The organism is Micromonospora sp. NPDC049275, from assembly GCF_043197115.1.
GTDB lineage: Bacteria > Actinomycetota > Actinomycetes > Mycobacteriales > Micromonosporaceae > Micromonospora.
On sequence record NZ_JBICSN010000016.1, the window covers coordinates 55697 to 113230 of the forward strand.

General features: G+C 72.9%; 54 protein-coding genes (2 of these 54 only partly in view). 6 read left to right on the forward strand and 48 right to left on the reverse strand.

The window, feature by feature from the left end; all coding sequences use genetic code 11:
• The 14 genes from ACGFIE_RS30005 to pyrR form a co-directional block, all read right to left on the reverse strand.
• A protein-coding gene (locus ACGFIE_RS30005) for a primosomal protein N' (RefSeq protein WP_393300903.1) crosses the window boundary here: on the reverse strand, window positions 1–623 show its 5' portion. It extends 1327 nt beyond the left edge of the window; 623 of the gene's 1950 nt are visible here — the first part of the coding sequence; its start codon is at window positions 621–623; its stop codon lies off the left edge, out of view.
• A gap of 59 nt (window positions 624–682) precedes the next feature.
• Window positions 683–1876: a methionine adenosyltransferase gene (gene metK, locus ACGFIE_RS30010; RefSeq protein ID WP_393300906.1), complete on the reverse strand. Its 1194-nt coding sequence runs from the start codon at window positions 1874–1876 to the stop codon at window positions 683–685.
• An 87-nt stretch (window positions 1877–1963) separates the two neighbouring features.
• Window positions 1964–3172, reverse strand: coding sequence for a bifunctional phosphopantothenoylcysteine decarboxylase/phosphopantothenate--cysteine ligase CoaBC (coaBC, locus tag ACGFIE_RS30015; RefSeq protein ID WP_393300909.1), 1209 nt, complete (start codon window positions 3170–3172; stop codon window positions 1964–1966).
• Between the two features lie 14 nt (window positions 3173–3186).
• Window positions 3187–3450: a DNA-directed RNA polymerase subunit omega gene (rpoZ, locus tag ACGFIE_RS30020; protein WP_007075826.1), complete on the reverse strand. Its 264-nt coding sequence runs from the start codon at window positions 3448–3450 to the stop codon at window positions 3187–3189.
• Between the two features lie 64 nt (window positions 3451–3514).
• A complete protein-coding gene (locus ACGFIE_RS30025) occupies window positions 3515–4048 on the reverse strand; it encodes a guanylate kinase (RefSeq protein ID WP_393300913.1) in 534 nt (177 codons plus the stop codon).
• Between the two features lie 25 nt (window positions 4049–4073).
• A complete protein-coding gene (gene mihF / locus ACGFIE_RS30030; RefSeq protein ID WP_007458370.1) occupies window positions 4074–4391 on the reverse strand; it encodes an integration host factor, actinobacterial type in 318 nt (105 codons plus the stop codon).
• A gap of 178 nt (window positions 4392–4569) precedes the next feature.
• Entirely contained in the window at window positions 4570–5406 is an 837-nt protein-coding gene (gene pyrF / locus ACGFIE_RS30035; RefSeq protein ID WP_363686897.1) for an orotidine-5'-phosphate decarboxylase, read from the reverse strand.
• A gap of 66 nt (window positions 5407–5472) precedes the next feature.
• On the reverse strand, window positions 5473–6747 hold the full coding sequence (locus ACGFIE_RS30040; RefSeq protein ID WP_393300916.1) for an adenosylmethionine--8-amino-7-oxononanoate transaminase: 1275 nt from the start codon (window positions 6745–6747) through the stop codon (window positions 5473–5475).
• Window positions 6748–6929: 182 nt separating this feature from the next.
• Window positions 6930–7988 (reverse strand): quinone-dependent dihydroorotate dehydrogenase, encoded by a 1059-nt coding sequence (locus ACGFIE_RS30045; RefSeq protein WP_393300919.1) that lies wholly within the window; start codon window positions 7986–7988, stop codon window positions 6930–6932.
• A complete protein-coding gene (gene carB / locus ACGFIE_RS30050) occupies window positions 7985–11332 on the reverse strand; it encodes a carbamoyl-phosphate synthase large subunit (protein ID WP_393300922.1) in 3348 nt (1115 codons plus the stop codon). Before carB ends, ACGFIE_RS30045 begins: the two co-directional genes overlap by 4 nt.
• Window positions 11325–12488: a glutamine-hydrolyzing carbamoyl-phosphate synthase small subunit gene (gene carA, locus ACGFIE_RS30055; protein WP_393300925.1), complete on the reverse strand. Its 1164-nt coding sequence runs from the start codon at window positions 12486–12488 to the stop codon at window positions 11325–11327. The genes carB and carA overlap by 8 nt, the downstream gene beginning before the upstream one ends.
• A gap of 55 nt (window positions 12489–12543) precedes the next feature.
• Window positions 12544–13821 carry a dihydroorotase gene (locus tag ACGFIE_RS30060; RefSeq protein ID WP_393300928.1) on the reverse strand — a complete coding sequence of 426 codons (1278 nt, stop codon included), beginning with the start codon at window positions 13819–13821 and terminating at the stop codon, window positions 12544–12546.
• Entirely contained in the window at window positions 13818–14744 is a 927-nt protein-coding gene (locus tag ACGFIE_RS30065) for an aspartate carbamoyltransferase catalytic subunit (RefSeq protein WP_007458351.1), read from the reverse strand. The genes ACGFIE_RS30060 and ACGFIE_RS30065 overlap by 4 nt, the downstream gene beginning before the upstream one ends.
• The gene (pyrR, locus tag ACGFIE_RS30070; protein ID WP_363686909.1) at window positions 14741–15325 is read right to left on the reverse strand and encodes a bifunctional pyr operon transcriptional regulator/uracil phosphoribosyltransferase PyrR; all 585 of its coding nucleotides are present in this window, start codon (window positions 15323–15325) and stop codon (window positions 14741–14743) included. Before pyrR ends, ACGFIE_RS30065 begins: the two co-directional genes overlap by 4 nt.
• Window positions 15326–15614: 289 nt before the next feature.
• Between pyrR and ACGFIE_RS30075 the strand changes: the two genes are divergently transcribed.
• Window positions 15615–16103: a transcriptional regulator gene (locus tag ACGFIE_RS30075; protein WP_007458348.1), complete on the forward strand. Its 489-nt coding sequence runs from the start codon at window positions 15615–15617 to the stop codon at window positions 16101–16103.
• Window positions 16104–16177: 74 nt separating this feature from the next.
• Here the strand turns inward: ACGFIE_RS30075 and nusB are convergent, their stop codons facing one another.
• The 5 genes from nusB to ACGFIE_RS30100 are packed head-to-tail and all read right to left on the reverse strand — an operon-like array spanning window position 16178 to window position 19766.
• Window positions 16178–16588: a transcription antitermination factor NusB gene (gene nusB, locus ACGFIE_RS30080; RefSeq protein WP_193376622.1), complete on the reverse strand. Its 411-nt coding sequence runs from the start codon at window positions 16586–16588 to the stop codon at window positions 16178–16180.
• Window positions 16589–16611: 23 nt separating this feature from the next.
• Window positions 16612–17169, reverse strand: coding sequence for an elongation factor P (gene efp / locus ACGFIE_RS30085; protein ID WP_007458344.1), 558 nt, complete (start codon window positions 17167–17169; stop codon window positions 16612–16614).
• Window positions 17170–17213: 44 nt separating this feature from the next.
• Window positions 17214–17681 carry a type II 3-dehydroquinate dehydratase gene (gene aroQ, locus ACGFIE_RS30090; RefSeq protein WP_393300932.1) on the reverse strand — a complete coding sequence of 156 codons (468 nt, stop codon included), beginning with the start codon at window positions 17679–17681 and terminating at the stop codon, window positions 17214–17216.
• The gene (gene aroB / locus ACGFIE_RS30095) at window positions 17678–18757 is read right to left on the reverse strand and encodes a 3-dehydroquinate synthase (RefSeq protein WP_363686913.1); all 1080 of its coding nucleotides are present in this window, start codon (window positions 18755–18757) and stop codon (window positions 17678–17680) included. Before aroB ends, aroQ begins: the two co-directional genes overlap by 4 nt.
• Before the next feature lie 10 nt (window positions 18758–18767).
• Entirely contained in the window at window positions 18768–19766 is a 999-nt protein-coding gene (locus tag ACGFIE_RS30100) for a helix-turn-helix transcriptional regulator (RefSeq protein ID WP_393300935.1), read from the reverse strand.
• Between the two features lie 79 nt (window positions 19767–19845).
• On the opposite strand from ACGFIE_RS30100, the gene ACGFIE_RS30105 reads away from it, so the two are divergent.
• The gene (locus ACGFIE_RS30105) at window positions 19846–20574 is read left to right on the forward strand and encodes an alpha/beta fold hydrolase (RefSeq protein ID WP_393300938.1); all 729 of its coding nucleotides are present in this window, start codon (window positions 19846–19848) and stop codon (window positions 20572–20574) included.
• A 28-nt stretch (window positions 20575–20602) separates the two neighbouring features.
• On the opposite strand, the gene ACGFIE_RS30110 is transcribed toward ACGFIE_RS30105, so the two are convergent.
• The 15 genes from ACGFIE_RS30110 to ACGFIE_RS30180 form a co-directional block, all read right to left on the reverse strand.
• Window positions 20603–21106: a shikimate kinase gene (locus ACGFIE_RS30110; protein ID WP_393300941.1), complete on the reverse strand. Its 504-nt coding sequence runs from the start codon at window positions 21104–21106 to the stop codon at window positions 20603–20605.
• Window positions 21106–22284, reverse strand: a complete 1179-nt coding sequence (gene aroC / locus ACGFIE_RS30115; RefSeq protein WP_393300944.1) for a chorismate synthase — start codon at window positions 22282–22284, stop codon at window positions 21106–21108. The genes ACGFIE_RS30110 and aroC overlap by 1 nt, the downstream gene beginning before the upstream one ends.
• A gap of 103 nt (window positions 22285–22387) precedes the next feature.
• Window positions 22388–23308: a glycosyltransferase family 2 protein gene (locus tag ACGFIE_RS30120; RefSeq protein WP_393300947.1), complete on the reverse strand. Its 921-nt coding sequence runs from the start codon at window positions 23306–23308 to the stop codon at window positions 22388–22390.
• Window positions 23305–23967, reverse strand: coding sequence for a glycosyltransferase (locus tag ACGFIE_RS30125; protein WP_393300950.1), 663 nt, complete (start codon window positions 23965–23967; stop codon window positions 23305–23307). The genes ACGFIE_RS30120 and ACGFIE_RS30125 overlap by 4 nt, the downstream gene beginning before the upstream one ends.
• Window positions 23964–24440, reverse strand: a complete 477-nt coding sequence (locus ACGFIE_RS30130; protein WP_363686922.1) for a UDP-N-acetylglucosamine--LPS N-acetylglucosamine transferase — start codon at window positions 24438–24440, stop codon at window positions 23964–23966. The genes ACGFIE_RS30125 and ACGFIE_RS30130 overlap by 4 nt, the downstream gene beginning before the upstream one ends.
• Before the next feature lie 215 nt (window positions 24441–24655).
• Complete coding sequence (locus ACGFIE_RS30135; protein WP_363686924.1) at window positions 24656–25918, reverse strand: hypothetical protein; 1263 nt, start codon at window positions 25916–25918, stop codon at window positions 24656–24658.
• Window positions 25915–26817, reverse strand: coding sequence for a sulfotransferase domain-containing protein (locus ACGFIE_RS30140; protein ID WP_393301041.1), 903 nt, complete (start codon window positions 26815–26817; stop codon window positions 25915–25917). The genes ACGFIE_RS30135 and ACGFIE_RS30140 overlap by 4 nt, the downstream gene beginning before the upstream one ends.
• Window positions 26818–26825: 8 nt before the next feature.
• On the reverse strand, window positions 26826–28436 hold the full coding sequence (locus ACGFIE_RS30145) for a lipopolysaccharide biosynthesis protein (protein ID WP_393300952.1): 1611 nt from the start codon (window positions 28434–28436) through the stop codon (window positions 26826–26828).
• On the reverse strand, window positions 28433–29770 hold the full coding sequence (locus tag ACGFIE_RS30150; RefSeq protein WP_393301044.1) for an O-antigen ligase family protein: 1338 nt from the start codon (window positions 29768–29770) through the stop codon (window positions 28433–28435). Before ACGFIE_RS30150 ends, ACGFIE_RS30145 begins: the two co-directional genes overlap by 4 nt.
• Window positions 29771–29797: 27 nt before the next feature.
• Entirely contained in the window at window positions 29798–31393 is a 1596-nt protein-coding gene (locus ACGFIE_RS30155; protein WP_393300955.1) for a lipopolysaccharide biosynthesis protein, read from the reverse strand.
• Window positions 31386–31937: an acyltransferase gene (locus tag ACGFIE_RS30160; protein ID WP_393300958.1), complete on the reverse strand. Its 552-nt coding sequence runs from the start codon at window positions 31935–31937 to the stop codon at window positions 31386–31388. The genes ACGFIE_RS30155 and ACGFIE_RS30160 overlap by 8 nt, the downstream gene beginning before the upstream one ends.
• A 94-nt stretch (window positions 31938–32031) precedes the next feature.
• The gene (locus tag ACGFIE_RS30165) at window positions 32032–33969 is read right to left on the reverse strand and encodes a hypothetical protein (RefSeq protein ID WP_393300961.1); all 1938 of its coding nucleotides are present in this window, start codon (window positions 33967–33969) and stop codon (window positions 32032–32034) included.
• A 226-nt stretch (window positions 33970–34195) separates the two neighbouring features.
• A complete protein-coding gene (locus ACGFIE_RS30170; protein ID WP_393300964.1) occupies window positions 34196–36079 on the reverse strand; it encodes a glycosyl hydrolase in 1884 nt (627 codons plus the stop codon).
• Between the two features lie 143 nt (window positions 36080–36222).
• The gene (locus tag ACGFIE_RS30175; protein WP_393300967.1) at window positions 36223–36564 is read right to left on the reverse strand and encodes a hypothetical protein; all 342 of its coding nucleotides are present in this window, start codon (window positions 36562–36564) and stop codon (window positions 36223–36225) included.
• A 46-nt stretch (window positions 36565–36610) separates the two neighbouring features.
• Window positions 36611–37444 carry a shikimate dehydrogenase gene (locus tag ACGFIE_RS30180; protein ID WP_393300970.1) on the reverse strand — a complete coding sequence of 278 codons (834 nt, stop codon included), beginning with the start codon at window positions 37442–37444 and terminating at the stop codon, window positions 36611–36613.
• Between the two features lie 155 nt (window positions 37445–37599).
• Here ACGFIE_RS30180 and ACGFIE_RS30185 point away from each other — a divergent pair, with 155 nt between their 5' ends.
• Window positions 37600–38091, forward strand: a complete 492-nt coding sequence (locus ACGFIE_RS30185) for a peptidoglycan-binding domain-containing protein (RefSeq protein WP_363686938.1) — start codon at window positions 37600–37602, stop codon at window positions 38089–38091.
• 90 nt (window positions 38092–38181) lie between these two features.
• On the opposite strand, the gene mltG is transcribed toward ACGFIE_RS30185, so the two are convergent.
• The 8 genes from mltG to ACGFIE_RS30225 form a co-directional block, all read right to left on the reverse strand.
• Complete coding sequence (gene mltG, locus ACGFIE_RS30190) at window positions 38182–39381, reverse strand: endolytic transglycosylase MltG (protein WP_393300973.1); 1200 nt, start codon at window positions 39379–39381, stop codon at window positions 38182–38184.
• A complete protein-coding gene (gene ruvX, locus ACGFIE_RS30195) occupies window positions 39381–39839 on the reverse strand; it encodes a Holliday junction resolvase RuvX (RefSeq protein WP_363686942.1) in 459 nt (152 codons plus the stop codon). The genes mltG and ruvX overlap by 1 nt, the downstream gene beginning before the upstream one ends.
• A gap of 73 nt (window positions 39840–39912) precedes the next feature.
• Window positions 39913–42591: an alanine--tRNA ligase gene (gene alaS / locus ACGFIE_RS30200; protein WP_393300976.1), complete on the reverse strand. Its 2679-nt coding sequence runs from the start codon at window positions 42589–42591 to the stop codon at window positions 39913–39915.
• Entirely contained in the window at window positions 42588–42893 is a 306-nt protein-coding gene (locus ACGFIE_RS30205; protein ID WP_363686946.1) for a hypothetical protein, read from the reverse strand. The genes alaS and ACGFIE_RS30205 overlap by 4 nt, the downstream gene beginning before the upstream one ends.
• A 30-nt stretch (window positions 42894–42923) precedes the next feature.
• The gene (locus ACGFIE_RS30210; protein WP_007458303.1) at window positions 42924–43388 is read right to left on the reverse strand and encodes a DUF948 domain-containing protein; all 465 of its coding nucleotides are present in this window, start codon (window positions 43386–43388) and stop codon (window positions 42924–42926) included.
• 149 nt (window positions 43389–43537) lie between these two features.
• A complete protein-coding gene (locus tag ACGFIE_RS30215) occupies window positions 43538–44230 on the reverse strand; it encodes a hypothetical protein (RefSeq protein ID WP_393301047.1) in 693 nt (230 codons plus the stop codon).
• Between the two features lie 2444 nt (window positions 44231–46674).
• Window positions 46675–48279 carry a replication-associated recombination protein A gene (locus tag ACGFIE_RS30220; RefSeq protein ID WP_393300979.1) on the reverse strand — a complete coding sequence of 535 codons (1605 nt, stop codon included), beginning with the start codon at window positions 48277–48279 and terminating at the stop codon, window positions 46675–46677.
• Window positions 48280–48354: 75 nt separating this feature from the next.
• Complete coding sequence (locus ACGFIE_RS30225; protein ID WP_007458297.1) at window positions 48355–48567, reverse strand: hypothetical protein; 213 nt, start codon at window positions 48565–48567, stop codon at window positions 48355–48357.
• Between the two features lie 141 nt (window positions 48568–48708).
• On the opposite strand from ACGFIE_RS30225, the gene ACGFIE_RS30230 reads away from it, so the two are divergent.
• On the forward strand, window positions 48709–49449 hold the full coding sequence (locus tag ACGFIE_RS30230; RefSeq protein ID WP_393300982.1) for a GNAT family N-acetyltransferase: 741 nt from the start codon (window positions 48709–48711) through the stop codon (window positions 49447–49449).
• A gap of 4 nt (window positions 49450–49453) precedes the next feature.
• On the opposite strand, the gene ACGFIE_RS30235 is transcribed toward ACGFIE_RS30230, so the two are convergent.
• The 4 genes from ACGFIE_RS30235 to aspS form a co-directional block, all read right to left on the reverse strand.
• A complete protein-coding gene (locus ACGFIE_RS30235; protein WP_393300985.1) occupies window positions 49454–50788 on the reverse strand; it encodes an MFS transporter in 1335 nt (444 codons plus the stop codon).
• A gap of 173 nt (window positions 50789–50961) precedes the next feature.
• The gene (locus ACGFIE_RS30240) at window positions 50962–51579 is read right to left on the reverse strand and encodes an ArsR/SmtB family transcription factor (RefSeq protein WP_393300988.1); all 618 of its coding nucleotides are present in this window, start codon (window positions 51577–51579) and stop codon (window positions 50962–50964) included.
• Between the two features lie 65 nt (window positions 51580–51644).
• Window positions 51645–52454 carry an SDR family oxidoreductase gene (locus ACGFIE_RS30245; protein WP_393300990.1) on the reverse strand — a complete coding sequence of 270 codons (810 nt, stop codon included), beginning with the start codon at window positions 52452–52454 and terminating at the stop codon, window positions 51645–51647.
• A 114-nt stretch (window positions 52455–52568) separates the two neighbouring features.
• A complete protein-coding gene (aspS, locus tag ACGFIE_RS30250; protein WP_393300992.1) occupies window positions 52569–54374 on the reverse strand; it encodes an aspartate--tRNA ligase in 1806 nt (601 codons plus the stop codon).
• Between the two features lie 185 nt (window positions 54375–54559).
• On the opposite strand from aspS, the gene ACGFIE_RS30255 reads away from it, so the two are divergent.
• On the forward strand, window positions 54560–55270 hold the full coding sequence (locus tag ACGFIE_RS30255) for a DUF998 domain-containing protein (protein WP_393300995.1): 711 nt from the start codon (window positions 54560–54562) through the stop codon (window positions 55268–55270).
• Window positions 55271–55395: 125 nt separating this feature from the next.
• Here ACGFIE_RS30255 and ACGFIE_RS30260 read toward each other — a convergent pair whose 3' ends face one another.
• Window positions 55396–56439: a S1 family peptidase gene (locus ACGFIE_RS30260; RefSeq protein WP_393300998.1), complete on the reverse strand. Its 1044-nt coding sequence runs from the start codon at window positions 56437–56439 to the stop codon at window positions 55396–55398.
• 432 nt (window positions 56440–56871) lie between these two features.
• Entirely contained in the window at window positions 56872–57348 is a 477-nt protein-coding gene (locus ACGFIE_RS30265) for a helix-turn-helix domain-containing protein (RefSeq protein ID WP_363686964.1), read from the reverse strand.
• Between the two features lie 55 nt (window positions 57349–57403).
• On the opposite strand from ACGFIE_RS30265, the gene ACGFIE_RS30270 reads away from it, so the two are divergent.
• Window positions 57404–57534 carry the start of a PaaI family thioesterase gene (locus tag ACGFIE_RS30270; RefSeq protein ID WP_393301001.1) on the forward strand. The gene runs 382 nt beyond the window's last position, so the window shows 131 of its 513 coding nt (coding positions 1–131); it begins with the start codon at window positions 57404–57406; the stop codon falls past the right edge of the window.

The following is a 57534-nucleotide window of genomic DNA, read 5'->3' on the forward strand; positions in this document are numbered from 1 at the left end:
ACGCCGGTCAGCGCGGCGTCGAGACGGTCGAGGTCGCGGGCGTCGGCCACCACGACCACGGCGCCCCGCCCACCGGCGACGGTGGCGGCCACCGCGTCGGCGTAGCGGGCGGCCCAGTCCTCGCCCGGCAGGGCGGACCACACCGCGCGGGGTGCCCGACCGTCGGTGAGCGCCCGCAGCAGCGCCGGCCCGGTCGGGTAGTCCCGCCAGCCGCGCGGGTCGACCGCCTCGCCGGCCGACGGGTCGGCGGTGGACCCGTCGAGGTCGGCGGCGTCCGGTGGGACGGACTCACCGGTGGCGTGGGGTTCCTTCTCGACCCGGGCGTGCCGGGGTGGCACGGCGAGCCGGAGCACGTCGGCGAGGCTGCCCGCGTACCGGTCCGCGACCGCCCGGGCCAGCCGGGCGATCTCGGGCGCCAGCACCGGCTCGGGCGAGACGACCTTCTCCAGGTAGGCGAGCCGGCCGGTGTGCCCGGAGTCGTCGGCCCGCGACAGCAACCACCCGTCGACGAGCTGCCCCGCGAAGCGCACCTTCACCCGGGTGCCGGGCACCGCCACGTCGTCCAGCTCGGCCGGCACCAGGTAGTCGAACGGGCGGTCCAGGTGCGCCAGTCCGACATCCACGCAGACGCGCGCGACCGGCGACCCGTCCGCGGGTCGCCGGTCGCTACGCCTGGTGGCGGTCAGGCTCCCGCGGCCGACTTGAGGTCGGCGGCCCGGTCGGTGCTCTCCCAGGTCAGGTCCGGCAGCTCCCGGCCGAAGTGGCCGTACGCGGCTGTCTGCTGGTAGATCGGTCGGAGCAGGTTGAGGTCCCGGATGATCGCGGCCGGGCGCAGGTCGAACACCTCGCCGACGGCCTTCTCGATCGAGGCCACCGGCACGGTCTCGGTGCCGAACGTCTCGATGAACAGGCTCACCGGGTGCGCCTTGCCGATGGCGTAGGCGACCTGCGCCTCGCACCGCTCGGCCAGGCCGGCGGCGACCACGTTCTTGGCCACCCAGCGCATCGCGTACGCGGCCGAGCGGTCCACCTTGGACGGATCCTTGCCGGAGAACGCGCCGCCGCCGTGGCGGGCGTACCCGCCGTAGGTGTCGACGATGATCTTGCGACCGGTCAGGCCGGCGTCACCCATCGGACCGCCGATCTCGAACCGGCCGGTCGGGTTGACCAGCAGCCGGTAGCCGTCGGTGTCCAGACCGAGGCTCTCCAGCTCGGGGGCGATGACGGAGTCACGCACGTCCGGGGTGAGCAGCGACTCCAGCGAGATGTCCGCGGCGTGCTGGCTGGACACCACCACCGTGTTCAGGCGGACCGGGCGCAGCCCCTCGTACTCGATGGTGACCTGGGTCTTGCCGTCCGGACGCAGGTACGGGATGGTCCCGTCCTTGCGCACCGCGGCGAGGCGGCGGGCCAGCCGGTGGGCGAGCGCGATCGGCAGCGGCATCAGCTCCGGAGTCTCCGAGCAGGCGAAGCCGAACATCATGCCCTGGTCACCGGCGCCCTGCGCGTCCAGCGCGCTCTCCGACGCGCCGGTGCGCAGCTCGAAGGCGTTGTCCACGCCCTGCGCGATGTCCTCGGACTGCGCACCGATCGAGACGCTGACCCCGCAGGACGCGCCGTCGAAGCCCTTCTTCGACGAGTCGTAGCCGATGTCGAGGATGGTGCGCCGGACGATGGTCGGGATGTCGGCGTACGCCTTCGTGGTGACCTCACCGGCGATGTGTACCTGGCCGGTGGTGATCATGGTCTCGACCGCGACCCGGCTGTGCGGGTCCTCGGTGAGCAGGGCGTCGAGGATGCCGTCGCTGATCTGGTCGGCGATCTTGTCCGGGTGGCCTTCCGTGACCGATTCGGACGTGAAGAGGCGGCGTGTCACGGCACTCCTAAGCGTGTGAGGTCGTTCCGCGGCAGTCTAGTCACCGCTGCGGCCGGTGTCGGGGTCGGTCGCGTGCTGTTCCACCCGTCAGGAGCGGTTGGCCAGCCGCGCCACGACGAGATCCCACACGGTGTCGGCCACGGCCTCCTTGGACTGCTCCGGCAGGCGGCTCACCGAGCCGTCCGCGCCGATGACCGTCACCGTGTTGGTGTCGGCGCCGAAGACCAGGTCCGCACCGACCTCGTTGACCACGATCAGGTCGGCCCGCTTCCGGGCGAGTTTCGCCCGGCCGTTGGCCTCCGCGTCGCCGGTCTCGGCGGCGAACACCACGAGCACCTGCTCCGGTCGCTTGCGCTGGCCGAGCTCCGCCGCGATGTCCGGGTTGGTGACGAGCTCGATGGTGGGCGCCACACCGTCGTCCGACTTCTTGATTTTGCCAGGCGCGTACGTCGCCGGTCGGAAATCGGCCGGAGCCGCCGCCATCACGACCGCGTCGGCCTCGACGGCGGCCTTGACTGTCGCCTCACGCAGCTCGGCGGTCGTGCCGACGCGGACCAGGTCGACCCCGGCGGGGTCGGCGAGGGCCACGTTGGCCGAGATCAGCGTGACCCGCGCTCCCCGGGCGACAGCCGACCGGGCGAAGGCGTAGCCCTGCTTGCCGGAGGAGCGGTTGCCGAGGAAGCGGACCGGGTCCAGCGGCTCGCGGGTGCCGCCGGCGGTGACCACCAGCCGGCGGCCGGTCAGGTCGGCCGGTGCGGACACGCCCCGAGCGAGGACCTGGCGGGCGACCGCGAAGATCTCCGCCGGGTCGGGCAGTCGACCCTTGCCGGTGTCGGCGCCGGTGAGCCGCCCGACGGCCGGCTCGATGACCCGGACGCCCCGGGCCCGCAGCGTGGCGACGTTGGCGACGGTGGCCGGGTGCTCCCACATCTCGGTGTGCATGGCCGGAGCCAGCACCACCGGGCAGCGGGCGGTCAGCAGCGTGTTGGTCAGCAGGTCGTCGGCGAGCCCGTGGGCGGCCTTGGCGAGCAGGTCGGTGGTGGTCGGCGCGACCACCACGAGGTCGGCCTGCTTGCCGAGGCGGACGTGCGGCACCTCGTGCACGTCGGACCACACGTCGTCGGCGACCGGCTGACCGGAGAGCGCCGCCCAGGTCGGCGCCCCGACGAACCGCAGCGCCGACGCGGTCGGCACGACACGGACCCGGTGACCCGACTCGGTGAAGAGTCGCAGCAGCTCACACGCCTTGTAGGCGGCGATGCCGCCGCCGACCCCGAGGACGATCGAGGCGGACATCGACGGGTGCGGGCTTACGGCTGGTCGGTCGGCTCGGCGGTGAGCAGGCCCGCGTTGATCTCGCGCATGGCGATGGAGAGGGGCTTCTCCTGGGGGGTGGTCTCGACGAGCGGGCCGACGTACTCCAGGAGGCCCTCACCGAGCTGGCTGTAATAGGCGTTGACCTGGCGCGCGCGCTTGGCGGCGAAGATGACCAGCGCGTACTTCGACGTCGTCTTCTCGAGGAGCTCGTCGATCGGCGGGTTGGTGATGCCTTCGGGGTTGGCGATGGATCCCACGAATTAACCTCTGCGTCTTTCGAACCGCGCGCACGCGGTGCTGAGTCTCAACGGCGGCCGGCCGTCAGCCACGCACGCGTGACCAGGCCGGATCCGGATAAGAAGAACCGAGTAAGCCTACCAGCTCGTCGGCGACCCGATCGGTGTGGTCGTGGGTCAGCGTGTGCGTGAAGGCCGCCGCCACGGCGGCGTCGGGCCGGCGCCCGGGCGGGATCAGCAGCACCAGCCGCGTGTCGGGCAGTCGCGCCCGCACCAGCCGGGCCCCGGCCACGTCGAGCGGCAGCAGGACCGGCTGCCCGGCGTCGAGCCGGACGCGCAGCGGCGGGTAGAGGGTGCCCCGGTAGTACGCGCCGATCCGCGACCACTCCACCAGGTCGCCGGTGGCCACCCGGCGCTCGAACTCGGCCGGGGCGAGAAAGACCCGCTGCTCTCCGTCGGCCTCCGGCTCCCGGCGCGGCCTTGTCGTTGCCGGCACCGGGATCCACACGGACGGGAAACGCGCCCGAACGAGCTCGACGACACTCTCCCTGCCGGAACCCGAAGGTCCAGCCAGGACAGTGAGCCGAGCCGCCGGGCGCGCCTCGTCATCCGTGCTCACTGCTTGTTTCTACACGCTGCCAGGTTCAGTTGGCGGCGAACTCTCCAAGCAGTGCCTTGCGCTGCTGCTCGCCGAGGCCACGCAGGCGACGGCTGTCCGCGATCTTGAGCTTCTCCATGATCTGGGTGGCCCGGATCTTGCCGATGCCCGGCATCGCCTGCAGGACGGCCGAAACCTTGAGCTTGCCGACGACGTCGTCGCTCTCGGCCCGCTCGAGGACGGCACCGAGAGTGGTCTTGCCCTGCTTGAGCTGCTCCTTCAGCTCGGCACGGGCCTTGCGGATCTCCGCGGCCTTCTCGAGCGCGGCAGCGCGCTGTTCGGGGGTCAGTGACGGGAGCGGCACCAGTTCTCCTCAGGTCCCTATCGCGGCGGGCGGGGCGCACCGCCGCATCTGTGAAACGTGGTGTCGCTGTGAACCAAGGGGTCCGTGGTTCCCAGCGCGGGGAAAACTAGCGGTCAACGGAGCTTTCGGCAACGTGGGCGCGCGATGATCACCGCAAAGTGACCGAGCCGTCAGTCAGTCAACGGGCAGCCAGGACGGCCCGACAGTCGGCCAGAACACGGTCCGCGGCGGCCCGCAGAGCGTCGGCGTCCGGTCCCGCCGACAGGACCTCCCGGGAGTACGACGGGAGCACGGCGGCGAGGCTGGAACCGAAGACGGTACGCAGATCGGCGGCACCCGCACCCTGCGCGCCGAGCCCCGGAGCGAGCAGCGGACCCCCCACGCCGGAGAGGTCATGACCGGTGTCACCGATGGTCGCGCCGACCACCAGACCGAAGCTGCCGAGGGGGTCCGCACCCCGGTTGAGCTGGGAAATCTCGTCGATCACGGTCTGCGCGACGGTGCGCCCGTCGGCCGTGCGGGCCCGCTGCACGGCCGCCCCCTCGGGGTTCGAGGTGAGGGCCAGCACGAAGACTCCGCCGCCGTGCTCGGCGGCCAACTCGAACATCGGGGCCAGCGAACCTACTCCCAGGTAGGGACTGGCCGTAACCGCGTCGACATACAGCGGGCTGGATGGATCGAGGTACGCGGAGGCGTACGCGCTGACCGTTGAGCCGATGTCGCCACGCTTGACGTCGAGAAGAACGAGCGAACCGGCTTCTCGTAACTGTCGGATAGTTGACTCAAGGATCGCCACACCGCGGGATCCGAACCGCTCGAAAAAGGCCGACTGAGGCTTGACCACCGCAACCCGGTCACCGAGGGCGTCCACCACGGTCCCCGCGAACCGTTCCAGTCCGTCGACGTCGTCCGTGAGACCCCAGCGGGCCAGCAGACCGGGATGCGGGTCGATGCCCACACAGAGCGGCCCACGCTCGGCGATGGCCCGGTGCAGTCGGTTGCCGAAGCTCTCCATCGGCGTACTTCCCCTCTTCTCGTCCGGGCGGCGAACCGCCTCGGCGTACTCCTTGACCGGAACCGTTCAGCCGGCCGCCACCGCCGCCGCCACCCCGGCCGTGATGCGGGCCAGGTCGGCGTCGTCGGTGACGTACGGCGGCATCGTGTAGATCAGATCGCGGAACGGCCGCAGCCAGACGCCGCTCTCGACGGCCGCCGCGGTGGCCGCGCCGAGGTCGACCTCGTGGTCGAGCTGGACCACCCCGATCGCACCGAGCACCCGCACGTCGACCACGCCCGGGGCGGCGCGCAACGGCTCCAGGCCGGTGCGCAGGCCGGCGCCGACCCTGGACACCTGCGTCGCCCAGTCCCCGGCCCGCAGCAGCCCGATGGAGGCGTTGGCGACCGCGCAGGCCAGCGGGTTGCCCATGAACGTGGGCCCGTGCGCCAGCACGCCGTCGGCGGAGATGCCCCGGGCGATCTCCGCCGTGCACAACGTCGCGGCCAGGGTCAGGTAGCCACCGGTGAGGGCCTTGCCCACGCACAGCACGTCCGGGGCCACCCCGGCGTGCTCGGCGGCGAACATCGCGCCGGTACGGCCGAACCCGGTCGCGATCTCGTCGAAGATCAGCAGCACCCCGTGCGCGCGGGTCACCTCGCGCAGCACCCGCAGGTAACCCGGATGGTGGAACCGCATCCCACCGGCACCCTGGACGACGGGCTCGACGATCACGGCGGCCAGCTCGTCCGCGTGCCGCTCCACCGTCTCCGCCAGCGCCGCCACGTACGCCTCGTCGGGCGGGTCGCCGAAGCCCCCGGGCGGCACCGGGGCGAAGACCTGCCGGGGCAGCACGTCACCCCAGAGGTGATGCATCCCGCCCTCCGGGTCGCAGACGCTCATCGGGTGGAACGTGTCGCCGTGGTAGCCGCCCCGCCACGTCGCCAACCGGCGTCGCTGGGGTCGGCCGACGGCCCGCTGGTACTGCAGGCACATCTTCACCGCCACCTCGACACCGACCGAGCCGGAGTCGGCCAGGAACACGTGCTCCAGACCCTCCGGGGCCAGCTCCACAAGGGTTTGGGCGAGCTGTACGGCCGGCTCGTGGGTGAGGCCGCCGAACATCACGTGGCTCATCCGGCCGAGCTGGTCGGTCACGGCCGCGTCCAGCACCGGGTGCCGGTAGCCGTGGATCGCCGCCCACCAGGACGACATCCCGTCCACAAGCTCCCTCCCGTCGGCAAGGGTCAGCCGCACGCCCTGGGCGCTCTGCACCACGTACGGCGGGTTCGCCGGTGGCAGCGCGGCGTACGGATGCCAGACGTGCGCCCGGTCGGCGGCCAGGATCTCCTCGGGTGTCACACGTACTCCTCTTTCCGGCACGGACGTACCGGGCCGTGGTGGTCGTCAGGGGGCCGGGCACGGGGCCGGCCCGGTCCAGCCCAGAGCCAGCCCGGCGCGGAGCCGGCCCGGTCCAGCCCAGAGCCAGCCCAGCGCGGAGCCGGCCCGGTGTTGGGGGCGGGCCAGCACCGGACCGGGGTGGGTCACCGTCCGGCGACCGGGTCCGGCGCCACCGCTGTGGCCGCCGCTCGGGCGGCAGCCCGGGCAGAGGCGCGGACCAGGGCCGGGCCCCGGTAGATGAAGCCGGTGTAGAGCTGCACCAGGGCCGCCCCGGCGTCGACCATCCGCGCCGCGTCGTCCGGGTCCAACACCCCGCCGACGCCGATGATCGGCAGGCGGCCACCGGTCTCGGAGTGCACGAAGGCGACCACGTCCCGGGCACGGCCGGTCAGGGGCCGGCCGGACAGGCCACCGGCCTCGGCGCCACGTGCGGAATCGGCCGAGGCCAGCCCGTCCCGGGAGAGCGTGGTGTTGGTGGCGATCACGCCGGCGGCGCCCCGGGCCAGGCACACCTCCAGCAGCTCGGCGATCGCCGCCTCGGTGAGATCCGGTGCGATCTTGACCAGGACCGGCTTCTCCCCCACCAGCGCGGCCAACAGGGCGTCCAGGTGTGCCCGATCCTGCAACGACCGCAGGCCAGGCGTGTTCGGCGAGGACACGTTGACCGCGAAGTAGTCGCCGTGCCCCCGCAGCGCGCGATACGAGGCGAGATAGTCCTCGACCGCCTCGTCGAGCGGGGTCACCTTGGACTTGCCAAGCGAGATGCCCAGCGGCACCCCGATCGGGCGCGGCAGCGCGTCCAGCCGGGCGGCGAGCGCGGCGGCCCCGGCGTTGTTGAAGCCCATCCGGTTGATCACCGCCTCGCTGCCCGGCAGCCGGAACAGCCGAGGCCGGGGATTGCCCGGCTGGGCGTGCGCGGTGACAGTGCCGACCTCGACGAAGCCGAAGCCGAGCGCCGGCCAGGCAGCCAGCGCGGCGCCGTCCTTGTCCATGCCGGCGGCCAGCCCGACCGGGTTCGGGAACCGCACGCCGAACACCGTGCGCGGCGCGTCGACCGCGTACCGGGCCCGCAGGGCGGCGAGGGCCACCGGACGCCGGGACAGCGCGGCCAACCGTCGCAGTGTCCATTCGTGCGCCGCCTCGGCGTCCCCGCCACCGAGGCGGAACAACCCCGGCCGTACGACCCGCTCGAACACTGTCACTGGGCCGCCCGCAGCGTCGCGTGCAGGTCCTGCAGAGGACGGACCTGCATGTCGCCCCGGATGCGCGCCTCGATGCCCATGACCGCCGCGGCCGCGCCGGGGACCGTGGTGATGCAGGGGATGTCGGCGGTGACGGCGGCGCTGCGGATCTCGTAGCCGTCCGAGCGGGCGCTGGCGCCCGAACCCTGCGGCGTGTTGATCACCAGTGCCACCTGGCCGCCCGCGATCAGCGACACCGCGTCGTCGCCCTCGCCGGCCTGGTAGTGCTTGCGGACCTGCTCGCAGGCGATACCGTGCCGACGCAGCACCTCGGCGGTGCCGGTGGTCGCCACGATCTCGAAGCCGAGATCGGCCAACCGCTTGATCGGGAAGATCATGCCGCGCTTGTCGCGGTTCGCCACCGAGACGAAGATCTTCCCTTCGGTCGGCAGCGACCCGTACGCGGCGGACTGACTCTTGGCGAACGCGTGCCCGAAGTTGGTGTCGATTCCCATCACCTCGCCCGTCGACTTCATCTCCGGGCCGAGCAGCGAGTCGATCCCCTTGCCGGCGCGGGTCCGGAAACGCTTGAACGGCAGCACCGCCTCCTTGACCGCGACCGGCGCGTCGGCGGGCATCGTGCCCCCGTCTCCCGTCGCCGGGAGCAGGCCCTCGGCGCGCAGCTCGGCGATGGTCGCGCCGAGCGCGATCCGGGCCGCCGCCTTGGCCAGCGGAACGGCCGTCGCCTTCGAGACGAACGGAACGGTCCGCGACGCGCGCGGGTTGGCCTCCAGGACGTAGAGCACGTCGTCCTTGAGCGCGTACTGCACGTTGAGCAGACCGCGGACGCCGACACCGCGGGCGATCGCCTCGGTGTAGCGGCGGACCTCCGCCAGGTGCGACCCCGCGAGGGTGATCGGGGGCAGCGCGCAGGACGAGTCGCCGGAGTGGATGCCGGCCTCCTCGATGTGCTCCATCACGCCGCCGATGTAGACCGCGCCGTCGGCGTCGCACAGGGCGTCCACGTCGATCTCGATGGCGTCGTCCAGGAACCGGTCCACCAGCACCGGATGGTCGCCGGAGATGTCGGTGGCCCGGCCGATGTAGTCGCGCAGGGTCGGGTCGTCGTAGACGATCTCCATGCCCCGCCCGCCCAGCACGTACGACGGCCGGACCAGCACCGGGTAACCGATCTCGTCGGCGATCGCCTTGGCCTCGTCGTAGGACGTGGCCATGCCGTGCGCCGGCGCGCGGAGCCCGGCGCGGGCCAGCACCGCGCCGAACGCGCCCCGCTCCTCGGCCAGGTGGATCGACTCCGGAGAGGTGCCGACGACCGGCACGCCGGCGTTCTTGAGCCGCTGCGCCAACCCGAGCGGGGTCTGCCCGCCGAGCTGTACGACCACACCGATCACGCCCGGTCCGCCGGCGGCACGACCGGAGGAGTCCTCCGCGTGCCAGACCTCGAGGACGTCCTCGAACGTCAGCGGCTCGAAGTAGAGCCGGTCGGCGGTGTCGTAGTCGGTGGAGACCGTCTCCGGGTTGCAGTTGACCATGACGGTCTCGTAACCGGCCGACCGCAACGCCTGCACCGCGTGCACGCACGAGTAGTCGAACTCGATGCCCTGCCCGATCCGGTTCGGGCCGGAGCCCAGGATCAGCACCTTCGGCCGGTCCGACGGCGCGACCTCGGTCTCCAGGTCGTACGTGGAGTAGTGGTACGGCGTGGTGGCCTCGAACTCGGCGGCGCAGGTGTCCACGGTCTTGTAGACCGGGCGCACATCGAGGCGGTGCCGCAGGGTCCGTACGCCGTCCTCGGCCGCCAGCTCCGGACGCAGCGCGGCGAGCTGCCGGTCGGACAGGCCGGCCCGCTTGGCGCGACGCAGCAGCTCGGCGTCGAGCACCGGCGCGTCGACGATCTCGGCGCGCAGCTCGATCAACGCGGCGATCTGGTCCAGGAACCACGGATCGATCCCGCCGGACGCCTCGTTGACCTCGGTGATCGACGCGCCCAGGCGCAGCGCCCGCTCCACAGTGTAGAGCCGGCCGTCGTGCGGGATCCGCAGCGCGGCGAGGGTGTCGGCCAGGGTGACGCCCTGCGGATCTGGAGTGGTCCAGAAACCGGCGGCCTTGGTTTCCATCGAGCGCATCGCCTTGTTCAGCGCCTCGGTGAAGTTGCGCCCGAGGCTCATGGCCTCGCCCACCGACTTCATCGTGGTGGTCAGCTCCGGGTCCGCGCCGGGGAACTTCTCGAACGCGAACCGGGGGATCTTCACCACGACGTAGTCGAGGGACGGCTCGAACGCCGCAGGGGTCTTCAGCGTGATGTCGTTGGGGATCTCGTCGAGCGTGTAGCCGATGGCCAGCTTGGCGGCGATCTTCGCGATCGGGAAGCCTGTCGCCTTGGAGGCCAGCGCCGAGGACCGCGACACCCGGGGGTTCATCTCGATCACGACGATCCGGCCGTCGACCGGGTTGACCGCGAACTGGATGTTGCACCCGCCGGTGTCCACGCCGACCTCGCGCAGCACCGCGATGCCCAGGTCGCGCAGGCGCTGGTACTCCCGGTCGGTGAGCGTCATGGCCGGCGCCACGGTGACGCTGTCGCCGGTGTGCACACCCATCGGGTCGACGTTCTCGATCGAGCAGACGACGACCACGTTGTCGCGCCGGTCGCGCATCAGCTCAAGCTCGTACTCCTTCCAGCCGAGCACGCTCTCCTCGATGAGGACCTCGTGCACCGGGCTGGCGGTCAGGCCGTCGCCGGCGATGCGGGCCAGGTCCTCCGGGGTGTGCGCCATGCCGGAGCCCAGGCCACCCATGGTGAACGACGGCCGGATCACCACCGGCAGGCCCAGCTCGGCGACTGTCGCCTCGACCTCGTCCATGGAGTGGCACACCCGGGACCGGGGCACCAGCGCGGCCGGGTCGTCGACGCCCAGGCGTACGCCTGCCTTCGCCACGATCTCCTTGAACAGCTGGCGGTCCTCGCCCCGGTTGATGGCGTCGATGTTCGCGCCGATCAACTCCACGCCGTACTTCTCCAGGACGCCTGCGGAGTGCAGGGCGACAGCGGTGTTCAGCGCGGTCTGCCCGCCCAGGGTCGCCAGGATGGCGTCCGGGCGCTCCTTGGCGATGACCAGCTCCACGAACTCCGGGGTGATCGGCTCGACGTACGTGGCGTCGGCGAACTCCGGGTCCGTCATGATCGTGGCGGGGTTGGAGTTGACCAGGCTGACCCGGATGCCCTCGCTGCGCAGCACCCGGCACGCCTGGGTGCCGGAGTAGTCGAACTCGCAGGCCTGCCCGATGACGATCGGCCCGGAGCCGATCACGAGGATGTGCTTGAGATCGGTCCGCTTAGGCATTGCTGCGCCCCCTGCTGTGGTTCCGACCCTCGATCAGGTCGGCGAACCGGTCGAAGAGATAGTCGGCGTCGTGCGGGCCGGCCGCCGCCTCCGGGTGGTACTGCACGGTGAACGCGGGCACGTCAACGGCCCGCAGCCCCTCGACGACGTTGTCGTTGAGGCAGACGTGCGACACCCGGACGCCGCCGAAGTCGGTGTCGATCACCTGGTCGGGAACCACCGCGCCGGCGCCCGCGCCCGGCACCTTCACCGCGAAGCCGTGATTGTGGCTGGTCACCTCGACCTTGCCGGTGGCCCGGTCGAGCACCGGCTGGTTGATGCCCCGGTGGCCGTAGCCCAGCTTGTAGGTGCCGAAGCCGAGCGCCCGGCCGAGGATCTGGCTGCCGAAGCAGATGCCGAACAGCGGCACCTCCCGCCGCAACGCCTCCCTCGCCAGCGCCACCGGACCGTCGGCCGTGGCCGGGTCGCCGGGGCCGGGCGACAGGAAGACCGCGTCGGCGCCGGTGGCCAGCAGGGCCTCGATGCTCGACGAGGCCGGCAGCACGTGGGTGGTCACCCCGCGCGCGGCCAGCCGGCGCGGCACGTTGCGCTTGATGCCCAGGTCCAGCGCGGCCACTGTGAACCGGTGCTCGCCGAGCGCCTCGACGACGTACGGCTCGGTGGTGGTCACCTCGGCGGACAGGTCCGCGCCGACCATCTGCGGTGACTGCCGGACCCGGGCCAGCAGGCTCTGCGGGTCCTTCTCGACGCTGGAGATGCCCACCCGCATGGCCCCCCGCTCGCGCAGGTGCCGGGTCAACGCCCGGGTGTCCACGCCGCTGATGCCCACCACACCCTCGGTGGCGAGGCGGTCCTCCAGACTGCCGGTGGCCCGCCAGTTCGAGCCGATCCGGGCCGGGTCGCGGACGACGTAACCGGCCACCCAGATCCGGCCGGACTCGTCGTCCTCGCCGTTGACGCCCGTGTTGCCGATGTGCGGGGCGGTCTGCACGACCACCTGCCGGTGGTAGGACGGGTCGGTGAGCGTCTCCTGGTAACCGGTCATACCGGTGTTGAAGACCGCCTCGCCGAAGGTCTCGCCGACACTGCCGTACGCCTCGCCGGGGAACGTGCGCCCATCCTCTAGCACCAGGATCGCGGGTCTGCGCTTGCTCACTGTGCCGGCCTTTCGTTCGCGACTGCGGGACTCCGCTTCGCTGCATTCCTCGCGCTCACCGAACTGCCTTTCCGTCCAGGACCGTCGGCTCGCCGCGCAGGAAGGTCGCCACGATGCGACCCGGCAGCGTCATGCGGGCGTACGGGGTGTTGCGACTGCGGCTGGCCAGCTCCGTCGGCTCGATGGTGCGGCGGGCGGCCGGGTCGACCACTGTCAGGTTGGCCGGCACGCCGGGCGCCGGGTCGACGCCGTGACCGGTGAGCCCGGCGATCCGGGCGGGGGCACGCGACATCCGCTCGGCGATCAGGTCCCACTCCGGGCCGAGCACGTCCAGCGCGATGGACAGGGCCGTCTCCAGACCGAGCATCCCCGGCCGGGCGTACGCCCACTCGCACTCCTTGTCCTCCACGGCGTGCGGGGCGTGGTCGGTGGCGATGATGTCGATGACGCCGTCGGCGAGCGCGGACCGCAGGGCGGCGATGTCGGCGGCCGTGCGCAGCGGCGGGTTGACCTTGAAGACCGGGTCGTAGCTCTCCGCACGCTCGTCGGTGAGCAGCAGGTGGTGCGGGGTGACCTCGGCGGTGACGCGTACGCCACGGGCCTTGGCCTGGCGCAGCACCTCGACGCTGCCGGCGGTGGAGACGTGGCAGACGTGCAGGCGGCTGCCCACGTGCTCGGCCAGCAGCACGTCCCGGGCGATGATCGCCTCCTCGGCGACCGCCGGCCAGCCGATCAGACCGAGCCGGGTGGAGACCTCACCCTCGTGCATCTGGGCGCCCTCGGTGAGGCGGGGCTCCTCGGCGTGCTGGGCGATGATCCCGTCGAACGCCTTGACGTACTCCAGGGCCCGGCGCATCAGCAACGGGTCGGCGACGCAGTGCCCGTCGTCGGAGAAGATCCGCACCCGGGCCGCGGAGTCGGCCATCGCGCCCAGCTCGGCCAGGCGCTCGCCGGCCAGCCCGACGGTGACCGCGCCGACCGGCTGCACGTCGACGAGCCCGGCCTCCCGGCCGAGCCGCCAGACCTGCTCCACGACGCCTGCGGTGTCCGCGACCGGCGAGGTGTTCGCCATCGCGCAGACCGCGGTGTAGCCGCCAAGCGCCGCCGCCCGGGACCCGGACTCCACGGTCTCGGCGTCCTCCCGGCCGGGCTCGCGCAGGTGGGTGTGCAGGTCGACCAGGCCGGGCAGGGCGACCAGCCCGGCGCCGTCGACCACCACGGCGTCCGGCGCGGACAGCCCCGGCCCGACCTCGGCGACGACGCCGTCGCGGATCAGCAGGTCGGTCGGCGCGGCGCCGACGATGCTCACGCTGGTGATGAGGTACGCGGTCACCGGTTGTTCCCTCCGAGCAGCAGGTAAAGAACAGCCATCCGCACGGAGACCCCGTTGGTGACCTGTTCGACGATTGTGGAGCGGGGTGAGTCGGCCACCTCGGGGGTGATCTCCATCCCCCGGTTCATCGGGCCCGGGTGCATGACGATCGCGTGCTCGGGCAGGCGGCGCATCCGCGGGCCGTCCAGCCCGTAGCGGCGGGAGTACTCGCGCGCGGAGGGGAAGTAGGAGTCCTTCATCCGCTCCCGCTGCACCCGCAGCATCATCACCACGTCGACGTCGGGCAGCACCGCGTCGAGGTCGTAGGACACGTCGGTGCCCGGGGCGAGGGCGCCGGCGATGTCGACGGGGATGAGCGTGGGCGGGCCGACCAGGGTGACCTTCGCGCCGAGGGTGGACAGCAGCAGGACGTTGGAGCGGGCCACCCGGGAGTGCAGCACGTCCCCGACCACAGCGACCGACAGGCCGGCCAGCCGGCCCAGCCGGGCCCGCATGGTGTACGCGTCGAGCAGCGCCTGGGTGGGGTGCTCGTGCGTGCCGTCGCCGGCGTTGACCACCGACCCGTCCACCCAGTTCGCGAGCCGGTGCGGGGCGCCCGAGGCGGGGTGCCGCACGACGACCGCGTCGGCGCCCATGGCCTGCAGGGTCAGCGCCGTGTCCTTCAGGCTCTCGCCCTTGGCGACGCTGGACCCCTTCGCCGAAAAGTTGATCACGTCGGCGCTGAGCCGTTTCGCCGCCGCCTCGAACGAGATCCGGGTGCGGGTGGAGTCCTCGTAGAAGAGGTTCACCACCGTCCGGCCGCGCAGGGCGGGCAGCTTCTTGATCTCGCGGCCGGCGACCGTGGCCATCTCGGCGGCGGTGTCCAGGATCTCGGTGGCGGTGTCGGCGTCCAGGTCCGCGCCGGAGAGCAGGTGCCTGATCATGAGGTGGGTCCCCCGTACAACTTGACCTCGTCGGCGCCGTCGATCTCGGCGAGCGTCACCTTGACGCTCTCGGCGAGCGCCGTCGGGATGTTCTTGCCGACGTAGTCGGCGCGGATCGGCAGCTCGCGGTGGCCGCGGTCGACCAGGACGGCGAGCTGCACCGACGCCGGGCGGCCCACGTCGTTGAGCGCGTCGAGCGCGGCGCGCACGGTGCGCCCGGAGAAGAGCACGTCGTCGACGAGGATCACCCGCTTGCCGTCGATGCCGCCGGTGGGCACCTGGGTCGGGCCGATCGCGCGGGTGGCGTGCCGGCGCAGGTCGTCGCGGTACAGCGTGATGTCGAGCACACCGACCGGGACGACGACGTCTTCGAAGGTGCTGATCCGGGAGGCGAGCCGCCGCGCGAGGGGCGCTCCCCGGGTGGGAATCCCGAGCAGCACGGTGTCGGCGGCGCCCTGGGTCTTCTCCAGGATCTGGTGGGCGATGCGGTCGACCACTCGCTGCACGTCGGCGCTGGCGAGGATCACCTTCACCGAGGGTTGTCGCGGTGGTGACGAGCGGGCAGCCGGTGGGTATGCCACGGCGGACCTCCTTCCCCGCCTCACGGGACGGGTCGTTAAAGGATGTCGGGCACCTCCGGCCGGCTCGCGCGAGCAGACCTGACCGGGGCTTCACGCCACGTTACCAGTGGTCACCGGGCCGACGGACAGCGGCCGCTGACCATCGGATCAGGCACACGAAATGGGGATAACTCCCTCGGTGCTCCCCAACGGTAAGGTCACGACCACTTGACCACGTGTCGCATTCCCCGTACCGTCACGCTCCGTAGCGATCGACGGGAGAACCCCGAGCAGCACTGGGAGTGTCCGAATGCCCTCTGAATACGCCAAATCTCTGGGCGCACGCCTGCGCTCCATCCGCCAGCAGCAGGGCCTCTCCCTGCAGGGTGTGGAGGAGAAGTCGAACGGGCGATGGAAGGCCGTGGTGGTCGGCTCGTACGAGCGTGGCGACCGGGCCGTGACGGTGTCCCGTCTGGCCGAGCTGGCCGAGTTCTACCGTGTCCCCGTCTCGGAACTGCTGCCCGACGGCAGCGGCGTCCGGCACGAGCCCACCAGCAAGATCGTCCTGGACCTGGAGCGGCTCTACGACGAGGCCTCCGAGGACCTGGCCTATGTCGCCCGCTACGCCCGCGCCATCCAGCAGCAGCGCGGTGACTACAACGGCCGGGTGCTCTCCATCCGCGCCGACGACCTGCGGGCGCTCGCGATCGTCTACGACGCCTCACCGTCGGGTCTGATCGAGCGGCTCACCGAGCACGGCGTGCTGGTGGCCGACCCCCGGGCGTTCTTCGCCTCCTGAGCTGTCGCTTCACCCGAAGAAGGGCCCGTGCCGGTTGGCACGGGCCCTTCTTTCTCGTGCGGGTACGCGGTAGCTCAGCGGGTGGCGTACTCGGCGATGCGGCCGAGCACGCCGTTGAGGAACCGCGGTGAATCGTCGGTGGACATCTGCCGGGCCAGCTCGACGGCCTCGCTGATCGCCACCGCGTCGTCGATCTCGTCGACGTAGAGCAACTCGTAGACGGCGATCCGGGCCAGGTTGCGGTCGACCACCGGCATCCGCTCCAACGTCCAACCCTCGGCGTAGCTGGCGATCAGCTCGTCGATGCGGTTGAGGTGCTCGGCGACCCCCTCGATCAGGCCCACCGCGTAACCCAGGTGCTCCGGGCGGGGCTGTTCGATGCGCTGGAGGTAGCCGGCCAGGACCTCGACGGGCGGCCGATCCCGCAGGTCGGCCTCGTAGAGGACGTCCAGCGCCCGCTTGCGCGCCTTGCGGCGTGCCGGCATCTGCTGCTTGGGACCCTCAGCCATCAGGCGCGGCCGAGGTAACGGCCGTCGCGGGTGTCGACCTTGATCTTCTCACCGGTGGTGATGAACAGCGGAACCGGCACGGTGGCGCCGGTCTCCACGGTCGCCGGCTTGGTGCCGCCGGTCGAACGGTCGCCCTGCAGGCCGGGCTCGGTGTAGGTGACCTCCAGCACGACGCTGGTGGGCAGCTCGATGTAGAGCGGCACACCCTCGTGCTGGGCGACGGTCGCCTCCGCCTCGGGCAGCAGGTAGTTGGCTGCCTCACCGACGGTGCCACCGGGCACGGTGATCTGGTCGAAGGTCTCCAGATCCATGAAGACGAAGTCCTCGCCGTCGGCGTACAAATACTGCATCGTGCGCTTGTCCACGGTCGCGGTCTCGACCTTGGTGCCCGCGTTGAAGGTCTTGTCGACCACCTTCCCGGACAGCACGTTCTTCAGCGTGGTGCGTACGAACGCGCCACCCTTACCGGGCTTGACGTGCTGGAACTCGACGACGGCCCAGAGCTCGCCGTCCAGGTTGAGTACCAGGCCGTTTTTGAGGTCGTTGGTGGAGGCCATTTCCTGCCTTGATCATCAATTGGCGGACAGACCCTAGGAGTCTACTAGCTGCGTCGAATCGCCCGGTCCCCGCTGGGGTCGACCCCTGCGCGGGCGGCCAGGTGGTGCAGGGCGAGGCGGTAGCCGTCGATGCCCAGGCCGCAGATCACCCCGGTCGCCACCGCGGAGACCACCGAGTGGTGCCGGAACTCCTCGCGGGCGTGGATGTTGGAGAGGTGCACCTCCACCAGCGGCCCGCGCAGCATGGCGCAGGCGTCGCGCACCGCGTACGAGTAGTGCGACCAGGCGGCCGGGTTGAGCACCACTGCGGCGCCCTCGTCGGCGGCGGTGTGCAGCCAGCCGAGCAGCTCGTGCTCGGCGTCGGTCTGCCGGACCGTCACGTCCAGCCCCAGCTCCCGGCCGGTGGCCTCGCAGAGCGTCACCAGGTCGGCGTAGCTCGTCGAGCCGTACACGGCGGGCTCCCGGGTGCCCAGCCGGCCCAGGTTCGGCCCGTTCAACACGTACACCTTCACGGGGTGGCCACCTCGCGGTACGCGGCCTCCAGGAGCGCGTCGTCCGGGCCCTCCAGCATCGCCGGGCGGGCCAGCGCGTCCAGCACCACGAACCGCAACCGGCTGCCCCGGGCCTTCTTGTCCACCCGCATGACGGCCAGCAGCCGCGGCCAGGCGTCGGCGGGGTAGCTCACCGGCAGGCCGAGCGCGGCCAGGGTGCGCCGGTGCCGGTCGGCGGTCGCCGTGTCCAGCCGGCCGGCGAGCCGGGCCAGCGTGGCGGCGTACACCAGACCAACGGCCACCGCGTGGCCGTGCCGCCAGCGGTAACCCTCGACCTGCTCGATGGCGTGGGCCAGGGTGTGACCGTAGTTGAGCACCTCCCGCAGGCCCGACTCGCGCAGGTCGCCGGCGACCACGTCGGCCTTGACCCGGATGGCCCGCTCGATCAGCTCCCGGGTCACCGGCCCGCGCGGGTCGGTGGCCGCCGCCGGGTCACGCTCGACGAGATCCAGGATCACCGGGTCGGCGATGAAGCCGCACTTGACCACCTCGGCCAGCCCGGCCGCCAGGTCGACGGCGGGCAGGCTGTCCAGGGTGGCCAGGTCGGCCAGCACTCCGACCGGTGGGTGGAACGCGCCGACCAGGTTCTTGCCGGCGGCGGTGTTGATCCCGGTCTTGCCGCCCACGGCGGCGTCCACCATGCCCAGCAGCGAGGTGGCCACCGGCACCCAGCGCACGCCGCGCAGCCAGCAGGCCGCGACGAAGCCGGCCAGGTCGGTCACCGCGCCGCCGCCGACCCCGACCACCGCGTCGGTACGGGTGAAGCCGGCCGCCCCCAGCCGGTCCCAGCAGGCGGCCGCCACGTCGATCTGCTTGCCCGACTCCGCGTCGGGCACCTCGATCGCCAGTGGCTCGACGCCGGCCGCGCGCAGCCGTTCGCCGATCGCGTCCGTCAGGGCCTTGAGCGGGGGCGTGTGCAACACCGCCACCCGGGTCGCCCCGGGCAGCAGCCCGGGGAGCGCGTCCAGCAGGTCGCGTCCCACCAGCACGTCGTACGGCCGTTCGCCGCCGACCGGAATCCGGGTCACCTCGTTCATCGCCGGCAGCCTAGTCCAGCGGACGGCGTGGCGACGGCGTCTGTCCACCTGCTGGCCGGGCGGCCCACTCGGCCAGCAGGCGCGCGTGCTCGGCCACGGCGGCGCGCAACGCCTCCGGGTGGCGCACGGTGAACGCGCAGCCCAGCCCGGCGAGCAGCGCCGCCATGCCCGGAAGGCTCTCCGCCCGGGCCCGCAGCAGCACCCCGTCGCCACTGGCGGTCAGCTCGGCCGCGCTGGGCGGGATGCGTCGCCGGGCGGTGACCAGGTCGGTCTCCAGCAGCACCTCCACCTCGTGCCGGTAGGGCACGCCCGCCAACGACCGGGTCAGCCACGCCACCGCGTCGAAGCCGTCCGGCACCGTGAACGTCGCTTCGCCGGGCGTCACGGCGTCGACGCGGTCCAGTCGGAACGTGCGTACCTCCCCGCGCCGGTGGTCGTGGCCGGTGACGTACCAGCGGCCGGCGTGGAAGACCAGCCCGTACGGGTCCAGCTCACGATGCGACCGCTCACCGCGCCAGGATCGGTAGTCCAGGCTCACCCGCTGCCGGTGCCGGGCGGCCGCGGCCAGGGCCAGCAGGGTGCCCGACGCCGGGCGCGCCTGGGGCTCGGGCCGCCGCAGGGTGAAGCCGAGGTGCTCCTGCACGGCGGTCAGCCGGTCGGCGAGCGCCGCCGGCAGCACCCGGTGGATCTTCACCAGCGCGGTAGCCGTGGCGGGCAACTCGGTGGCCAGCCCGACCCGTTCGGCGACGACCAGGCCGAGCAGCACGGCCACCGCCTCGTCGTCGGTCAGCATCAGCGGCGGCAGCTTGAACCCCTGGTGCAGGCGGTAGCCGCCGTGGCGGCCCCGGTCGGCGAGCACCGGGATGCCCAGCTCGACAAGGGTGGCCGCGTACCGGCGCACGGTCCGTTCGTCCACGCCGAGCCGACCGGCCAGCTCGCCGGCCGTCGCCCGGTGCCGGGCCTGGAGCAGTTCGAGCAGGGCCAGCACCCGACCGGCGGGATGCGACACGGGCCACTCCTTCAAACCGGGCGGATCCTGTCCGGATTCGATCGTACGGTCGGTCGGTAGCCGAGAGAAGGAGCGACAGATGGCGACGTTCGTCCTGGTACCGGGATTCTGGTTGGGCGCGTGGGCGTGGCAGGAGGTGACAGGTCTGCTGCGCGCGCGAGGGCACGACGTCCACCCGATGACGCTGACCGGGGTGGCCGAGCGCCACCACCTCGCCGGGCCGGAGGTGACCCTGGAGACGCACACCACCGACATCGTCCGGCTGATCGAGGTGGAGGATCTGCGCGACGTGCTGCTCGTCGGGCACTCCGGCGGCGGCATGCCGGTGGCGCAGGTGGCCGACCGCATCCCGAACCGCATCGCCCGGGTGGTCTACGTGGAGAGTGGGCCGCTGCCGGACGGCACCGCACAGTTCGACACGGTGCCGCCGGAGGAACAGCAGCGGCTGCGCGCGGCGATCGGCGACGGGCACCTGCTGCCACCGCCGGCCTGGGACCCGGCGGCCGACCCGACAAACCTGGCCGGCCTGGACGAGCCGACGCTGGCCCTCCTGCGCGAGCGCGCCACGCCGCAGCCCCTGCGCACGGCGACGGATCCGGTACGCCGCACGGGTGGCCGCACGGTGCCGACCGCGCTCGTCGCGAGCACCTTCCCGCTCGCGGTGGTGCGCGAGATGATCGAGCAGGGGCACCCGTACTTCACCGGGCTGGCCGGTGGCCGGCTGTTCGAGCTGCCCACCGGGCACTGGCCGATGCTCAGCGAGCCGAAGGGCCTCGCCGACGTGCTCGACGCCGCCGCCCACGAATAAGCGCGGGCCCGGCGCGGGGCCGGCCGGGTCAGCGGGGAAGCAGCGCGGCGATCTCGGCGACTACCGCCGCCGGGGCGCGGCCGTCGGTGATCACCGTCTCGGTGGCCACCTCGGCGTAGAGCGGCCTGCGCTGATCCATGAGGTGCTTGAGGGTGGCGCGCGGATTGATCGCCAGCAGTGGCCGGCCCGCGCCGAGCCCGACCCGCTTCACCGCGTCGGGCAGCTCCACCGAGAGGTGCACGACCCGGTGCCCCACCAGGGCCGCCCGGGTCTCCTCGGCCAGCACGGCGCCGCCGCCGAGCGCGAGCACACCGGTGCCGGCGGCGAGTGCCGCCGCCACGGCGGCCCGCTCCAGGGCTCGGAAGTGCTCCTCACCCTCGTCGATGAAGATCTCCGGGATGGTCTTGCCGGCCAGCTGCTCGATGTCGGCGTCGGTGTCCCGGAACTCCACGCCGAGGGTGGCCGCGAGCGCCTGCCCCACCGTGGTCTTGCCGCAGCCGGGCACCCCGACCAGGACCACGACCGGCGCCATCAGCGGATGACCAGCGCGTCGAGGTAGCCGGCCAGGTTGCGGCGGATCTCGGCGACCGAGTCACCGCCGAACTTCTCGGTGGCCGCCTCCGCCAGCACGAGCGCCACCATCGCCTCGGCGACGACCGCGGCCGCGGGCACCGCGCAGACGTCGGAGCGCTGGTTGATGGCGGTCGCCGGCTCGCCCGTGACGACGTCCACGGTGGCCAGCGCCCGGTTCAGCGAGGAGATCGGCTTCATGGCGGCGCGCACCCGCAGCGGCTCGCCTGTGGTGATGCCGCCCTCCAGCCCGCCGGCCCGGTCGGTGACGCGGCGGACGCCGGTGGCCGACGGGATGATCTCGTCGTGCGCCTCGGAGCCGCGGGAGCGGGCCTGCTGCCACCCGTCGCCGATCTCCACTCCCTTGATCGCCTGGATCGACATCAGCGCCGTGGCCAGCCGGGCGTCGAGCTTGCGGTCCCACTGGACGTGACTGCCCAGGCCCGGCGGCACCCCGTACGCCAGCACCTCCACCACGCCGCCGAGGGTGTCGGCGGCCTTCTTCGCGGCATCGACCTCGGCGACCATCAGGGCGCTGGCCTCCGGGTCGAGGCAGCGCAGCGGGTCGGCGTCGATGCGGTCGGCGTCCTGCGGGGTCGGGCGCAGCCCGGGTTTCGCGGCCACCGGCCCCAGCTCGACGACGTGCGAGACGATCTCGATGCCCAGCGCCTGCCGGATCAACGCCTTGGCGACGGCGCCGACTGCCACCCGGGCGGCGGTCTCCCGTGCGCTGGCGCGCTCCAGGATCGGCCGCGCGTCGTGGTGGCCGTACTTCTGCATCCCGGCAAGGTCGGCGTGGCCGGGCCGGGGGCGGGTCAGCGGGGCGTTGCGGGCCTGCCGGGCCAGCTCGTCGGGGTCGACCGGGTCGGCGGCCATCACCGTGCGCCACTTCGGCCACTCGGAGTTGCCCACCCGGATCGCCACCGGACTGCCCAGGGTCACGCCGTGCCGCAGCCCGCCGATCACCTCGATCTCGTCCTGCTCGAACGACATCCGGGCCCCACGGCCGTAGCCCAGCCGACGGCGGGCCAACTCGCCCGCGATCTCGGTGGTGCCCACCTCGACGCCGGCCGGCACCCCCTCCATCAACGCGACGAGGGCGGGACCGTGCGATTCACCTGCAGTCAGCCAGCGCAACACACCTGTCAGTCTGTCACGGCGCGCGACGGGCGCGTCGCGCTGCCCGCCGCGTCCCGCCCTGCGGACGGCCGGAACCGTCCGCAGGGCGGTTGCGCAGGGCGGATCAGATGCCCCGGCCGCGTTTGTGCAGGGTACGCAGCACCGCGTCGGCCCGGACCACCCGACCGGCGACCGCGATCGCCAGGTAGGCGCGCGGCTCGCGAGGGTTGCTGCGCAGGGTGCGTCGCGCCCACCGCAGCGCGCCCCGGCGATCACCGGAGGCGGCGTGGGCGAACGCGATCTGCCCGCTGACCCGGGCCGCGCCCGCCGGTTGGGTGGCGAACTCCGGGTAGCGCCGCAGCAGCCACTGCAACGCCTCGGAGATGGTGTCCCAGCGCTGCGCGAAGTACGAGCGCTTGTGCCAGCGCACCAGCACCGACGGCGTCGGCAGGTTGATCAGCGGCGCGCTGCGGGCGGCCCGCAACAGGAACTCGTAGTCCTCGGCGTAACTGCCCGGGATCTCCTCGTCGACCAGGCCGAAGCCGTCGCGCAGCGCCGTCGCGCGGATCAGGAAGGTGGACGGGTGCAGCTCGGTCAACCGGTCCCGCAGGAGGTCGTCGAGGGTGATCCGCTCCTTGTCGAGCACCCGGTCGACGGTGTGCCCGTCGTAGCTCACCCGGATGCCGCAGCAGACGAACTCGGCCGTCGGGTCGGCGGCCAGGGCGTCGACCTGGGCGGCCAGCTTGCCCGGCAGCCACTCGTCGTCGTCGTCGCAGAACGCGATCAGCTCACCCCCGGCGGCGAGGGTGCCGCTGTTGCGCGCCCCGGCCAGCCCCGGCGCCCGCCCGTTGCCGATGACCCGCACCGCCCGGTCCGGCCCGGCCAGGCCGGTCAGCGACTCGTCGGGCGTGGACTGGTCGAACACGACGACGGCCTCGATGCTGCCCGGGTACTCCTGGGCGAGGATCGCCGCGAGAGCGGCGCGCAGCAGTTCGGGGCGGTCCCGGGTGGGCACCACGACGCTGACGCTCGGCGCTGGGGTCATCGGGTCTCCTCCGTACCCTGGCCGGGTCGCGGCCAGGTCCGCCAGCGGGGTCGGCGCCGGATCGACCGGGCCACCAGGTCATCCACGATCTGCCCGACGCGGGCGACGGCCGCGCGGCGGGCCTCGTGCGCGGCCGGGTCGGCGGCCACCGCGTACCGGGAGGGGTCGGCCTGCCCGGCGGCGAGCGCGTCGTGCAGCGCCTCTCGGGTCTCGCAGAGCGCCACCAGCCCGGCCGCGCCGAGCCGGCGGGCGAAGAGCTGCTGGTGGTCGTCGACGTGTTCGCCGTGCGACGGGTCACGCGGCACCACGATGGGCAGGTGGCCGTGCCGGCGGGCCTCCAGGATCGTCGCCGGGCCGCCGTGGCACACCACCAGGTCGGCGTCGGCCATCGCCTCCTGCAGGGCGTCGTGGCCGAGGAAGGGCACCGCACCGGGCAGTGGCGGCGCCGCGGTGTGCCCGTGCTGCACTGTCAACCCGACCGGGCCGGCCTGCGCGTGCCACTGCGCCAGCCAGTCGACGAGCCGGTCGAAGGGGTGTTTGTCGGTGCCGACGGCGACGAGCAGCCGGGTCTGCCCGACGTCCGTGGTGTCGCGCTGGCGCGGCAGTCGGGACTCCTCGGCGGCGGTGTCACGGCGGGCCGTGCCCGCCTCCCCGCTCACAGGAGCGTCCCGACGACTGTGGCCTCCGGATACTGCCGGCGCTGCTCGTCCCACTGCACGAGCATCGCGGACAGGAACGGGCGGCAGAGCCGGGCGGTGAGTGTCGGGGTGTCGATCCGGTCGTACACCTCGATGTAGACGGTCGGGATGCGACGCAGGCGGGCCAGCACCACGAACGGCACGGCCACGCCGGCGCCGGTGGTGACCACGGCCGCGACCCGCCGGCCGCGCAGCACGCGCCAGGCCAGTCGCGCGTTGCGCAGCAGATTCGGCACGTTGCGCGTGGTCGGATGGTGCGCCGGAACCAGGTCCTCGCCGGCCAGCAGCGACACCGCCTCCGGTGTGTCGAAAGTGACCCAGCAGCGCCGCCACCGTTCGTACCAGGGCCGCAGGGCGAGTAGTTGGGCCAGGTGTCCGCCGCTGGAACCCACCAGCAGCAGCACCGACGAATTGTCCTCGTCGTTCGTGTCCACGCGACTCCCCACAAGTCCGCTTGGAATTCCGATTCACGCCAGGCAGAAGCAGATCACAGGTTTCCCGGTCGTTGAATAGCGCGACCGGACGAGGCGACGATCTCCACTCGGCGTGGTCAGGCCCACTGTCGACCCCACGGCCTATTGATCGTCATCACGACCTGCCATTTTGTCGTCACTCTACGACGCGCACCCGGCGTCGCGCTGTCTCCGGTTCAGTCGCTATGTCGTTTCTCGATGACGTCCAACAGTGCGGGATGCAGCGCGCCGTTCCACCCGGCGCCGGCGTCCGCCAGCCGCCACGTCCGCAGCCACATCTCCAGCAGGTACGCGTCGGCCACCAGCCGGCACTGCGCCGGGCCGAGGCCCAGCCGCCCGCCGTGCCGATCCACCTGGTCGTCCACCGCCGCGGCGGCCACCGCCGCCGGTTCGGCGCGCAGCACCAGCGACCGCTGGAAGGCGTCGTGCGCCAGGTCGAAGCCGACAGGCACGTCCGGGCCACTGTGCTCCCAGTCCCAGGCCACCAGCCGGCCGTCGTGCGTGCCCAGGTTCCACGGCACCCAGTCGCCGTGCCAGTGGCCGAACTCGACGGCCGTGTCGCCGTGCCGGCGGGCCAGCGCGGCGACCGCCGCCACCGCCCGCGCCCCGGTCGGCTCGGCCGTGGCGGCCCGCTCGGCCTGGGCGGCCAGCCGGGTCAGGAACGTCGAGGAGGCAAGCGGTCGGGGCGTCCCGGCCGGGGCGCCCCGGCGGGCGACCGCGAGCAGCGCCGCGATCCGGGGCGGGTCGTCGGCCGGCACACCGCGTACGTCGGGCGGCAGCGGTTCGATCACCGCGACCGCCTGGCCGGCCCACGCCGTCTCGGTGAGCAGCCCCGGCGGCACCGGATGGTCGGCGACGCCGCTCACCGCCCGCAACTCCCGCAGGGCGCTCGCCTCGGCGGTGACAAGCGCCCGGGTGGCGTCGTTCCAGCCGATCTTCGCGTAGCCACGCGGGCGACCGTCGACTGTGAACAGTTGCAGGGTGGGTTTGACGTTCGGATCCGGCGGGCGGACCCCGCACGCGGCCAACAGCGGCGTACCGCCCAGCGCGGCGGCGAGCCGCTCGGTCAGCAGCAACTCGGCCACGGGCGCCCCCACCGGCACCGAGACGGTGAGCGTCGGAAACGGCGCCAGACCCGCCCCGCCGAACCGGGCCAGCCCGCCGAGCGCCGCCCGCAGCGCCCGCACCTTCGGCGGCCGCAACGCGTTGTACGCCAGCAACGACGCCGCGCCGGCCCGGGGTGCGCCCAGCGGCACGAGGAACCGGGCCCGGGCCACCGACGGCACCACCGCGTACCGGGCCACCGCCCGATGCCCGGCCGGCAGCGTGCCACCCACCGTCAGACCGACCCGGTCGTCCGGGAACACCGCGCGGCTCACCCAGCCCAGCCCGTCCACCCGGGATCGGGGATCGGTCGCCGGGGTGACCCCGGTCGTCACGCCGCCCGGTCCGCCCAGTCGAGGTCCAACCCGAGCCGCTCGCGCAGCGCGTCGTTGTACGGGCGGTAGTAGTCGGTCAACTCGGCGCGCAGCGCCGGCTCCAGCGGAGCGGAGCGCCTGTCGTTGTAGACCTTGAAGTTCGGCAGGTCGTACGGGGGCAGCTCGAGGAAGTCGAGGGTGCGCTGATAGGTGGCGCGGGAGTCGCGGTACAGGTCCTCGCTGGGCAGGAAGAGGATCTGCCCGGAGTCGAAGCGCTCCAACCACGGCTCCAGGTGCTCCAGGTAACGCCCCCGGGCCCGGTACGTGTACCAGTCGTACGCCTCGCTGAACGCCTCCGGCTCGGCGATGAGCCGTTCCCGCTCCCCCGCTGTGCGCTCCGGCTCGGCGGCCAGCGCTTCGGCGAAGTCCAGCGGCTCGATGCCGTGGGTGCGGCGCTCCTTCCAGTGCGAGTACGCCCGCTCGACCGGGTCGCGCAGCAGCACGATCAGCTTCACCGTCGGCATCAGCGCGGCGACCCGCTGCGCGGCGAGCGGGTGGAACATGTAGAGCGGGGCGGCCTCGCCGACCCGGACCGGCCCGCCGTGCCGCTTCGTGAGGGCGTCGCGCTGCCGCTCGGTCGGGAAGTGCGAGCGGTACCACGCCTCGCCGCGACCCCAGTGCTCCTCGAAGTAGTGCGCCGACTTGGTGTTCCACGCGGGAAACAGCCGGGGCACCAGGGGGTGCTGGATGAGGTAGTTCCACAGGGAGGTGGTGCCGCCCCGCTTGGTGCCGATGATCAGGAAATCCGGCAGTGGCCGGCGATCACTGGTGCGTACCCCGTAGTCGACCAGGGACTCTCGCACCCGGGTGGTCACCTGGGTTGGCACCAACTGCTTGACCCGGTCACGGATGGACGCCACGATGGCCCTCACCTGTCTCTCGTCGATTCCGGGGCCGACCGGGCGGCCGTGACCGCGTCGTCGGACCCACGGATCTGCCTCATGGTCACCCGGATGCCGGCGCGCACCCGGGGCAACGTCAACATGCCGACGCAACCGGCCAGCAACACGCCCAGCGCCACAGCCAGGCCGGACAGGCCACGGCCCCCGGCCAGCACGCCGATCCCCGCCGCGAGGCCCACTCCGCCGAGGGTGGCCGCCGCCGCGCGCAGCGTCGCGGCGTCGACAAGCGGCTCGGCGACCACCGCACGGGCGAACGCGGCGGCGGTGAGGTTCTCGGTGGCGATACCGGCGGCCCAGGCGAACGCCGCGCCCGTCGCGCCGTGCCCGGGGATCAGCCAGAGCCCGAGCGAGACGGTCACGGTGAGCCCGGCCAGTGTGGACACCAGATGCAGGCCGCTGCGCCCGCCCATCAGCAGGAGGCTCTGCACGTTGCCCACGCCGGTGTTCACAAGCATCGCCAGCGCGAGCACGGTCATGGCCGGCACGCCGGCGGTGAACTCCGGGCCGAACAGTTGCAGGAACGCGAGCGCGAACACCGCGAGCAGCAGGTACACCGGCCAGGACAGCACCAGCCCCCAGGTCGTCAACTGCCGGTGCACGGCGGCCGCGGCGGCCCGCTCACCACGCCCCAGCAGCCGGGACAGCTGCGGTGACACCGCCACCCGCAGCCCCTGCATGGCGAGCTGACCGGCAAGCACGTACCGGCCGACCGCGCCGAAGACACCCGCGTCGGCCGGGCCGGCAAGCACCGACGTCAGCAGCACCCCCACCCACATGCTGCCCGCGTCGATGGCCGCCGAGGCGGCCCGGGGCAGCGCGAAACGCCAGAACGTCGACCAGTCGGCCCGGCCCGGTCGCAGAGCCGCGCCCCGGCCCAGGCCGAGCGGGCCGGCCACCAGGGTGAGGCAGGCCAGCAGCGCCAGCGCCGCCGGCACCAGCCAGCCGGTCATGCCGGCGAGCAGGCCGCCGCCGACCAGCGCTGCGGCGCCGACAAGCGCCGGGCGGGCCACCGGCAGCAGGAGGAACTGCACGCCGACGTACGCGCGGATGGGTCGCACGCAGCGCAGCGCGGCCAGCAGCAGGGTCATCGCCACCACCACCGGCACGGCGGCGAAGGTGAGCGTCAGCAACGCGTCGCCGTGCTCGCCCGAGCCCCGCAGCAGTCGGGGGGCGAGTGCGCCGGCGCTCAGCGCTCCGACGCCGGCGACCACCAGCCCGGCCAGCAGCGGAGGGATCAGCGCCACCGGAAGCATCCGGGCCGCGTCGCCCCGGACGCCGAGACGACGACGGGGCAGCGCCCACATCAGACCGGTCTCCGCGCCCAGCGTGCAGACCGCGGTGGCCACGGTGACCACGCCGATCGCGGCGAAGAACGCGCCCGCGCCTGTCGTCCCGTACCCCCGGGTGATCACCACGGCCAGCACGAAGCCGAACAGTCCGCTGGTGGCGGCGCCGAGCAGCCCGGCCACGCCGCTGCGGGCGCTGCTGCGCGTCTCGGCCGCGCCGACGTCGTCCGTGCCGGCGGCGGCGTCCGCCGCGCGGTGCGGGCCGGTCGGCGGCCGGATGGCGGCGGTCATGCCGGCACCGCCGTGGCGGGCGTGCGCGGGCGGTGCCCCCGCCGCGCGCTCGTGAGCCGTTCCCGTTCGGCGAGCGCCATGGCGAACGCGACCGCGAAGAACGCGACGGACAGGTTCTGGTTGGCCATGCCGTAGAACGGGACCTGCACGAGGCAGACCACCGGCACCACCGCCAGCCACTGCCCGGCCGCCGAGGTCGCCCGGGCGCAGATCACCGCGGCGGCGACGAACCAGGCCAGAAAACACACAAGCGCCGGTACGCCGTGACTGAACAACACCATCCACAGCTGCCCCTGGGTGCCGATCGGCGCGGCGGCGGAGACCGTGTCCACGTTCACCGGCGCGCCGTAGCCCAGCCAGGGCGAGTCCTGCACACGGCGGATCACCTCGGTGTAGAGCGACAGGCGGTCCGTGTTGGTGTCGCTGGAATCGACCCGCTTGTTGATCAGGTCGGTGATCGGGATGAACAGGGTGGCCAGCGCGCCGATGACGACCACGCCGACGATGGACGCGGCGACCCGGACGTTGCCGCGCAGGCTGGCCCGCACCCCGAGCACCGCGAGCCCGGCGCCCAGACTGAGGAACATCGCCCGGTTCAGTGTGAGGAACGCGGGCGCGAGCGACAGCGGCAGCGACGCCAGCAGCGCCCAGCGCAGCAACCCCCGACGGCGCAGCATGGTGTACGCCACCACGCAGGGCAGCGTCATGGCGTACGCGCTGCCGTAGTTGTTGGTGTACGAGAACGGCGCGGCCGGCCGGTAGATCGGGTTGAGCGAGCGCTCGCTGTACTCCGCGGTTCTCAGGTGCACCATGTCCCGGATGAACGGGGTGCGGGCCACCCCGCCGGGCAGCAGCACCTCCATCGGGGTGGCCATCCCCAGCCGGGGCACCAGCACCCCGAGCCAGCCCAGCACCACCAGGGCGAACCAGAACGCGCAGAGCGGGGTGAGCACCGCCACCAGGTCGGCGCGTTCCCGGGCGGCGGCGTAGACGTAGACGGCGACCACCAGCGCGGTCAGGTAGAAGGCCAACCGCAGGGCGAACGTCAGCAGCGAGGCCGGCGACGGCAACTGGGTGGCGCTGACGACCACGATGGCCAGGAACAGCAGCCAGATGCCGGACGTCGGTGGCAGCGGCACCCGACCCCGGGCGAGCAACAACGCGAGCAGCAGCGCACCCAGCAGCGGCCAGCCCAGGTAGAACGCCCCGAGCGCCCACCAGAGCGGCACCAGCCCGAACATCAGCGCCAGCGGCCAGATCGGCAGCCGGGCCGGGGGTGGGGCCGGTGGCGCCGGCCCGAGGGGGGCGGCGGCGTCGCCGGGTGGCGGCTCGATCGCCGGGGCACGGGTGACCGACACGTGTCAGGCCCGGCCGTTACGGGTGAGCACGAAGCCCAGCGGGGTGACCCCGGCGGCGCGCAAGCGCTCCACGAGCCGCCGCAGGTCGCTCTGCCGGGTGCGGTCCCGCTCGACGACAACCACGGCGCTGCCCTGCCGGGCCACCGCCACGCCACGCTCGTCGGACTCGGCCGCTGGGGCGTTGAACAGCACCAGCCCGTGGTCCGCGCCCTGGCGCCAGGTGCCGAAGCGGACGCTGCCGACACCCACCGTCACCTCGTCGGCCGCCGCCGGTCGGCCGTTCTCGGACGGGGTGGACGCCACCCGGGGCAGGGTCAGCGTGGCGTCCGGGTCGGTGGAGGGGCGGGCGCCGGGCGGGTGCGGGGAGGGCCGCCGCGGCGGCGAGCTCTCCGCCGTGGCGGCGGGAGCCGCGGCACCGGCCGGGCGCGGCTTGGGCACCGACGGCCGGGACGGGTCGATGGGCAGCCGCCCACGGTCGGCCAGGACGGCGGCGCGCAGGCGCTCGGTGCGCCCGCTGTCGTCGGCGACGAAGACCTCCCGGCCGTCGGCGGCGAGCGCCACGGCCAGCCCGGCGGTGAGTGCCGTGGCGTCTTCCCGGGTGGTGACCAACGCGACCCGGGCGGGTTGGCGGACCCGCTCGGCGACCGCCATCGCCACGTAGCGGATGTCCGCGTCGACGGCCCGGGGGCTGCCCCGAAACGCCTGCCGACGCACCGTCCCGAGCAGCGGCAGACCGGTGGCCTCCCGGCCGTCGCTTACCGAGCGGACCCGCCGGTCGGTCGACTCCCACACGTACGCCAGCACAACGCCTATCAGCGCGCCGCCGAGCAGGCCGGCGACCAGGTAGAGCGGCCGGTGGCCGGCGGAGGTGGCCAGTGCCCGTTCGGCGGTCTGTGTGATCCAGCCGGGATTCACGTCGACCGCGGCGATCTCGGTACGGGAGGTGTTGAGCTGGGTGAGCTGATTGTTGATTCCGGACAGTTCGGCCAGCGCGGCATCCCCGGCGGCGGTGCCCTTGGCGCTCGTCACCCGTTTCTGCACGGCTGCCTGTTGGGCGGCGACCTTGGTGATGCTCGCGTCGTAGGAGCGCAGCATCTCGGCGCGCTGCTGCTCGTACATGGTGCGCCGCACGTCCAGGTACGCCTGCGCGGCGAGGTTGGCGCCCTGCACCGCCCGCTGCGCGTCGTGCGCCTGGTAGGTGAAGCGCAGGATCTGCCCGCCGGTGGGGACCTCGACCTCGAGGGCGTTGCGGATGTCACGCGGTTCGCCGCCGGCGGCGTCGGCGAGACGCTGGACCACCTGCGTGCCGGTGGCGAGGCCGCTCTCCACGTTCATGTTCACGGCGCGGTCGGCGCCCGCGCCACTGGGGGTGAAGGCGTCGGTGACCACCGGGCGGACCGCCACCACCGCGCTCGCGCTCACCGCCGCCGGGACGAGCAGCACGTAGCCCAGGGCGGCGAGCAGGCCGACCAGGGCGACGGCGACCACCAGCCGCAGCCGGTGCATCGGCACCCGCAGCAGGTCGGTGAGCGTGACGGCACGGGCGGTGCCGGCGGACGGGCCGTCGGTCGGCCAGGAGGCGGGCGTTGCGTCAGTCATGGAACTTCTTCACCGTCTGTTGAGGATTGCCGACGACGACGACACCCGGTGGCACGTCCGCGCGCACCACTGTCGCCGCGCCCACGACGCTGTCCCGGCCGACGTGGACCCCCTTGAGCACCAGGGCGTGCGCGCCGATCCACACGTTCTCCTCGATGACGATCGGGGCGCGCGTCGCCGGGCCGGGCGGCGCGTGCCGCTGCTCGGGTGGCAGGTTGTGGAAGTCGTTGTCCAGGAGTTCGCAATCGGACAGCAGGCACCGGTCTCCCACGGTCACCGATGTCCAGACGCCGATCCACGTGGCGTTGAGCAGGCAGTCCGCGCCGACGCGTACCTCGCCGGGGCCGGCGAAGCGCACCAGTTTGTTGAGGCGCGTCCGATCGCCGATGCTCACCCGTACGCCCCGGCGCAGCCGGATCCGCCCTCGGATCTCCACGTCCCGGCCGAGTGTGAGCCGCCGGTAGCGCAGCTGGTACCAGGCGCGTTTGAGCGCGAAGACCAGGTGCACGGCGCGTTTCGCGCGGATGCCAGCAGCGCCGACCAACGACCCCTCCCCACATCGTGGGGTCGGCGGCGGTGGTCCCGCCGCCGACCCAACGTGAACAATCTACCGACGCTCCGTTACGAACGGTGGACCGTTACTGCACGGAGAAGAACAGCGAGGGGGTGGACCAGGACAACTCGGGCGTCGCCGTGGCGATGACCGTAGCCGCGGCGCCGTTGACCACCGCGGTCGGCGCGGCCGTCGGGTCGAACGGCACGCTGCGCAGCGTGCCGTCGGTGGCACCGTAGACGATCTGACCGCCGACCCAGGCCATGCCGCGCACACCCGACCAGGTGACAGCGGTTGTCGGCAACGTGAACTCGGTGGCGCCCAGATAGCTGCCGTCGATCTCGAAGTAGCGGTAGTAGAGGCTGTTCGCGCCGGTCCGGGTGTAGTACAGCCGGCCGTCGAGGTAGAAGGCGCCGGTCAGCAGCGCCGGATTGAACCAGTCGTTGTAGCCGGACGCCTCCCACGGCGACCCGATCGCGCCGCCGTTGAACAGCGAGATGTCGATCCGGCTGCCGGTGGGCGTTCCCGCGACGGTGTGCGCCCAGTAGATCCGGTCGTCGACCCGCCAGGTCGCGCCGGCCGCGGTGTAGGCGGGCTGGCTGGTCGCGGTCGCGGTGCCCAGCGCGGTGCCGTCGAACGGCACCTTGGTCACGGCGCCCGCTGCGGTGGCCACATAGAGGTTGCCGGTGGTCGCCGACGGCGGGTTCTTCGCGGTGAAGGTACGGCCACCGGCGAGCGGGAACATGCCGAGCCGGCCGTGGTACTCCTCGCCCATCCCGTCGGAGTTGTGCCCGAAGTAGAGCCCGTCCGAGCCGCGCCAGAGCACCGGCACCGCCGAACCCCAGGCGGTGGTGCCGGCGGGCATCGAGGCGCTGCCGCTGCGGCGCGGGTTCCAGTTCACCGGCAGGCCGGTGGCCGGGGTGACCGCCGCGATGCCGAGCCGGTCGATCGCGCCCGCGCCGGCGGTGTCGCTGGCGTTCGGGTTGTTCAGCCAGCGGAAGTGCCCGCCGAGGTAGATGACGTTGTCGGCCACCTCGACCGAGGTGATGGTGTCGTTGCCGGTGAAGTCGATCCAGGTGGCGAGCTGGCCGGCGCCCCGGGCGGGGGTCTCGAAACGGGCCAGTGCGTCGCAGTACGCGGTCGGCCAACCGCCGCCGCCGTTCGAGCCGACGACGAACCAGCTGCCGTCCTCAGCGAACCGCACGTCCTGCACGTAGTGCACGAACGTCGCCGGGGACGCGCACGGCGCCACGTACTTCTCGGTGCTCCAGTCCAGCACCGTCGGCGTGCCGGTGAGGTCGACAAGCGCGATCTGGTTGCGCGGCAGGTCGTTGACGAGCGTGAAGTTGCCGCCCAGCACCAGGGTGTGGCCGTCCGGCGTGACGTCGATCGTCCACACGTACGACGTGGTGCTGTGCCGCCCGACGGTGGCGTCGATGCTGAACGTCGGGTCGATCGCGCCTGTGGTCGCGTTGAGCCGGCCGAGACCTGCGTGCGCGGTGCCGTTGAGCCAGTTGAACGCGCCGGCCACGTAGAGCGAGTTGCCGGACAGGACCAGGTCGCGGACGGTGCCGCCGTCGGAGCGTCCGACCCAGCTGTCGATGGTCGCGCCGGTCGCGGGGTTCAGCGCGACCAGGTTCTTGCGGGAGACCCCGTTGACGGTCTTGAAGGCGCCGCCGACGATAAGCGTGCCGCCGGGACCGGCGAGCAGCGTGTTGACCGCGCCGTCGAGCACCGGCAGGAAGGTCGTGGACATGGTGCCGGTGGTGCGGTCGTACGCGAAGAGGTAGCGCTGCGTGATCCACGCGGAGCTGGCGGTCTGCCGGAGCTGGGTGAAGCTGCCGCCGACGAAGACGGTGTTGCCGACCTGCGCGAAGGCGCGGGTCTCACCGTCGCGGGCGTGCGGGGTCGTGTCGCTGGGATTGCCGGACACCAGGGTCGCGGTCTCGGGGACCGGCACCACCGCCGCCGAGGACACCGAGGGCACGCTGAGCACCGCGGCGACGGTCGCGAGAGCGACCACCCCCGCCCGAGTACGACGTCGTCCTGACAACCGCCACAAGTGCGAGAGTTTGGGCACGCTGCGCCTCCAAGATGGATGAGAACCCGAGGTAGCGTCCCTCGCCCAGCCTGGTAGGCGCATCCGCCGATTGGGCGGTGCATGAATCTGCTAGCCGACAGAACGCCGGAGGATCAGCCGGCGAACTCCCGATGAACGGTGTCGGCGTTCACGATGTCGTCATCGTCGGTCAGCGGCTCCCTCCGGTGGGCTGTCGCAGGTAGGCGTCCTTGCCGGCCTGCGTGAAGCCGGCCACCGCGGACGCGTCGTGGTTCATCGTCATGTCACAGGTCGCCGTGCGGGTGGTCATGCCCGGCGAATTGAAGTAGATCGCGGCCTTGATCTTCGGGTGGGCCTTCAGCGCGGCCGGGAACTCCTGGAACCAACGCTGCTTGGCACCAGGGTCGGCGGAGTTGAAGTTCGTGCCGAACTCGGCGAGCATCCGCGGCTTGCCGGCCCCGATCCCGTTCTCGTCGAGCCAGCGGTAGAAGCCGTCGACCGTCGTGCTCGGGCTCTTCCACACGGTGCTGCCGTTGCAGACGTGGAAGTTGTACGGGTCGTAGGCCACCCAGTCGACGTACCGGTCGCCGGGGTAGAGGCCGGCGTACCGGGAGTAGTGCCCGGACCAGCCCATCATCGTCCACACCCAGACGGCGTTGTCCGCGCCGGCCTTGGCGAACCGCTCGTACACGTACTTCCAGGCGCGGACGAAGTCGGCGTCGCTGCCCTTGTTCGGCTCGTCCTCCGGCTCGTGGTCGAAGCCCAGGAACACAGGCACCTTGGCGGCCCGGATGCGACCGGCGACCGCGTCGATGGTGGCGTCGTGGCGACCACTGTAGACGTCGGACCACTTCAGCGTCGTGCCGGCGGAGAAGTCGCGGGACTCCCAGGCGAAGAACATCAGCCGGCCCTCGCGCATCTGCTGCGCCTCGTACGCGTCGGGGAACGCACCGTTGCTGCCGGCATTGGAGAAGTCGTGGTAGCGGTGCACGATGTCGAATTTGCGCCCCACCTGCGCCTCGACGGTCGTGATCGCCTTGGCGTGATCCCAGCCGCTGCCCGCGTTGGCGGGTGAGTACATGCCCCACCAGGCGCCGCAGGAGGGGACGAGCGTGTCCGACACCTGGCCGCACTTGCCGGACGGGAGTTCCGGACTGCCCGTGGGCGTGGGCGTCCGGGACGGCGCGAGCGTCGGCTTGGGCGCGGCCGTGGTCGGCGGCGCGCTCGGCGAGGGCGGCGGCGCCGGTCGGGGGGGGGGGGGGGGCGGCGGCGGGGGGGGGGGGGGGGGGGTGAGGGGGAGCCGGGCGGGGGGGGGGGGGGGGGGGGGCTCGACCGACCCCCCCAACACCCAGGGCGCCAGGCCCGGCGGGGGCGTGGGGTGGGGCGCGGCGGTGGGCGGCGGCGCGCTCGGCGCGGGCGGCGGCGCCGGTGGGGTCGGCGGCGCCGCCGACGGCGGGGTGCCGAGGTCGTAGCTGATCACCAGGCTGGGTCGCAGGTCCGGGTCGCGGTTCTCGACCGACGCCCAGTAGACGCGGGTCTCCAGGCCGGTCTGGGCGAGCGACACCGTCCAGGTGCCGTTGCCGGTGACCAGTTTGGAGACGTCCCACTCGTTGACGCCCTTGGCCACGCCGGTAACGGTGTCCAGCGCGGCGCCCGCCGTCGCCGGGACGGGGCGCGTCTCGCGGGCGCTCAACGCCGCGGCGTGCGCGGTCACCGTGGCGGCGAACTGCTGCCAGGCGTGCATGCGCAGCGTCGCCCGGACGTTGACGGCGGCGGCCGGAACGGTGGTCACCGCGAACTCGACGACCGCCTCCCGACCACCGCGCGGGTTGCCGTCGCAGCGCGCCGGGCAGGTCGCCAGGGTCGTCTTGGTGGCGTTGTCGCCGTCCTGGGTCACCACCGTCGCGGTGGTGTCCGCGACCGCGCGGATCGACAGGTCGTCGCTGGCCAGCAGCGGCATCATGGTGGCCACGATGCCGGCCACCACGGCACCCCCGACCACGCCGATCGCGATCGCCTTACGCCGGGGACCGTTGCGGAGCCGGGTGATGCGGTGCAGTCCATGCCTGGTCAAGGAGAACTCCCTGTGTCTGCTGCGATAACCGTGAGCAGCGTATCCACGACCAGGGCATGTCGTACGGAGGACAGTTTCCCGTAAGCGCGTCTTAACCGTCAGCTAAGACAACGCCCGATTCACATACGTGCGGGGCCTGATCGTCAACCACGGCGCTGCAGGAGGCCGGCGGCCAGGAAGGTCACGCACGGGATGAGGAGCAGCGCCAGTGCGTAGGGCGGCACCGAAAGGTCGAAGGCGAGGTACAGGACCACACCCACCAGCCACAGGGCCGTGACCGAGCCGCCAAGCAGCAGATATTGCCTGCCACCGTCGTCCGGCCGCACCACCCCGGACCGACCCTTCCGCCACATCTGGACGACCACGACAGCAGCCACCACGGCCATGACCGCCACGAAGGGCCAACCGAGTGAGCCGTACCCGAGCGCGGCGACCAGCACCAGCACGCTGAGGGCACCGATGGCGAGAAGCACCAGGACAGACATCAAGGCCTCCGGCGGAAGGGATCATCGGATGTAGCTTCCCGGAGCGTCAGGCGGCGCGTGCGGCCGCCAGCGCGGCGGACATCGCCGCCCTCGGCGCGGCAACGCCGGTGAACTGCTCGAACTGGCCGACCGCCTGCGCCAGCAACAGGTCCAGTCCGGACACCACCCGTAGGCCGGCCCCGAGCGCGGACGCGGCCAACGGCGTCGGCCACGGGTCGTAGAGCGCGTCGAAGAACACCCCGCCCGGTCGCCACGTCACCACGGCCGCGAGCGGGTCGGCGACGCCCTTCGGCACCGTGGAGACGACCACGTCGGCGGCGGCGAGCCGGGCCGGGTCGGGCCACACGGCGCCCGTCAGCGCCAGATCGAGGGCGTCGGCCACCGGACGCAGCTCGTCGACCGCCTCCGGCCGGCGGGCCACCACCGTGACCGACGAGCAGGCCAACCGGGCGGCGGCGGCGAGCGCGGCGCGGGCCGTGCCACCCGCGCCCAACACGGTAACGGCGGCGCCGGGCACCACCCCGGCACCGGTGAGCACCTCGACCATGCCGCCGACGTCGGTGTTGTCCGCGTACCAGGAGTCGTCCGGACGGCGTACCAACGTGTTGGCCGCGCCGACGGCGACGGCGACCGGCGACGCGGCGTCGGCCACGGCGAGCGCCGCCTCCTTGCCCGGCATGGTCACCGACAGCCCGGCCCACTCCGGGCCCAGGCCGGCGACCAGGGCCGGCAGCTCCGCGGCCGCGCACTCGATCCGGGTGTACGACCAGCCGGTCAGCCCGGCGGCGGCGTAACCGGCGGTGTGGATCACCGGGGACAGCGAGTGGGCGATGGGCTTGCCCAGCACCGCGGCCCGACGGGCCACCACTGTCCGCGTCATGTCCGCCCCCCGTACACGTCGCCTCGACCCTACCGACCGCACCGGCCGCCGCACCACCCGTCCCCGACCGCGCCGACGGTTGTTCGCTTGACGTTTCATCGACGTCGGTGAAAGCATTCGGCGCAGGACGATCGATCGAAAACTGGGGGGAAACCATGAACAAGCGGATTCTGCGCGTCCTCATCGCGATTGCCGCAGCCTTCAGCATTTCGCTGATGGCGGCCGCGCCCGCGCGTGCGGACAGCGCGGCGGGCAGTTGGTCGGACAATCACGAGTTGTGCGCGTCCAGCTCGTGCGTGCGTGCCGGCAACATCGTGCGCCTCTGGCAGGCCATCATCTGGGCCGACGACCTGAGCGGCACCGTCGGCACCAGCTTCATCGACGGCGAGTACGGCTCCAACACCGCCGCCAAGACCAGGACCTGGCAGGACGTGATGAACATCGGCATCGACGGAAAGGTCGGGCCGCAGACCTGGGGTAAGGCGTACGGTGCGGTCAACCGCAACACCGGCTACGACACGAGCACCCAGACCGGGTACTTCTACTACGGATACAACCGCACCTTCCCGCTGCGCAAGCAGAACAGCAACGGGGTGTGGACGTTCCTGAACCCGCGCACCGGCTCGTGGACCGGCACAAGCCACTGACAACGACACCGCAAATGGTGTTTCCGGGCTGACGAAAAAGGCTCCCTTTCCACTGCGGAAAGGGAGCCTTTTTCGGTGGTCGGGAATTCGTCAGATGATGCCGGCCTCCCGGGCCTTGGCCTTGTTCCGCTCATGCTGCTCGGGTGTCTCGGCGAACTCCGAGTGACCCTGCTTGTCGATGGCCACGAAGAAGAGCCACTTACCCACCGGCGGAGCCATCGCGCCTTTCAGCGCCTGCTCACCAGGGTTGTTGATGGGGGTGGGGACCAGGCCCGGCAGCTTGCGGTTGTACGGGTTCTTCGGGTTGTCCATGTCGGCCGCCGTCATCTCCTTGGACGACTTGGTCCTCTGCCCGGTCGACTCCAGGTAGTAGTTGACCGTGACGTCCATCTCCAGGCAGTTGCAGGGGAACTCGCCGTACACCCGGTTGTAGGCCACCCGGGCGACCTTGCCGAGGTCGTCCTTGTTGCCGGCCTCGGCCTGCGCGAGCGACGCCACGATCAGCGCCTCGTACGGGCTGACCTTGCGCTCCTTCTGCACCCGGTCGGCGAACTTCATCTCGCCGGTCACCGAGAGGAAGTTGTCCACCATCAGCTTGAGGATGCTCTCGGCGGTGGCCTTCGGCGGGATCTCGTACGTGTCCGGGTAGAGGAAGCCCTCGATGGACTTGACGACCTTCTTGCCGTCGTCGCGCTTGAACCACCAGTCCGGGACGCCGAGCGCCTCCGGGTCCTTGGCGGCGGCCTGGAAGTCCTTGACCGGGATCTTGGTCTTCTCCGAGAGCAGCTTGTAGATGTTCATGCTGGTGCGGCCCTCGGGGATGGTCAACCCGTTGACGATCTTGTTCTTCAGGTCGAGCATGGCCGTCACGGCGCTCGCGCCGCTCATCTGCTTGCGCAGCTTGTACGTGCCCGGCTGGATGTTCTTGCTGCGCGAATTGGCCTCGGCGGCCTCGATGAACGCCTTCTGGCTCTTCACCACATCGGCGGCGACCAGGGTGTCGGCCATGTCGGCGAGCAGCGCGCCGCTCTTGATCTCGACGGTGATCTCGCCGGAGCCGCCGCCGTCATAGTCGGGGGTGACGAAGTAGTTCTGGATCCGGTCGAACCCGTAGAACGCCCCGCCACCGATGCCGCCCAGCAGGAGCAGGGCCATCAGCAGCGCCAGGAAGGTCTTGCCGCGCCCCCCGGAGCCGGAGCCGCCGTTTCGCTTACGGACGAAGCTGCGCCGATGCCGGCCCTTCTCACCCCGCTCCGGCTCGTCAAACCCAAGATCCAGATCGTCGATCATTACGTCCGCCTCCGCTGCGCGTCCAGCCAGCTCTGCAGGATCTCCACCGCGGCCGCCTGGTCGACAACCGCACGTTGACGTTTACCTCGGACGCCACGTTCGGCAAGCCTACGAGAAGCGACCACCGTCGACATCCTCTCGTCGGTAAGCGTTACCGGTACGGGCGCTATCACATCGACCAGTCGGTCAGCGTACGCCTTCACTCCGACCGCCGCTGGGCCGTGTTTGCCGGCCAGATTGACCGGAAGGCCGACGACAACCTCGACCGCCTCGTGTTCGGCCACCAACGCCACGAGCTGGGCAATGTCGCTCGGCACCACGTCCGGCGCGGCGGTGAGATCGCGGGCGAGGGTGACGAGCGGCGTGGCCAGCACCCCGTCCGGATCCGAGCGGGACACGCCGACCCGCACCTGGCCGACATCCACGCCGATGCGAACTCCCCGTGTGAAACCGCTCACCGTCGGTCACCCCTCGGCTGTCGACGAGCCAGGGCGGACCGATCGGCCCGCCCTGGTCGACAATGACCGCCCATCACGCCTCGGTGATCGCCTTCTCGACGGTGAGCAGCAGGTTCGGCGCCTCGGCCGCGGGCAGGCCGCCACCCTGGGCCAGGTCGGGGCTGCCCCCGCCGCGCCCGGAGAACGCCGCCTTCACCAGGTCCGATGCGGCCAGGCCCCGAGCGCGGGCCGCCGCGTTGACCGCCACCACAAGCGACGCCTTGCCGTTGGCGCGGGCCGCCACCGCGACCACCGCCGGCCGCGCCGGGTCGATCTTGCCGCGGATCTCCTGCGCCAGGGTCCGTACGTCGTTGCCGGCCGCGCCCTCCGGCGCCTCGGTGCCCACGTACGCCACCCCGCGCACATCCTTGGCCTGCGCGGCGAGCGCCCCCGCCCCGCCCAGCACCAACTGGGCGCGCAGCTTCTCCAGCTCCTTCTCCGCGTCGCGGAGCTGGGTGACTGTCTGCTCGACCCGGTCGGCGACCTGGTCGTTGGGCACCCGGTACAGCTCGGCCAGCCGGGACACCAGCAGGTGCTCCCTGGCCAGGAAGCCGAAGGCGTCCATGCCGACGAGCGCCTCGACCCGGCGGACACCGGAGCCGATCGACGACTCGGAGAGGATCTTCACGAGGCCGAGCTGCGCCGAGCGGGCCACGTGCGTGCCGCCGCACAGCTCGCGGGCGTAGTCGCCGACCTCGACGACACGCACCTCCTCGCCGTACTTCTCGCCGAACAGCGCCATCGCGCCGATCCGCCGCGCCTCGTCCAGCGAGGTGATGAAGGCGTGCACCTCCAGGTCGGCCAGGAGCACCTCGTTGACCTGCTGCTCCACGTCCCGCAGAACTGTCGGCGACACACCCGTCGGAGTGTTGAAGTCGAACCGCAGCCGGCCCGGCGCGTTCAGCGAACCCGCCTGGGTGGCCGACTCGCCGAGGAAGTTGCGCATGGTCTGGTGCACCAGGTGGGTGGCCGTGTGCGACCGGGAGATCGCCCGCCGCCGCGTGGTGTCGATCTCGGCGTAACCGGTGTCGCCGCTGTGCACCTCGCCCCGGATGACCCGGGCCCGGTGCACGATCAGGCCGGGCACCGGCTGCTGCACGTCGAGCACCTCGACCTGACCGTCGCCGACGGTGATGATGCCGTGGTCGGGCTGCTGGCCACCGCCCTCGGCGTAGAACGGGGTCGTGTCGAGCACCAACTCGACGGTCTCGCCCTCGGTCGCCGCCTGGCGCGGGCCGTCCGCGCCCAGCAGCGCCCGCACCCGCGACTCGCGGGTCACCTCGCTGTAGCCGGTGAACGTCACCGGGCCGCCCGCGTCGAGCACCGACCGGTACGCCGACACGTCGGTGTGCCCCGTCTTGCGGGCCTGCGCGTCCGCCTTAGCCCGGGTCCGCTGGTCGGCCATCAGCCGGCGGAAGCCCTCGTCGTCGACCTTCAGGCCCTGCTCCGCCGCGATCTCCAGGGTCAGGTCGATCGGAAAGCCGTACGTGTCGTGCAGCTGGAACGCCTTCGCCCCGGACAGCGCCGTGCCGCCCGCCGTGCGGGTCTCGGCGATCGCCGTGTCCAGGATCGTCGTCCCGGCGCGCAGCGTCGACAGGAAGGCTTCCTCCTCGGCGTACGCGTACTGCGCGATCCGGTCGAAGTCGGTCGCCAGCTCCGGGTACGACGGCGCCATGCAGTCCCGCGCGACCGGCAGCAGCTCGGGCAGCGCCCGGTCCTGCCAGCCGAGCAGCCGGATCGACCGGATCGCCCGGCGCATGATCCGGCGCAACACGTAGCCACGGCCCTCGTTGCTCGGGGTCACGCCGTCGCCGATCAGCATCAGCGCGGTACGCACGTGGTCCGCGACCACGCGCAGCCGGATGTCGTCCGGGTGCGACTCGCTGGCCACGTGCCCGGAGTGCGCGCCGTAACGCTTGCCGGTCAGCTCCGCCGCGCGGGCCAGAATCGGTCGAACCTCGTCGATCTCGTAGAGGTTGTCGACACCCTGCAGGATGGAGGCCATCCGCTCCAGGCCCATGCCGGTGTCGATGTTCTGCGCGGGAAGGTCACCCAGGATCGGGTAGTCCTCCTTGGTCGTGCCCGGGCCGCGCTCGAACTGCATGAAGACGAGGTTCCAGTACTCCATGTACCGGTCCTCGTCGACCGCCGGGCCGCCCTCGGCCCCGTACTCCGGGCCCCGGTCGTAGAACAGCTCGGACGACGGACCACACGGGCCGGGAATGCCCATCGACCAGAAGTTGTCCGCCTTGCCCCGGCGGACGATCCGCTCGGTCGGCACACCCACCGACCGCCAGATCTCGTACGCCTCGTCGTCGTCGAGGTAGATCGTCGGCCAGATCCGCTCCGGATCCAGCCCGTACCCACCCTCGGCGACCGGCTTCGTGGACAACTCCCAGGCCAGCGGAATCGCGCCGGCCTTGAAGTAGTCACCGAAGGAGAAGTTGCCGTTCATCTGGAAGAACGTGCCGTGCCGGCTGGTCTTGCCGACCTCGTCGATGTCCGGGGTGCGAATGCACTTCTGCACGCTCACCGCCCGCCGGTACGGCGGGGTCTGCTGGCCCAGGAAGTAGGGCACGAACTGCACCATGCCGGCGTTGACGAACAGCAGGTTCGGGTCGCTGATGGCGGGCAGCGGAGCGGACGGCACCACGGCGTGGCCGTTCGCCTCGAAGTGCGCGAGGTACCGCCGCTTGATCTCCGCCGTCTTCATCGCTGGTGTTCCTCCGGAAAGATGTCTCGATCGCCGATGCGCGGGTCCTCCCGCAGGTCGGCGAACTTGTCGTCGAACGCCTCGCCCTGGGCGAACGCGTGGTGGATCTCCTGCTCGCGCTCGGCCATCCCGACCCGGACGTCCTCCACGAAGCTACGCAGCGACTCCATCAGGCCGCCAGCGGATTCCGACAACGAGCTGGCGATGCCGGCGGGGGTGTACGCCTGCGCGGTGCGGGTCGCCTTGCGGACCACGATCACACCGACGGCCACGCCGATGCCGAGCCAGAACAAGCGCCTCATGTCTCGCTACCTCCTGGTGCGCCGGGCCGGTCAGCTGTTGCCGCGCCGCGCGGCCCGTCGCTGCTGCTTGATGGTGTCGCGCACCTCGCGCTCGGTCTCGGCGTGCCGGCGGCCGGCAGCGGCCTTGCGCACGCCGTAGCCGAACGCGGCCACCTTGACCAGCGGGTTGGCGGCCGCGGCGGAGACGACGGTGGCCAGGTTGGCGACGTTGGCGGTGACGTTCTGGGCGTGGCTGGTCATCGTGTCGACCTTCGCCAGCTGGAGGTTCACGCCGTCGAGCGAGGTCTGGACCTGCTCCAGCGCGACGTTGACGTTCTTCACAGTGGTGTTCACGTCACCGAGCAGCGGTCCGGTCCGATCGTTGAGATCGTTGATCATCCGGGTGGTGGCGTCCACCGTGTGTCGCAGCCGCAGGATGGGCAGCGTCAGGATGAGCACCAGCACCGCGAACGCGCTCGCCGCGATCAGCGCCGCGATCGCCAAAATGTCGCCCACGCCTGTCCTCCTCAAGCAGAGTTCCGCAGGACCCGACGTCCCCGGAACGCACAACAGTGGTGCCCACCGAACAAGCCGGGCCGTCGCCGGTCACCGGACACGGGCGGGCCCGCCAGCCCCAGACCCTACCGTCCGTGATGGAGAGCGGCTCAGGACGGTGAGGGTGTCACGTCGCCCAGCGGATCCCCGCTGACCGTCGGGTACGGGTCCTCTCCGGTCAGTGACGGATCGGTGCTGGGCTGCGGCCTGGTCCGCTCGTCGTCGATCGCGTTGCGCACCTTCACCGACACCAACGAGCCGGTGCACTCCCCCGCAGCGGCCGACGGCTCCGGGGACGGCACGATCGCCGGCTCCCCGTCGACAGGTGGCGGTACGCAGGCCGGCGCCCGTACCCACAGGTCGAGGGTCAGCTCGTCCTGACGCCAGCAGCTGTAGCTGCCCTTCGTCTTCTGCTCCGGGCAGCGACTCACCTTCCACGGTCGCCAGCCGTCCTGGCGCAGCGCCTCCTCGTAGACCTTCGTCGTCTCCTCCGGCGACTTCTCCGAGGTGACGGTGCGCTCGCGCAGTCGACAGTCCAGCAGGCACCAACGGCTGCCGCTGACATCGTCGACAGTCTTCGTCGCGGCCCACGCGGGCACACCGAGCTGGTCCAGGTTGTCGAAGACCGGGTCCCGGCTGAGCGTGCGAACCCCGAAGAAGAGCGGTACCGCGCCGAGCAGCACGACGCTTACCAGCGCCAGAATGGCCACCCGCAGTCGGCGTCGTTCGCGTGACTGCCGGCGTACCTCGGAACGGGCGCCCGGGGCATCGTCGTCGGACGCCTCCTGGCCGGCCGCGCGCAGTGCGGGCCCGTCGGCCGGCTCGGCGATCGGCCGGTCCACCGGCGGCGTCGCGGCGGGCACCACGACGGCGGCGCGGGCCACACCGGCGGGCTCGCCGGGCCGGCCGGGCGGCGGCACGGGCGCGACACCGCTGGGCTCGGGCCGGCCGGCCTCGCGGGGCGGCGGCAGGGCACGGCCCGCGGCGCGGTCCGCCGGTCGCGGGGCGGCAGCACGCGCGGTCGCGGGTGCACCGGGGCCGGCGTGCTCGGCACCCGCTCGGTCGTCGCCGACCGGTGGCTGCCCGACGCCCGGCGGACGGACTGCCGCACGGGCCGGACCGTCCGGGCCGACGCCCGGCGGGACGGCGGCGCGGGCCGGGCCGTCCGGGCGGGGCCGCGCCGAGCCGGGGCGCGGCGGGGCGTCCGGGCCGACGCCCGGGCGTACCGCCGCGCGGGCCGGACGATCCGGGTCCACGCCCGGCGGGACGGCGGCACGCGCCGGAGCATCCGGGCCGGCACCCGGCGGGACTGCGGCACGCGCCGACCCGTCCGGGCGGGCGGCACCGCGCTCGGGCATGCCGCTGGGACGGGGTGGACCGTCGGGGCCACGGCGGCCGGTGCCGGAGGCCGGCGCGTCGCCGGGCCCGGGCCGGGCCCGAGCGCCGGGTGGCGCGGAGCGGGCACCCCGGACGGGCGCGGGCCGTCCGCTGCCGCCAGGGCCGGCGTACGGGTCGTCGCCGCGGTCGTCCACGTGGCCGGTGCGTCCGTCGGTGGCGGGCTCGGCGGGCGGGCGGCCGCGTCGGTTGATCGGATCCGGAGCCGTTCCCGGAGTGCCCCGACGCCCGACGGGTCGCTCACCTGTCGGATGAGGCGCGGGACCGCTCGGCTGCTCGGCGGTGGACTCCGGCGCACCGGATCCGGCCGCCCGACGGCCGGTGGGAGCGTCCGCGCCCGGGTCGGCCGGCGGCCCGACGGGACGGCGACCGGCAGCGCGGTCCGCGGCCGGATCGGGGACGGCGAGGGGGCCACCGGAGCGATCGGTCAGATCACCGGCGAACGGCGGGGCGCCACGGCGGCCGACGGGCCGGTTCGCGGTCGGCGGCTGCGCATCGCCACCTCGGCGGTTGACCACCGGCAGGCCGGGGTCGGTGTGCGGCAGCCGGCCCGCCTGACGCAGCCAGTCGGCCGGCCGTTCCGGACGGTCCGCCCGCGGCTCACCGCCTGTCGGCGCGCGTCGACCCTGGTCGTCGGGGACCGCCCGACGGCGGCCGGTGCCGTCGGTGGACGTGACGCTGGCAGGTCCAGCGCTGGTGGCGCCGTTGGGACCGGCGCTGGTGGCTGCGGCGCTGGGCGGCGCGGTGGGTGCCTCGGGCATGGGTGGGGCATTGCCCGAGCGGGGCACCACCGGCTCGTCCGGCTCGGCGGCACGGCGGCGACCACCTCCGGCGGCCCGGGCCTGACCCTCGGGCTCCGGCGCTCCCGGGTCGACGGGGCCGGGACGACGCCGGGCCGTACGCGGGTCGCTGTCGATCGCGGGGTCGGCGCGCAACCCGTCGCCGACAGGCGGTGCGACGCCGGGCTGCGGCGCACCGAGCCGGGCCGGACCGGCCGCGGTGGGCGGCCCGGCGGTTCGCGCCGGATCGGGGACGGGTCCCGTCGCCCGTCGCCCGACGGGCGGGCCATCACCTGTCGGCGGCCGGCCGCCACCTGTCGGGTCGGGCGCGGGTCCGCGGCCCGAAGGCCCGGCGTCCGGCCGGCGCAGTGGCGGCATCGCGTCCGCCCGACCGGTCGGGGCAGCGGCATCCGGCGAGTGGCCGGTCGAGGCGCCCGCGGTCGGCGGCCCCGGGCGCGGGCCGGACGGTCCCACGGTCGGACGCGGTCGGGCCGGGCCGGCCGGAGCGCCGGTGGGCGGGCGGGGACCGGGAGGGCTCGCCTGGTCATCGCCGCCCGGACGGGCGGCCGGTGGCGCGAGGGGCGGCGCGGCGGCGCGAGGGCCGGTGCCGGGAACCGGCTGGGCGCCACGCGGCGTCGGCGGGCCCGCGACAGCGCCGGCAGGACCGGATGCCCGGAGGCGGTCGGCGGGTGGGCGGTCGGGGAGTTCGCGGTCGGCGGGCGGGCGGGCGTCCGGGCGGCGACCCGGCGGGGGCGCCTCCCCCGGCCACGGCCCGTCGACCGGGCGGCGCGTTCCGGCGCTCTCGGCGTCGGGGCGGCGTGGGCCGGGCGGCGCGTCCGGCGGCGTCGCCGCGCCCGCGCGAGGTGGCACGGGCTCGGCCGGGGCCCCGTCCGGGCCCAGCTCGCCGCGTTGCTGCTTGGCCGAGCGCAGGTCGTCGATCCAGCCGAACTCCTCGCCGGCCACCGGCTCTTCCGGCTCGGCCTCGGCTCGGCCTCGACCCCAGCGGCGGCCCTTGGCGCGGGGATCACGCCGCTCGTCCGGGCCCTCGTCGGGGCGGTCCGCACCACGCGATCTCACTGTTGACCCTCTCCTGCGGCGTCCGTGCCGCTGTCCTGCTTCGTGCCGGGACCGTCCGCATCCGTGGCCGGCCGGCCGTTCCGACCGGCAAGCGCCGGGTCGGGCTGTGGCGTTACCGGTGGACCGACGGTCGGGGCCGCCACCGACGGGACCGCTGTCGCGGGCGCGGTGACACTGGCGGCGGGCGACCCGGCGGTCGGGGTTTCGGGGCGGGCTGGCGGGGCCGGCAGCCCGCGCACGATCCGGCGCAGCAACGGCAGCCGCGTCGACACGGACCGTTCCGCCCCGTGCGGGCTGGGCTGGTAGTAGTCGACGCCCACCAGGTCGTCCGGGACGTACTGCTGGGTGAGCACGCCACGCTTGTCGTCGTGCGGGTAGCGGTATCCGGTGCCGTGGCCCAGTCCGCGGGCGCCGGCGTAGTGCGCGTCCCGCAGCCCACGGGGCACCGGCCCACCCCGGCCGGCCCGTACGTCCGCCATGGCCGCGCCGATCGCGGTGGTGGCCGAGTTCGACTTCGGCGCGGTGGCCAGGTGGATCACCGCCTGCGCCAGGTTGAGCTGCGCCTCGGGCAGGCCCACGTACTCCACGGCGTGCGCGGCGGCGGTGGCCACGCTCAGCGCGGTGGGATCGGCCATGCCCACGTCCTCGCTGGCGAAGATGACCAGCCGCCGGGCGATGAACCGGGCGTCCTCCCCCGCGACGAGCATCCGGGCCAGCCAGTGCACCGCGGCGTCCACGTCCGAGCCGCGCATGCTCTTGATGAACGCGCTGACCACGTCGTAGTGGGCGTCGCCGTCGCGGTCGTAGCGCACCGCCGCCACGTCCACCGCCTGCTCGGCGGTCGCCAGGTCGATGCGCCCGACGCCCAGCGCCGCGGCCGAGGCCGCCGCCGCCTCCAGCGCGGTAAGCGCCTTGCGGACGTCACCGGCGGCGAGCCGGACCAGGTGGTCCTCGGCGTCGGCGGCCAGGGTGAGTACGCCGCCCAGGCCGCGCTCGTCGGCGACCGCACGGCGCAGCAGGCCGCGGACCGCGTCGTCGTCGAGCGGTTGCAGGGTGAGCAGCACGCACCGCGACAGCAGCGGTGAGATGACCGAGAAGTACGGGTTTTCGGTGGTCGCCGCGAGCAGCGTGACAGTACGGTCCTCGACGGCGGCGAGCAGCGAGTCCTGCTGGGTCTTGCTGAACCGGTGCACCTCGTCGATGAACAGCACCGTCTGCGGGCCACCCGAGCGGCGCTGGCGACGGGCCGCCTCGATCACCGCCCGGACATCCTTGACGCCGGCCGAGAGGGCCGACATGGCGACGAATCGGCGGTCGGTGGCACCGGCCACCAGGTGCGCGATGGTGGTCTTGCCGCTGCCGGGCGGCCCCCAGAGGATGACCGACAGGGGGGCGCCGCCGGAGACCAGTTGCCGCAGCGGCGCGCCGGGGGCGAGCAGGTGGTCCTGCCCGATCAGCTCGTCCAGGCTCGTGGGCCGCATGCGGACGGGCAGGGGCGAATCGTCCGCTACCGGAGTGAAGCCGTCGACACCGGTCGGCCCCTCGGGCGCGCTGCGCGGCCCGGTGGGCGCACCGAGGGAGAAGAGAGCGTCGGACTCCATCACGAAGACAGTACCGGGCCCGACCCGCGACGCCGGAAGCGCGCTGCGGGCCGGGCCATCGCTGATCGGTCTCGGTCAGCCACGGCCGGGACGACGGCCCCGGTACCAGCGGCCGCCGCCACCGCCGCGCGGGCCGCTGCCGACGCCGGCCAGGTAGAGCGAGAGCAGGAGCAGGCCGATGAGCACGAGGGTGTTCCAGTTGAACAGGTCCGGCGCGCCGAAGTCGGTGTTGAGCAGGTCGAGCAGCAGGGCGAAGCCAAAGACGATGGCGGCGAGAATGGCGAGCATGTCGGTCCTCCGGTGGGGGTTCCCAGTAGGTCGGCGCGTGATGTACCCAATCGGTCGGCTCGCCAATCTCGACAGTGGATCGGCCCGCCGGCTGCCGGACCGGGCGCGCTCGCCCGTACGGCGGCTTCTAGGCTGACCGTCATGATCACCGACGACCAGGCGATCCACGAGCGGGCCGTCATCCTGGCCGCGGCCGGTGACCACCCGTTCGTCAGGCACTCGCTCTCGCCGGGCGTGCCGGCGCACGGCTACCGGCGCGACGGCGCCGTGCTGTGGTTGCTGCCGCCCGAGCGCGGGCTGGGCGCCGACGCCGTCGGCCCCACCGAGCCGGTGCTGGCGATCTGCGCCGCGCTGGTCGCCGACGGGGTGCTGCGGCCTGAGCACCGGCTGCACCTGCCCCGGCTCGACCCCGCCCTGCTGGCCGCCCGACTGCCGGTGGCCGAACACGTCGACTGGGACTTCCACTGGACCACAGTGGCGCCGCCGCAGCAGCCGGACGAGCAGTCTGTCGTACGGCTCACCGACGCCGACCGCCCGGCGCTCCAGTCTCTGGTCGACGAGGCGTTCCCGAGCACCACCACCCGGCCGGGCGACCCGCGGGTGGTCGACTGGTACGGCATCCGGGCCGGCGGCCGGCTGGTGGCGTGCGGCGCGGACCGCAGCCGGGGCGACGTCGGGTTCCTGGCGGGCCTGACCGTCGCCCCCGACCAGCGCGGCCGGGGCCTCGGCGCGGCGCTGACCGCAGGCATGACCCGGGCGCTGCTGGCCCGACACGACACCGTCGGGCTCGGCGTCTACCCGGACAACGTGGGGGCGGTACGGCTCTACCGCCGCCTCGGCTTCACCAGCACCCACCACGTCACCTCGATCCGCCTCGCCTGAGGTCCTACCGGCCGGCGCGCTGCTCGGCAGATCCGGGCGCGGGCACGGCTCCGGGCGCGGGTGCCTGCGCGGGGACCGCTGGCGGGTCGGCGGGATCGGCGGCGGCGCGACGGCCTGCCCGCCAGGCGGGCAGGTAGAGCGGGGCGGCGACGGCCAGCACGACCGCGCCGACCACCATCGCGGTGCTGACGCCGGCGGCGGCGGCGACAGCGGTCAGCACCACCCCGCCGAGCGCGGCGGCCGGTTGCGCCATCATCGAGTTCAGCGAGAGCACGCTGGTCCGGTACGGGCCGTCGACCTGGCGGTGCAACAGGCCACTGTGCAGCGGGTTCGACGCGCCGTGCACGGCGTAGCAGGCCAGATAGGCCACCAGCACCCCGACCGGGCCGGCGAGCAGCCCCATCCCGACGACGGTGACGCCCTGCAGGATGCGCAGCAGGGCCGCGCCGGGCGCCGCGCCGAGCCAGCGCAGCAGCAGCGGGGTCAGCGCCGCGCCTGCCGCATTGGCGAGCCAGGCCGCCGAGTTGGCCGGCCCGAGCAGCGCGGCGGCGCGTTCCGGATCGCCGATCACCTCGGCGAGCCGCACCGGCAGCAGCGACTCGAAGGTCACCATGCCGAAGCCCCAGAACAGCTCCACCGCCACCAGGGCCAGCAGCACCCGGGACCGGCGCAGCAGGCCGACGGCCTGGCCGATCATCCGGGGCGCCTGCGCCACCGAGGACCGCAGCGCCGCGAATCCGGTGGCCGGCCGCTCCTCGACCAGCAGGACGAGCAGCGCGACGAGCGCCCCCGCCTGCGCGATGATCGCGGCCAACACCGGCACGGTGAGCGCGCTGACCGGCCCGAGCGGACCGAGCGCGATCAGGCCGCCGCTGAGCAGCGCGCCGCCCCCGATGGCCACTCCGATGACGGTGCCGCCGTGCCCTAGCCCCCGCTCGTACTCGGCCTGCGGGTCGGCGGCCAGGGTGGCGTCGACGTACCAGGACTCCAGTGGGCCGCTGTCCAGCGCCCGGTAGATCCCCTGCAACGCCCAGACCAGGAAGAACAGCCAGAACGAGTCGGCCACCGCGAACAGCGCCAGCGAGGCGAGGTTGATCGCCCCGGCGGTGAGCAGGACGGGTCGGCGGCCGAGAGCGTCGGCCAGACCACCGGTGGGCAGCTCCAACGCGAGCACCAGCAGCCCCTGCGCCGTGCTGACCAGGCCGATCTGCGGCAGTGACAGGCCCCGCTCCTGCATCAGCAGGATCATCACCGGGATCATCAACCCCGTGGGCAGCCAGCGCAGGCCGTACAGCGTGAGGTAACGACCCCGGACCTGGCGTACGGTCAGCGCGCTCACGACATGACCTCCACTCGCGACTGCGGGGCTCGCAACACCGGCTCACTCCTCGCGCTCACGACGCCACCTCCACTCGCGACTGCGGGGCTCGCAAACCCGGCTCACTCCTCGCGCTCACGACGCCACCTCCACTCGCGACTGCGGGGCTCGCAAACCCGGCTCACTCCTCGCGCTCATTGAGGGCCGCCCAGCAGTGGGTAGGCGGCCAGGAAGACCTGCACCGGACGGGCCTGCGGGTCGGCGGGCTCGGCCGTGTCGACCGGCTCGGCCTCCCGGTGATAGCGCTCCAGCACCGCCCACACCTCCGCCTTGAGCGCCTCCAGCCGCTCCGGCGGGACGGTCAGGAAGACGTCGCCCATGCCGAGGGCGTCCCGCCAGGCGGGGGACCACTCGTGTTGGGTGGCGAACCAGCGTTCGGCGTGCTCGACGAGGAGGCGCACCTGGTCGCCCTGGATCCACTCGATCGCGGCGCGGGCGTCGGGGTCGTCGTCGAAGTCGCTCGGGTCCCAACTGGTGACGTCGTGCGTCGCCTGCCACCAGCGCTGCCGACCGCTGCCCCGGTCGGGATCCTCGGTGACCAGCCCGGCCTCGGCGAGTTGGCGCAGGTGATAGCTGGTCGCGCCGGTGTTGGTGCCGAGCAGCTCGGCGAGGGTGGTGGCGGTGGCCGGCCCGTTCACGCGCAGGGCGCCGACCAGCCGCATCCGCAGCGGGTGCGCGAGGACCCGGACCTGCCGCTTGTCGATCCGTACCTCCCGCGGCGCGGGCCGCGGGGTCGCTTCGTCGTTCGCCATGACTGCACACTATCTCTGCACACTTCCTATGCACAATAGTTGTGCATAGGAAGTGTGCAGAGCCGTCAGGCCAGGAGTTCGCGTACCCCGCGAAGTCGCGTCCGCAGCAGGCCGGCCGCACGGGCGGAGTCGAGGCGTACGTCACTGGGGCGGACCACGCCGGCGGCGGCCGCCGTGGTGGTCTTCAGCCCGGCCGGGTCCAGACCGAACCGCTCGGCGACCAGCAGACCCAGCTCGGCCCGACTCACGGCGTCCGGGCCGGCGACGTTGAGCAGTCCGGCGTACGACGAGCGGGCCAGCTCCAGCACGGCGTCGGCCAGGTCGCCCACGTCGATCGGGCAGCGGAACTCGTCGGTGAACAGGACGGCGCGGCCGGCGAGCGCCTCCCGGCAGAGTTCGATCTGCTTGCTGCCCTCCCCGAGGATCAGCGAGGTACGCACCAGCGCCGCGCCGGGGTCGATCGCCCGCACGGCGGTCTCGGCCGCCGCCTTCGCGGCCCCGTACGCGTTGACCGGGCTGGGCGGGTCGTCGTCTGCGTACGGGGTGGGTCGGCCGCCGTGCAGCGCATCGCTGGACAGGTGCACCAGCCTCGCTCCCACCTCGGCGGCGGCGAGGGCCACGTGGGCGGCGCCGTCGGCGGTGACCGTCCAGTCGTCGTACCGATAGGGGGTCGCGACCACGATGTCCGGCCGCACCTGCGTGACGAGCGCGCGCACGGCGGCGCGGTCGGTCACGTCCAGCCGCCGCCCGGCGACCCCCGGCACCCCGACGGACCCGGAGTGGAACGTCCCCACCACCGAGAACCCGGCGGCCATCCCCCGCCGACAAACCTCGGAACCCAGAAACCCACTACCCCCGACAACAAGCACCCGCATGCCGACCCACTCCCCCACCATCGCCCTCGTCGATCATGAGGTTAACGAGCGACACGCCGCAGCGCGGGCCCGTCAACCTCATGATCAACGGCGTGGCAGGGGGGTCGGACCGGGTCAGACCGGGTCTGCTACCGGGGCTGCCGGGCCGGCCGTGCCCGTGTGGGCCGTCGCGGAGGGCTTCGGCTTGGCGTCGATGCCGGCCTCGGTGCGCTGCTGGGCGGTGATCGGCGTCGGGGCACCGGTCAGCGGGTCGAACCCGCCCCGGGTCTTCGGGAACGCGATGACCTCACGGATGGAGTCCGCGCCGGCCAGGAGCATGCAGACCCGGTCCCAGCCGAACGCGATACCGCCGTGCGGCGGAGCGCCGTACTTGAACGCCTCCAGCAGGAAGCCGAACTTGTCCTGCGCCTCCTCGGGAGTGATGCCGAGCAGGTCGAACACCCGCTTCTGCACGTCACCCCGGTGGATACGGATCGACCCGCCGCCGATCTCGTTGCCGTTGCAGACGATGTCGTACGCGTACGCGAGGGCCCGGTCGGGCGCCTCCTCGAACCGGTCCACCCACTCGGCGTTCGGCGAGGTGAACGGGTGGTGCACGGCCGTCCAGCCGCCCTCGTCGGTCTTCTCGAACATGGGGGCGTCGACCACCCAGCAGAACGCCCAGGCGCTCTCGTCGACCAGACCGGCCCGCTTGGCGATCTCGACGCGGGCCGCGCCCAGGAGCTCCTGCGCCTCCCGGGTCGTGGCGCTCGCGGCGAAGAAGACCGCGTCGCCCGGCTTGGCGCCGACCGCGTCGGCGAGCCCACCCAGGTGCTCGGCGGACAGGTTCTTGGCCACCGGCCCGCGCGCCTCGCCGGTCTCGGCGTCCAGCACCACGTACGCGAGACCCCGAGCGCCGCGCGCCTTCGCCCAGTCCTGCCAGCCGTCCAGCTCCTTGCGGCTCTGCGACGCGCCACCCGGCATGACCACCGCGCCGACGTAGCCGCCCGCGTCGATCGCCCCGGCGAAGACCCGGAACTCGGTGCCGCGCAGGTACTCGGTCAGGTCCGTCAGCTCCACGCCGTAGCGCAGGTCCGGCTTGTCCGAGCCGTACCGGGCCATCGCGTCGTGCCAGGTGATCCGCGGGATCGGTCGGGTGATCTCGTGCCCGGCCAGGTCCTTCCACAGCGCCGAGACGATCGCCTCGCCGAGGTCGATCACGTCGTCCTCGGTGACGAAGGACATCTCGATGTCGAGCTGGGTGAACTCCGGCTGCCGGTCGGCGCGGAAGTCCTCGTCGCGGTAGCAGCGGGCGATCTGGTAATACCGCTCCATGCCGCCGACCATCAGCAGCTGCTTGAACAGCTGGGGCGACTGCGGCAACGCGTACCAGCTGCCGGGCTGGAGTCGCACCGGCACCAGGAAGTCGCGGGCGCCCTCGGGCGTCGAGCGGGTCAGCGTCGGCGTCTCGATCTCCAGGAAGTCCCGCTCGTGCAGCACGCCCCGGGCCAGCTGGCTGGCGCGCGAGCGCAGCCGCAGCGCGTTCGCCGGGCCACTGCGGCGCAGATCCAGGTAGCGGTAGCGCAGTCGGAGGTCGTCGCCGGCCTCGACCTGGTCGTCCACCGGAAGCGGCAGCGGCGCGGCCTCGGAGAGCACCTCCAGGTCGACGGCTGTCACCTCGACGTCGCCGGTCGGCAGCTCCGGGTTCTCGTTGCCGGCCGGCCGGCGGGTCACCTCACCGGTGACCTTCACGCAGAACTCGTTGCGCAGCGCGTGCGCGTCCTCCTCGCGGAACACCACCTGGACCACGCCGGAGCCGTCGCGCAGGTCGACGAAGATGACGCCGCCGTGGTCACGCCGGCGGGCAACCCACCCGGCGAGCGTCACCGTCGAGCCGGCGTCCGCGGCGCGCAGGCTTCCGGCATTGTGGGTACGGATCACGGCTGGCAACTCCTCATCGTGGAACAGTCCTCACCCGCATTCTGTCAGGGGCGGCCGGCCCGGCTCGGGGGCACCCGGCAGGCCGGCACGATTCGCTGGTGGGCCGGCGGCAGTCCGGTGCGCGTCGCCGGTGGCAGCCTGGCGAACCCGGCTCGGCGGGCCGTCACGCCGGTTAACGTGGCCGAATGCGCGCCGTACCGAACTGGGGCGTCGCCACGGCGGTGGCCGCGCCGGTGCTGCTGGTGGGCGGTTGGACGGTCGCGGGCGCCCGACAGCCGGCCGGGTACGACCCGGTCCGGGACACCATCAGCGAACTGGCGGGACACGACGCCACCGACGCCTGGATCATGATCACTGCTCTGCTGCTGCTCGGCTGCTGCTACCTGGCGATCGCGGCGGTGCTGCACGCGGCCGGGCTGCCCAGCCGCTTCCTGCTCGCCGTCGGCGGCGTGGCCACCATCGCGCTCGTCGCCTTTCCCCGGCCGGCGGTCGGCGGCTCCCTCAGCCACGGCGTCGCGGCTACCGTCGCGGTCCTCGCGCTGGCGCTCTGGCCGGCCGGGTCGGCGCTGCGGCTGCCGCGTGGCCCGGACACCGCCCATCCGCGGGTGCCCTGGGCGTTTCGCCGGGGGGTGGCGTTGAGCGCCACGCTCGTGCTGCTCGCCCTCTTCGGCTGGTTCGCGTTCGAGGTGACCAACGGATCACGAACCGGCCTGGCCGAACGGGTGACGGCGGTGGGCGTGTCGCTCTGGCCGCTGCTGGCGGTCCTCTCCGCTCGACGGGCACACCTCGCACGGGCCACCGAGGGCACCACGACACTCGGGCCGGCCCTGCCGACGACAGGTGTCGTACCCCCGGATCCCCTGTTCCCCACCGACGGCCCGGATCGCCTCGCCTGAGGCCGCGCACGGACGCCGGGCCCGCACGCGTAGGTCGCGGTGCGGGCGGCCCGGCCTCGGCGGCGCCCCCGGACGCGCGACGCGGGCCGCCGGAGGAATCCGGCGACCCGCGGGCGGTGCATCGATCAGAAGACGCTGACGCCGTAGCGGCTCAGGGCCTCGGTGACGGGCTGGAAGTAGGTGGTGCCGCCGCTGCTGCAGTTGCCGCTGCCACCGGAGGTGAGGCCGAGCGCGGTGCCACCGGAGAAGAGCGAACCACCGCTGTCGCCACCCTCGGCGCAGACGTTGGTGCGGATGAGGCCGGAGACCGAGCCCTCGGCGTAGTTCACCGTGGCGTTGGTCGCGCTCACCGTGCCGCTGCGCAGGCCGGTGGTGCTGCCGGAGCGCTGCACCGACTGGCCGACCGACGCGTTGCCGCTGCCGGTGATGTCCCGGTAGCTGCCGTTGTAGAGGTAGACGTTACCGGCGGCGTTGGCGGAGTTGTTGTGCCGCACGATGCCGTAGTCGTTGCCCGGGAAGCTGGTGCCGGTACGGGTGCCCAGCAGGGTGGTCTGGCTGGAGTTCGAGTACCAGTTCGTGCCGAGGTTGGTGCAGTGCCCGGCGGTCAGGAAGTAGTAGGTGCTGCCGCTGCGCACGTTGAAGCCGAGCGAGCAGCGGTAGCCGCCGGTGTAGATGGCCTGGCCACCCGAGATGCGGGTGCTCAGCACACCGGCCTCGGCCTCGACCCGCACCGCGCCGTTGGCGCGCGCCGCGGCGGCCTTGACCCGCTCCAGCCTGGCGCCGGTGACGGTGCTGTCGACGGAGACGACCACCTGGTTGGTGAACGGGTCGCTCCACCAGGCGGTGCCCGGGATCTTCGCCGAGCGCTCCAGCTCGGCGGTGGCCCGGTTGAGCTCGGCGGCGCCGCGGGCGACGTACCGGACGCTCGCTCCGGCGTTGCTGACCGTACGCGCCGCGGCGGCGTCGGTCACCGTGACGACGGTCTTGCCGCTGGCGTCGATGTACGAGCCGGCGGAGCGGTCACCGAGCTGAGCGGAGAGGGCCGCGGCGGCGTCGGGCGAGGCGGCGGGGGCGGCCTGGGCGGGTGCGCCGATGAGCGAACCGACGACCAGGGTTCCGCTCACGGCAACGGTCGCCGCAACGCGGAATGAGGACCTCGTGGGTCGCATGTAACAAACCTCCTGGGCGGGGGAGACGGGTCTGGCCGGGGGTGGCTGACCCGAGGGCGACCCGGCCGATCTGCGAAAACCGGCCGAGTGCACTGAAGTATTCACATACTTAAGATCATTGACAAGACTGGGTTTCGCCCGAATTCGCCGACCCCCGCCGGTCACACCTCCGCAACACCGCTGACACGCTCGCGGACACCTGCCGTCACACCTCGACGACCACCGGATCCGTTTCGGACACCGCTCGCCAACCGCCGCCGTTGACGCCACAACCCCGCCGCCGCACCTCCACGGATCGAGCGGCACGGCGGACCGGCCGGCGGCAGGGCGGACGTGCGACGGCGCAGCGGACAGGCGGCGCAGCGGACAGGCGGCGCGGCGGACAGGCGGCGCGGCGGACAGGCGGCGCGGCGGACAGGCGGCGCGGCGGCGTCAGGGGGTACGGCGGCGTGCGCCGGGGCCCGGGCGGGGCACCACGTCGCGGGGGTCATCCACCGGGTGCCCGTCGGCGCAGCGCAGCTCGACGCGTACCGGGGCGCCGCAGTCGCGGTGCTCGACGCTCAGGGCCGAGCCCTCGGCGTCGGCCAGGTAGCGGTCACCCCACCCGAGCACGGCGACCAGCACCGGCCAGAGGGCCAGACCCTTCTCCGTCAGCCGGTACTCGTGGCGCACCCGGCTGCCAGGCTCCCGGTACGGCTCACGACGCAGCACGCCCCGCTCGACGAGCACGGCCAGCCGGTTGGTGAGGACCTGACGTGGAATCCCGGTGCGAACGCGCATGTCGTCGAAGCGTCGTACGCCGCTGAAGACCTCCCGCAGCACCACCATCGTCCACCGCTCGCCGAGGATCTCCATCGCTCGGGCGATGGTGCAGTTCTCCACCGACCAGTCCAGTGCCGCGGGTGTCATCCGACCAGGCTAGGTCTCATTGACAGACTCAGCAACGTGCTGCCACGCTGCGTCCATGACACAGACCCAGGAGCCGGCGCGCAGCCGTACCTTCACCTGGTCCGACCCGGCGGCCAACGCGGCGCAGGTCGGTCGGCGCAGCGGCCTCGACCTGCTCCGCGCGATGATCGCCGGCGAGCTGGCCGC

Bases quoted from the DNA above. Each gene is read 5' to 3' on its own strand.
- ACGFIE_RS30185 (WP_363686938.1), top strand. From the start codon at position 37,600: ATGAACAAGCGGATTCTGCGCGTCCTCATCGCGATTGCCGCAGCCTTC.
- coaBC (WP_393300909.1), bottom strand. From the start codon at position 3,172: ATGTCCGCCTCGATCGTCCTCGGGGTCGGCGGCGGCATCGCCGCCTAC.
- ACGFIE_RS30110 (WP_393300941.1), bottom strand. From the start codon at position 21,106: ATGGCGCCGGTCGTGGTCCTGGTCGGGGTGCCCGGCTGCGGCAAGACC.
- ACGFIE_RS30175 (WP_393300967.1), bottom strand. From the start codon at position 36,564: ATGTCTGTCCTGGTGCTTCTCGCCATCGGTGCCCTCAGCGTGCTGGTG.
- mltG (WP_393300973.1), bottom strand. From the start codon at position 39,381: ATGATCGACGATCTGGATCTTGGGTTTGACGAGCCGGAGCGGGGTGAG.
- ACGFIE_RS30180 (WP_393300970.1), bottom strand. From the start codon at position 37,444: ATGACGCGGACAGTGGTGGCCCGTCGGGCCGCGGTGCTGGGCAAGCCC.
- ACGFIE_RS30255 (WP_393300995.1), top strand. From the start codon at position 54,560: ATGCGCGCCGTACCGAACTGGGGCGTCGCCACGGCGGTGGCCGCGCCG.
- efp (WP_007458344.1), bottom strand. From the start codon at position 17,169: ATGGCCTCCACCAACGACCTCAAAAACGGCCTGGTACTCAACCTGGAC.
- ACGFIE_RS30155 (WP_393300955.1), bottom strand. From the start codon at position 31,393: ATGACTGACGCAACGCCCGCCTCCTGGCCGACCGACGGCCCGTCCGCC.
- ACGFIE_RS30075 (WP_007458348.1), top strand. From the start codon at position 15,615: ATGCCCTCTGAATACGCCAAATCTCTGGGCGCACGCCTGCGCTCCATC.
- nusB (WP_193376622.1), bottom strand. From the start codon at position 16,588: ATGCCGGCACGCCGCAAGGCGCGCAAGCGGGCGCTGGACGTCCTCTAC.
- ACGFIE_RS30240 (WP_393300988.1), bottom strand. From the start codon at position 51,579: ATGGCGAACGACGAAGCGACCCCGCGGCCCGCGCCGCGGGAGGTACGG.
- aroB (WP_363686913.1), bottom strand. From the start codon at position 18,757: ATGAACGAGGTGACCCGGATTCCGGTCGGCGGCGAACGGCCGTACGAC.
- ACGFIE_RS30105 (WP_393300938.1), top strand. From the start codon at position 19,846: ATGGCGACGTTCGTCCTGGTACCGGGATTCTGGTTGGGCGCGTGGGCG.
- ACGFIE_RS30265 (WP_363686964.1), bottom strand. From the start codon at position 57,348: ATGACACCCGCGGCACTGGACTGGTCGGTGGAGAACTGCACCATCGCC.
- ACGFIE_RS30065 (WP_007458351.1), bottom strand. From the start codon at position 14,744: ATGATCAGGCACCTGCTCTCCGGCGCGGACCTGGACGCCGACACCGCC.
- alaS (WP_393300976.1), bottom strand. From the start codon at position 42,591: ATGAAGACGGCGGAGATCAAGCGGCGGTACCTCGCGCACTTCGAGGCG.
- carB (WP_393300922.1), bottom strand. From the start codon at position 11,332: ATGCCTAAGCGGACCGATCTCAAGCACATCCTCGTGATCGGCTCCGGG.
- ACGFIE_RS30225 (WP_007458297.1), bottom strand. From the start codon at position 48,567: ATGCTCGCCATTCTCGCCGCCATCGTCTTTGGCTTCGCCCTGCTGCTC.
- ACGFIE_RS30120 (WP_393300947.1), bottom strand. From the start codon at position 23,308: ATGACCCCAGCGCCGAGCGTCAGCGTCGTGGTGCCCACCCGGGACCGC.
- pyrF (WP_363686897.1), bottom strand. From the start codon at position 5,406: ATGGAGAGCTTCGGCAACCGACTGCACCGGGCCATCGCCGAGCGTGGG.
- ACGFIE_RS30260 (WP_393300998.1), bottom strand. From the start codon at position 56,439: ATGCGACCCACGAGGTCCTCATTCCGCGTTGCGGCGACCGTTGCCGTG.
- ACGFIE_RS30205 (WP_363686946.1), bottom strand. From the start codon at position 42,893: ATGAGGCGCTTGTTCTGGCTCGGCATCGGCGTGGCCGTCGGTGTGATC.
- ACGFIE_RS30245 (WP_393300990.1), bottom strand. From the start codon at position 52,454: ATGCGGGTGCTTGTTGTCGGGGGTAGTGGGTTTCTGGGTTCCGAGGTT.
- ACGFIE_RS30230 (WP_393300982.1), top strand. From the start codon at position 48,709: ATGATCACCGACGACCAGGCGATCCACGAGCGGGCCGTCATCCTGGCC.
- ACGFIE_RS30145 (WP_393300952.1), bottom strand. From the start codon at position 28,436: ATGACCGCCGCCATCCGGCCGCCGACCGGCCCGCACCGCGCGGCGGAC.
- ACGFIE_RS30220 (WP_393300979.1), bottom strand. From the start codon at position 48,279: ATGGAGTCCGACGCTCTCTTCTCCCTCGGTGCGCCCACCGGGCCGCGC.